50 protein-coding genes and 1 tRNA gene (1 of these 51 cut by a window edge) are annotated in these 57,671 nt (G+C 33.7%); 35 read left to right on the forward strand and 16 right to left on the reverse strand.

Features of this window, described 5'->3' with window-relative positions; genetic code table 11:
- A protein-coding gene (gene rsmA / locus ACT3CE_RS03185) for a 16S rRNA (adenine(1518)-N(6)/adenine(1519)-N(6))-dimethyltransferase RsmA (RefSeq protein WP_444708312.1) crosses the window boundary here: on the reverse strand, positions 1-668 show its 5' portion. 124 nt of this gene lie to the left of the window's left edge; only the first 668 of its 792 coding nucleotides appear in the window; it begins with the start codon at positions 666-668; the stop codon falls past the left edge of the window.
- A 216-nt stretch (positions 669-884) separates the two neighbouring features.
- Here rsmA and ACT3CE_RS03190 point away from each other — a divergent pair, with 216 nt between their 5' ends.
- Positions 885-1,904: a lysylphosphatidylglycerol synthase transmembrane domain-containing protein gene (locus ACT3CE_RS03190; protein WP_444708313.1), complete on the forward strand. Its 1,020-nt coding sequence runs from the start codon at positions 885-887 to the stop codon at positions 1,902-1,904.
- A 1-nt stretch (position 1,905) separates the two neighbouring features.
- Positions 1,906-3,084 (forward strand): hypothetical protein, encoded by a 1,179-nt coding sequence (locus ACT3CE_RS03195; protein WP_444708314.1) that lies wholly within the window; start codon positions 1,906-1,908, stop codon positions 3,082-3,084.
- A 49-nt stretch (positions 3,085-3,133) separates the two neighbouring features.
- On the opposite strand, the gene recQ is transcribed toward ACT3CE_RS03195, so the two are convergent.
- The gene (gene recQ, locus ACT3CE_RS03200) at positions 3,134-5,311 is read right to left on the reverse strand and encodes a DNA helicase RecQ (protein ID WP_444708315.1); all 2,178 of its coding nucleotides are present in this window, start codon (positions 5,309-5,311) and stop codon (positions 3,134-3,136) included.
- Between the two features lie 263 nt (positions 5,312-5,574).
- Here recQ and ACT3CE_RS03205 point away from each other — a divergent pair, with 263 nt between their 5' ends.
- The 8 genes from ACT3CE_RS03205 (at position 5,575) to clpX (ending at position 14,584) form a co-directional block, all read left to right on the forward strand.
- Positions 5,575-6,543, forward strand: coding sequence for a KpsF/GutQ family sugar-phosphate isomerase (locus tag ACT3CE_RS03205; RefSeq protein ID WP_444708316.1), 969 nt, complete (start codon positions 5,575-5,577; stop codon positions 6,541-6,543).
- Between the two features lie 23 nt (positions 6,544-6,566).
- Positions 6,567-7,403, forward strand: coding sequence for a twin-arginine translocase subunit TatC (gene tatC / locus ACT3CE_RS03210; RefSeq protein WP_444708317.1), 837 nt, complete (start codon positions 6,567-6,569; stop codon positions 7,401-7,403).
- 53 nt (positions 7,404-7,456) lie between these two features.
- Positions 7,457-9,994 carry a DUF5686 family protein gene (locus ACT3CE_RS03215; RefSeq protein WP_444708318.1) on the forward strand — a complete coding sequence of 846 codons (2,538 nt, stop codon included), beginning with the start codon at positions 7,457-7,459 and terminating at the stop codon, positions 9,992-9,994.
- A gap of 54 nt (positions 9,995-10,048) precedes the next feature.
- Entirely contained in the window at positions 10,049-10,783 is a 735-nt protein-coding gene (lptB, locus tag ACT3CE_RS03220) for an LPS export ABC transporter ATP-binding protein (protein ID WP_444708319.1), read from the forward strand.
- 140 nt (positions 10,784-10,923) lie between these two features.
- A tRNA-Leu gene (locus ACT3CE_RS03225) sits at positions 10,924-11,005 on the forward strand.
- A gap of 107 nt (positions 11,006-11,112) precedes the next feature.
- A complete protein-coding gene (gene tig, locus ACT3CE_RS03230; protein ID WP_444708320.1) occupies positions 11,113-12,462 on the forward strand; it encodes a trigger factor in 1,350 nt (449 codons plus the stop codon).
- Positions 12,463-12,612: 150 nt separating this feature from the next.
- Positions 12,613-13,287 carry an ATP-dependent Clp endopeptidase proteolytic subunit ClpP gene (gene clpP / locus ACT3CE_RS03235; protein WP_444708321.1) on the forward strand — a complete coding sequence of 225 codons (675 nt, stop codon included), beginning with the start codon at positions 12,613-12,615 and terminating at the stop codon, positions 13,285-13,287.
- 82 nt (positions 13,288-13,369) lie between these two features.
- Positions 13,370-14,584 carry an ATP-dependent Clp protease ATP-binding subunit ClpX gene (gene clpX, locus ACT3CE_RS03240; RefSeq protein WP_444708322.1) on the forward strand — a complete coding sequence of 405 codons (1,215 nt, stop codon included), beginning with the start codon at positions 13,370-13,372 and terminating at the stop codon, positions 14,582-14,584.
- A gap of 32 nt (positions 14,585-14,616) precedes the next feature.
- Here the strand turns inward: clpX and ACT3CE_RS03245 are convergent, their stop codons facing one another.
- The 4 genes from ACT3CE_RS03245 to ACT3CE_RS03260 all read right to left on the reverse strand — a co-directional run bounded on the left by ACT3CE_RS03245 (position 14,617) and on the right by ACT3CE_RS03260 (position 17,811).
- Complete coding sequence (locus ACT3CE_RS03245; RefSeq protein ID WP_444708323.1) at positions 14,617-15,468, reverse strand: hypothetical protein; 852 nt, start codon at positions 15,466-15,468, stop codon at positions 14,617-14,619.
- A 1-nt stretch (position 15,469) separates the two neighbouring features.
- Positions 15,470-15,955, reverse strand: coding sequence for a dihydrofolate reductase (locus tag ACT3CE_RS03250; RefSeq protein ID WP_444708324.1), 486 nt, complete (start codon positions 15,953-15,955; stop codon positions 15,470-15,472).
- 33 nt (positions 15,956-15,988) lie between these two features.
- Positions 15,989-16,783 (reverse strand): thymidylate synthase, encoded by a 795-nt coding sequence (locus ACT3CE_RS03255; protein ID WP_444708325.1) that lies wholly within the window; start codon positions 16,781-16,783, stop codon positions 15,989-15,991.
- A gap of 77 nt (positions 16,784-16,860) precedes the next feature.
- Positions 16,861-17,811 carry a nucleoside recognition domain-containing protein gene (locus ACT3CE_RS03260; protein WP_444708326.1) on the reverse strand — a complete coding sequence of 317 codons (951 nt, stop codon included), beginning with the start codon at positions 17,809-17,811 and terminating at the stop codon, positions 16,861-16,863.
- A gap of 251 nt (positions 17,812-18,062) precedes the next feature.
- On the opposite strand from ACT3CE_RS03260, the gene ACT3CE_RS03265 reads away from it, so the two are divergent.
- Positions 18,063-19,319, forward strand: a complete 1,257-nt coding sequence (locus ACT3CE_RS03265; protein WP_444708327.1) for a nucleoside permease — start codon at positions 18,063-18,065, stop codon at positions 19,317-19,319.
- Positions 19,320-19,376: 57 nt separating this feature from the next.
- Here the strand turns inward: ACT3CE_RS03265 and ACT3CE_RS03270 are convergent, their stop codons facing one another.
- Complete coding sequence (locus ACT3CE_RS03270; RefSeq protein ID WP_444708328.1) at positions 19,377-19,979, reverse strand: bifunctional nuclease domain-containing protein; 603 nt, start codon at positions 19,977-19,979, stop codon at positions 19,377-19,379.
- 473 nt (positions 19,980-20,452) lie between these two features.
- Between ACT3CE_RS03270 and rplU the strand changes: the two genes are divergently transcribed.
- The 7 genes from rplU to ruvC all read left to right on the forward strand — a co-directional run bounded on the left by rplU (position 20,453) and on the right by ruvC (position 26,245).
- A complete protein-coding gene (gene rplU / locus ACT3CE_RS03275; RefSeq protein WP_320118129.1) occupies positions 20,453-20,764 on the forward strand; it encodes a 50S ribosomal protein L21 in 312 nt (103 codons plus the stop codon).
- A gap of 20 nt (positions 20,765-20,784) precedes the next feature.
- On the forward strand, positions 20,785-21,045 hold the full coding sequence (rpmA, locus tag ACT3CE_RS03280) for a 50S ribosomal protein L27 (protein ID WP_444708329.1): 261 nt from the start codon (positions 20,785-20,787) through the stop codon (positions 21,043-21,045).
- Positions 21,046-21,161: 116 nt separating this feature from the next.
- Positions 21,162-22,436, forward strand: a complete 1,275-nt coding sequence (gene serS / locus ACT3CE_RS03285) for a serine--tRNA ligase (RefSeq protein WP_444708330.1) — start codon at positions 21,162-21,164, stop codon at positions 22,434-22,436.
- 176 nt (positions 22,437-22,612) lie between these two features.
- Positions 22,613-24,430: a tetratricopeptide repeat protein gene (locus tag ACT3CE_RS03290; RefSeq protein ID WP_444708331.1), complete on the forward strand. Its 1,818-nt coding sequence runs from the start codon at positions 22,613-22,615 to the stop codon at positions 24,428-24,430.
- Positions 24,431-24,491: 61 nt separating this feature from the next.
- A complete protein-coding gene (locus tag ACT3CE_RS03295; protein WP_444708332.1) occupies positions 24,492-24,794 on the forward strand; it encodes a DUF4286 family protein in 303 nt (100 codons plus the stop codon).
- 10 nt (positions 24,795-24,804) lie between these two features.
- Entirely contained in the window at positions 24,805-25,689 is an 885-nt protein-coding gene (locus ACT3CE_RS03300; RefSeq protein ID WP_444708333.1) for a DMT family transporter, read from the forward strand.
- Position 25,690: 1 nt separating this feature from the next.
- Entirely contained in the window at positions 25,691-26,245 is a 555-nt protein-coding gene (ruvC, locus tag ACT3CE_RS03305) for a crossover junction endodeoxyribonuclease RuvC (protein ID WP_444708334.1), read from the forward strand.
- 45 nt (positions 26,246-26,290) lie between these two features.
- On the opposite strand, the gene ACT3CE_RS03310 is transcribed toward ruvC, so the two are convergent.
- The 3 genes from ACT3CE_RS03310 to ACT3CE_RS03320 form a co-directional block, all read right to left on the reverse strand.
- Complete coding sequence (locus ACT3CE_RS03310) at positions 26,291-26,686, reverse strand: HIT family protein (protein ID WP_444708335.1); 396 nt, start codon at positions 26,684-26,686, stop codon at positions 26,291-26,293.
- A gap of 32 nt (positions 26,687-26,718) precedes the next feature.
- Entirely contained in the window at positions 26,719-27,192 is a 474-nt protein-coding gene (gene greA, locus ACT3CE_RS03315; RefSeq protein ID WP_444708336.1) for a transcription elongation factor GreA, read from the reverse strand.
- Between the two features lie 176 nt (positions 27,193-27,368).
- Entirely contained in the window at positions 27,369-27,818 is a 450-nt protein-coding gene (locus tag ACT3CE_RS03320; protein WP_444708337.1) for a hypothetical protein, read from the reverse strand.
- Between the two features lie 87 nt (positions 27,819-27,905).
- Between ACT3CE_RS03320 and ACT3CE_RS03325 the strand changes: the two genes are divergently transcribed.
- Positions 27,906-28,385 (forward strand): Rieske (2Fe-2S) protein, encoded by a 480-nt coding sequence (locus ACT3CE_RS03325; RefSeq protein WP_444708338.1) that lies wholly within the window; start codon positions 27,906-27,908, stop codon positions 28,383-28,385.
- 198 nt (positions 28,386-28,583) lie between these two features.
- Positions 28,584-31,010 (forward strand): sodium-translocating pyrophosphatase, encoded by a 2,427-nt coding sequence (locus ACT3CE_RS03330; RefSeq protein WP_444708339.1) that lies wholly within the window; start codon positions 28,584-28,586, stop codon positions 31,008-31,010.
- Between the two features lie 69 nt (positions 31,011-31,079).
- On the opposite strand, the gene ACT3CE_RS03335 is transcribed toward ACT3CE_RS03330, so the two are convergent.
- A complete protein-coding gene (locus tag ACT3CE_RS03335; protein WP_444708340.1) occupies positions 31,080-32,009 on the reverse strand; it encodes a bifunctional riboflavin kinase/FAD synthetase in 930 nt (309 codons plus the stop codon).
- A 197-nt stretch (positions 32,010-32,206) separates the two neighbouring features.
- On the opposite strand from ACT3CE_RS03335, the gene ACT3CE_RS03340 reads away from it, so the two are divergent.
- From ACT3CE_RS03340 to ACT3CE_RS03390, 11 genes are all read left to right on the forward strand, one after another.
- Positions 32,207-32,332 (forward strand): hypothetical protein, encoded by a 126-nt coding sequence (locus ACT3CE_RS03340; protein WP_444708341.1) that lies wholly within the window; start codon positions 32,207-32,209, stop codon positions 32,330-32,332.
- Positions 32,333-32,479: 147 nt separating this feature from the next.
- A complete protein-coding gene (locus ACT3CE_RS03345; RefSeq protein ID WP_444708342.1) occupies positions 32,480-33,646 on the forward strand; it encodes a redoxin domain-containing protein in 1,167 nt (388 codons plus the stop codon).
- A gap of 144 nt (positions 33,647-33,790) precedes the next feature.
- Positions 33,791-34,555, forward strand: coding sequence for a UDP-2,3-diacylglucosamine diphosphatase (locus ACT3CE_RS03350; protein ID WP_444708343.1), 765 nt, complete (start codon positions 33,791-33,793; stop codon positions 34,553-34,555).
- Positions 34,556-34,744: 189 nt separating this feature from the next.
- Positions 34,745-36,115, forward strand: coding sequence for a DNA recombination protein RmuC (rmuC, locus tag ACT3CE_RS03355; protein ID WP_444708344.1), 1,371 nt, complete (start codon positions 34,745-34,747; stop codon positions 36,113-36,115).
- Between the two features lie 401 nt (positions 36,116-36,516).
- Positions 36,517-40,989, forward strand: coding sequence for an AVAST type 2 anti-phage system protein Avs2 (gene avs2 / locus ACT3CE_RS03360; protein ID WP_444708345.1), 4,473 nt, complete (start codon positions 36,517-36,519; stop codon positions 40,987-40,989).
- Between the two features lie 783 nt (positions 40,990-41,772).
- The gene (locus tag ACT3CE_RS03365) at positions 41,773-42,912 is read left to right on the forward strand and encodes a hypothetical protein (RefSeq protein WP_444708346.1); all 1,140 of its coding nucleotides are present in this window, start codon (positions 41,773-41,775) and stop codon (positions 42,910-42,912) included.
- 184 nt (positions 42,913-43,096) lie between these two features.
- On the forward strand, positions 43,097-43,444 hold the full coding sequence (locus ACT3CE_RS03370) for an MliC family protein (RefSeq protein ID WP_444708347.1): 348 nt from the start codon (positions 43,097-43,099) through the stop codon (positions 43,442-43,444).
- Between the two features lie 222 nt (positions 43,445-43,666).
- Positions 43,667-43,918 (forward strand): hypothetical protein, encoded by a 252-nt coding sequence (locus ACT3CE_RS03375; RefSeq protein ID WP_444708348.1) that lies wholly within the window; start codon positions 43,667-43,669, stop codon positions 43,916-43,918.
- Between the two features lie 5 nt (positions 43,919-43,923).
- The gene (locus tag ACT3CE_RS03380; protein ID WP_444708349.1) at positions 43,924-44,499 is read left to right on the forward strand and encodes a hypothetical protein; all 576 of its coding nucleotides are present in this window, start codon (positions 43,924-43,926) and stop codon (positions 44,497-44,499) included.
- A gap of 192 nt (positions 44,500-44,691) precedes the next feature.
- A complete protein-coding gene (locus ACT3CE_RS03385) occupies positions 44,692-45,072 on the forward strand; it encodes a hypothetical protein (protein ID WP_444708350.1) in 381 nt (126 codons plus the stop codon).
- Positions 45,073-45,321: 249 nt separating this feature from the next.
- Entirely contained in the window at positions 45,322-45,678 is a 357-nt protein-coding gene (locus ACT3CE_RS03390) for a transposase (protein ID WP_444708351.1), read from the forward strand.
- A 788-nt stretch (positions 45,679-46,466) separates the two neighbouring features.
- Here the strand turns inward: ACT3CE_RS03390 and ACT3CE_RS03395 are convergent.
- The 3 genes from ACT3CE_RS03395 to ACT3CE_RS03405 form a co-directional block, all read right to left on the reverse strand.
- On the reverse strand, positions 46,467-47,351 hold the full coding sequence (locus tag ACT3CE_RS03395; protein ID WP_444708352.1) for an AraC family transcriptional regulator: 885 nt from the start codon (positions 47,349-47,351) through the stop codon (positions 46,467-46,469).
- Between the two features lie 149 nt (positions 47,352-47,500).
- On the reverse strand, positions 47,501-48,085 hold the full coding sequence (locus ACT3CE_RS03400; protein ID WP_444708353.1) for a hypothetical protein: 585 nt from the start codon (positions 48,083-48,085) through the stop codon (positions 47,501-47,503).
- A gap of 57 nt (positions 48,086-48,142) precedes the next feature.
- Positions 48,143-48,982 carry a nuclear transport factor 2 family protein gene (locus ACT3CE_RS03405; RefSeq protein WP_444708354.1) on the reverse strand — a complete coding sequence of 280 codons (840 nt, stop codon included), beginning with the start codon at positions 48,980-48,982 and terminating at the stop codon, positions 48,143-48,145.
- Positions 48,983-49,286: 304 nt separating this feature from the next.
- Between ACT3CE_RS03405 and ACT3CE_RS03410 the strand changes: the two genes are divergently transcribed.
- Positions 49,287-50,246: a hypothetical protein gene (locus ACT3CE_RS03410; protein WP_444708355.1), complete on the forward strand. Its 960-nt coding sequence runs from the start codon at positions 49,287-49,289 to the stop codon at positions 50,244-50,246.
- Positions 50,247-50,529: 283 nt separating this feature from the next.
- Here ACT3CE_RS03410 and ACT3CE_RS03415 read toward each other — a convergent pair whose 3' ends face one another.
- Positions 50,530-52,542 (reverse strand): hypothetical protein, encoded by a 2,013-nt coding sequence (locus tag ACT3CE_RS03415; protein ID WP_444708356.1) that lies wholly within the window; start codon positions 52,540-52,542, stop codon positions 50,530-50,532.
- 105 nt (positions 52,543-52,647) lie between these two features.
- Entirely contained in the window at positions 52,648-54,039 is a 1,392-nt protein-coding gene (locus tag ACT3CE_RS03420; protein WP_444708357.1) for an OmpA family protein, read from the reverse strand.
- A gap of 258 nt (positions 54,040-54,297) precedes the next feature.
- Here ACT3CE_RS03420 and ACT3CE_RS03425 point away from each other — a divergent pair, with 258 nt between their 5' ends.
- The 3 genes from ACT3CE_RS03425 to ACT3CE_RS03435 all read left to right on the forward strand — a co-directional run bounded on the left by ACT3CE_RS03425 (position 54,298) and on the right by ACT3CE_RS03435 (position 57,445).
- Entirely contained in the window at positions 54,298-54,696 is a 399-nt protein-coding gene (locus tag ACT3CE_RS03425; protein ID WP_444708358.1) for a hypothetical protein, read from the forward strand.
- A gap of 520 nt (positions 54,697-55,216) precedes the next feature.
- Positions 55,217-55,966 (forward strand): nitroreductase family protein, encoded by a 750-nt coding sequence (locus tag ACT3CE_RS03430; protein WP_444708359.1) that lies wholly within the window; start codon positions 55,217-55,219, stop codon positions 55,964-55,966.
- 144 nt (positions 55,967-56,110) lie between these two features.
- Positions 56,111-57,445 (forward strand): ferredoxin reductase family protein, encoded by a 1,335-nt coding sequence (locus tag ACT3CE_RS03435; RefSeq protein WP_444708360.1) that lies wholly within the window; start codon positions 56,111-56,113, stop codon positions 57,443-57,445.
- Positions 57,446-57,671: the final 226 nt, after the last annotated feature.

Below are 57,671 nucleotides of genomic sequence, written 5' to 3' on the forward strand. Positions count from 1 at the left end.
ACTACTTTTAAGGAGTTGCGTAAAGTTTTTCTACGCTGATTAAAACCGGCCTTTACGACTCGAAAAAATAACTTTTCATCACATTCCAATCTGGCTGTGGCATTCCGCTTCATGCGAATAACTGCTGATTTTACTTTTGGCGGTGGATCGAATACTTTTTCACTAACCGTAAATAAATATTCAATATCATAAAAAGCCTGCATTAAGACACTTAATATACCAAAAGTTTTATTTCCAGGAGCGGCACTCATTCTCTCAGCAACCTCTTTTTGAATCATTCCTACTACTTCGGGAATTTGATCGCGATGCTGAAGTACCTTAAAAAATATTTGTGATGAAATATTGTAAGGAAAATTACCTATTATGGCAAAAGGTTCAGAAAAAAGTGTACTTAAATCATACTTCAAAAAATCCTCTCCAATAATACGATCCGATAATTCAGGATAATTCTCTTTTAAATAAATTACCGATTCGGTATCAATCTCAACAACATGAGTTTCAAACTTATCATTCTGCAATAAATATTGTGTTAACACACCCATTCCAGGGCCAATCTCTAATACCTTAGACACCTCTTCAGCCTTTAAACCTGCAACAATTTTCTTCGCAATATTTAAATCCTTCAAAAAATGCTGTCCCAGATTTTTTTTAGCTCTTACGTATCCCATATCTTAATTAATTACTCCTTACTACTGATGTAAAAATTAACAAAAGTTAAAAACAGAAGCTTTTCAAAGGAGATTACAAACATTTACTTATTTTTGTAGCTTACTTTTAATGACCGGCAAAATTAAAACTTAATACCGAATAAGAAGGTATTCGTGCCGAAAAATTAACAATCGTTAGTTTTTTCTATAAAAATTCTAACATTAAAAATATTAAAATTGAAGAAAAAACTCACTAATACAATCAGGTTTTTAATTTTCTTTTCTCTGGGAGCATTCCTTTTTTGGATTACTTATCGCGATCAGGATTCTTCGCAATTACTTTATACCCTAAAAAATGAAGTAAACTACTACTGGATATTACTATCCTTATTTTTTGGACTATTAAGTCATATCAGTAGGACAATACGATGGAATTTACTAATTGAATCCTTAGGTAAAAAACCTCGAACAATAAACACTTTTCTGGCTGTAATGGTTGGATACTTTGCAAACCTGGCACTTCCCCGCATGGGAGAAATATCACGATGTGGAATTATTAGTAAATATGAAAAAATATCATTTACACAATTAGTAGGAACTGTTGTTCTAGAGCGCGTATTAGATATTATCATGTTATTTATTTTTCTTCTAATAGCATTAACAACTCAGTTTTCGGTAATTGGAGAATTTTTCACCAAAAATCCTGAGGTAAGTGAAAAACTCTCAAATGTATTTGCATCGGCATATACCTTATATGCTATTATAGCAATTTTTATTATCATTTGGCTGCTCAGAAAAAAATTCCGAAACACAATATTTTTTAAAAAGATAGATCATACCTTAAAAAACTTTATGGATGGTTTTAGGACCATTAAAAAACTAGACAATAAATTTGCCTTTATCCTGCATACTGTTTTTATCTGGATCATGTACTACTTAATGACTTACATCTGTTTTTTTAGTTTTGGATTTACTTCAAATCTGCCAGCTATTGCAGGATTAACAGTTTTTGTAATGGGTAGCTTTGGAATGGTTGCACCCGTACAGGGAGGTATTGGCGCATGGCACTTCATGGTAATTGGAACTTTACTTGTTTACTTACCTGGTGTTGCAAACATAGAAAACATGTCGCGAAGTTTTGCTCTTGTTGTTCACGGCTCACAAACTGCAATGATTATTATTTTAGGTGCACTATCAGTAATTGCTCTTCCTTTTGCAAACCGAAACCAAATCACAAAAAATAAAGCTCAGATTTGAGATGAATAAACGGTTTAATATAATAGAAGTTAAGGACAAGCCGTCGCGCAAAGAATTTATTGAATTCCCCGTAACGCTTTACAAAAAAGACAGTAACTGGATTCGACCTTTCGATTTTGAAATTGAAAACATTTTTGATGCCAATGTAAATAAAATGTTTCAGCATGGCGAATGTACAAGATGGATTTTAACAAACAAGGACAATGAAACCATTGGTCGTGTAGCAGCTTTTATCGATTACAAAACAAAAGATGCAAACGATCAAGCTACCGGAGGCTTGGGATTTTTTGAGTGTATTGACAACAAAGAAGCTGCCTTTGCCTTATTCGATCACTGCAAACAATGGCTGAAAGAAAGACAAATTGAAGCTATGGATGGGCCAATTAATTTTGGAGAAAGACATCAATGGTGGGGACTGCATGTAGATGGAGATCACAAACCTGTTTACAATATGCCCTATCATAAAAAATACTACCGGGCTTTTTTTGAAGATTACGGATTTCAAATCTATTTTAAGCAATTTACTTACAAAACCATATTCTCTCCCGATAGCTTAAGCGATATCATAAAATGGAAAGCAAAGCGCTTAAAAGCAAACCCAGATTACACTGTTTCTCATTTTAGTTCGAAAAATGCCGAAAAATTTATTCAGGATTTTGTTTACATCTACAACGAAGCCTGGGTTAAAGAAATCCCAGGAATAGAAGGCATTAGCACATCACAAACAAAAACATTATTCGATTCCCTTAAACCGATTATTCATGAGAAATTACTATGGTTTGCCTATCATAAAAATCAACCTATAGGTTTCTTTATTATGATTCAGGATTTAAATGAATACCTGCAAAAAATTAATGGAAGAATTAACGTATATGGCAAACTAAAATTTCTTTACTATAAATATTTTCAAAAAAATAAAAATGCCATAGGTCTAATTTTTGGGGTTGTTCCTGAATTTCAAAAACGAGGAATAGAGGCTGCTATGATTTATGAATTCTCACAAAAAGGCTTCGACTCAAGATTTCCTTTTAAAACCCTAGAAATGAATTGGATTGGAGATTTTAATCCAAGAATGAGTCATTTAATGAAACACATTGGTGCAAAAGTTTACAAGACACACCATACCTATCGAAAACTTTTCGATGAAACCAAAGAATTTAAAAGGTCTAAAATCATATAATAACAAAGGCTGCCAAATGGCAGCCTTTGTTATTTGTGTACAAATATATCTACAATCCATTCTCAGAATGGAATAATATTCTCATTAAACGAATATCCTCCTCAGAGTAATACTCCTCTCCTAACTCATCTAAAGCTTCTTCGATACTATCCGTTTCAGCTTCCTGAAAATAATCCAGAATTTCATCCTGCTTATCCTCATCAATAGCTTCTTCAACATAGTAATCCAAATTTAGCTTGGTACCTGAATAAACAATTGCTTCCATCTCTTTCAGCAAATCTTCATATTCCATACCCTTAGCCTCGGCAATATCTTCAAGATCTAATTTTCTATCAATACTTTGAATAATATAAACCTTAAATTTAGACTTATCAGCAACAGTACGAACAACCATATCCTGAGGTCGTTCTATCTCATTCTCCTCAACATGCCTTGCAATTAAACTGGCAAATTCTTTTCCAAATCGCTTAGCCTTACCTGCTCCTACACCCTGAATATGCCCTAACTCCTCTATTGATATTGGATAGTTAATAGCCATTTCCTCTAAGGAAGGATCTTGAAACACAACATAAGGAGGCACATTTTTCTGCTTGGCAACTTTTCTTCTAAGATCTTTTAACATTGCCAGTAAAGCATTATCAACAACGGCCGTTCCACCACTTTTTGGAGCATCCTCATCGACGCCTTCAAAATCATGATCATCGGTCAACATAAAAGGATAAGGCTTCTTCAAAAACGCTTCACCTTCAGGACGCATTTTAATAACACCATACTGCTCAATATCCTTCTCTATAAAAGAATGAATTAATGCCCGACGGTAAACCATATTCCAAAAATGCTGATTCTTATCATCACCAGAACCATACATATCCAATAAGTCATGTTTGTATGATTTTATCGCTGAATTTTGCGAACCAATTAATATATTAACAAGATGATCTACTTTAAAGCGCTCCTTTACGGCCTTTACTAACTCAAGTGCCTTGGTCACAAACTCTTCTCCCTGAAATTCTTTTTTAGGATGCAAACAGTTATCACAACTTCCACAATTTTCCTGAGTATGATTTTCCCCAAAATAATGCAAAAGAACAGTTCTTCGACATACTGCCGATTCGGCAAAAGATACAGTCTCCATTAACAACTGCTTTCCAATCTCTTGTTCAGCCACAGGCTTTCCCTGCATAAACTTTTCAAGTTTCTGAATGTCTTTGTAACTATAAAAAGTTAAGCAATGTCCTTCACCACCATCTCTACCTGCACGACCTGTTTCCTGATAATACCCCTCTAAACTTTTAGGAATATCGTAATGAATCACAAAACGAACATCAGGTTTATCTATTCCCATACCAAAAGCTATCGTTGCAACAACAACATCAACATCTTCCATTAGAAATTTATCCTGATTTCCCGACCGGGTTGCAGAATCCATACCTGCATGATAAGGCACAGCTTTTATTCCGTTAACCTGAAGAGTTTCGGCCAACTCTTCAACTTTTTTTCTACTCAGACAATAAATAATCCCAGACTTCCCTTGGTTTCCTTTTATAAATTTAATAATCTCCTTAGTAGCATTTACCTTTGGTCTTACTTCGTAATAAAGATTCGGACGATTAAAAGAAGATTTAAATACTGTTGCATTAAGCATACCCAGATTCTTCTGAATATCATGCTGAACCTTAGGTGTTGCGGTAGCTGTTAACGCAATTATTGGAGCTGCTCCAATTTCATTAACAATAGGTCTTATTTTTCTGTATTCAGGACGAAAATCATGTCCCCACTCCGAAATACAATGAGCTTCATCAACAGCATAAAAAGATATTTTTACCTGTTTTAAAAATTCAATATTACTTTCTTTCGTTAGAGATTCAGGAGCAACATACAATAACTTTGTACGCCCCTCGATAACATCTTCCTTTACTTTTAAAGTTGCTGATTTTGACAAAGAAGAATTTAAAAAGTGAGCAACGCCATCATCCTCTCCAAAATTTCTCATTGCATCAACTTGATTCTTCATTAATGCAATTAATGGAGAAATAACGATTGCTGTTCCTTCCAAAATCATTGATGGCAATTGATAACACAAAGATTTACCTCCACCTGTTGGCATAAGTACAAATGTGTCGTTCCCATCAAGTATATTTTGAATTACCGATTCCTGGCTCCCCTTAAAATTCTCGAATCCAAAATACTTCTTTAAATTAGCTGATAATTCAAAGTTCTTTCCCATGCTTTTAATTGATATGCTTTCCCATTTTAATATGCGGTCCGCTAAATTAATATTTTATTAGTGACCTAAAATTTTTCAACAATGAATTTCACCTCTCTGTTGATCCCCGATATTACAAAAATTAAATACTTTTGTATTTTAAATTTATACAAACAGATGTACAATTCAAAACGCCCGTAGCTTTTAACAGATTTTAACTAAGCCCTTAAATTCGAAGTCACTGAGTTTGTTTAGCTTTGTACGCACAATAAAATAGAAAAGTTTTGGACACAACTTACAACATAAAACAGATAGCAATTGATACCATTGAAGAAGAAGCAAATTCCATTTATCAATTAAAAGATTACATTGATAATGATTTTGTTAAAACTGTTGAATTAATACTTAATGGTACTGGAAGAGTGGTATTAACAGGCATTGGGAAGAGTGCAAATATTGCCAATAAAATTGTTGCAACATTAAACTCAACAGGCACTCCTGCACTGTTCATGCATGCTGCAGATGCCATTCATGGAGATTTAGGTATGATTCGTCCAGATGACATCGTCATTTGTATTTCAAAGAGTGGAAATACTCCAGAGATCAAAGTTTTAGTGCCACTAATCAAAAACATGGGGAATAAACTAATTGCAATGGTTTCTGGTTTAGATTCATTTTTAGCAAAACAATCCGATTTTGTACTAAAAGCTGTGGTTAAAAAAGAAGCTTGCAGAAACAATCTAGCCCCCACAAACTCAACTACTGCTCAGTTAGTTATAGGCGATGCACTAGCCGTTTCATTACTAGAATGCAGACAATTTACCAGTCAGGATTTTGCAAAATATCATCCCGGAGGAGCTTTAGGAAAAAAATTATATTTACGCGTTAGTGATTTAGTTTCGAAAAGTAATCCACCCAAAGTATCATTAAACGAAAAAATAAGACCCGTAATTCTAGAGATCTCATCTAAAAGAATGGGATCAACGGCAGTTGTAACTCAAGAAAATGATCTTTTAGGAATTATTACCGATGGAGATTTAAGAAGAATGCTTGAACAAAATGAAGATGTAAGCCACCTTACAGCACAAGATATTATGACTACCAATCCAAAAACTACAGGTTCTGATGTTTTAGCAATAAATGCTTTTCAATTAATGGAAAACAACAACATCACTCAACTTGCCGTCGTAGATGATGGCAAATATGTTGGAATGGTACATTTACACGATATTTTAAAAGAAGGAATTGTTTAATTTTTAGCAACAAAACCCTAAGCATGACAGAAACAAAAGATCATAGCTCTGAAAACCAAATGAGTTTTCTTGAACACCTGGAAGTACTCAGATGGCACATTATGCGTGCTGTAATTGCAGTTATGTTATGCGCAATTGCAGCATTTATATTTCACGACTTTATTTTTAACACTTTAATTCTTGCTCCTAAAAATCCAGATTTTTTCACCAACAGAATGTTTACCATTCTATCTGATTTCACTGACATAAAAGCTCTAAAAATAAATTCGAAGCCATTTCAGATCATTAACATTAGCATGGCAGGTCAATTTGCAACGCACATAAGTGTATCTTTAGTTTCTGGAATTATTGCCAGTTTTCCATATATATTCTATGAGTTCTGGTGCTTTATTAAACCCGCACTTTACTCTAACGAACAAAAACATGCACGAGGTTCAATATTTTACACAAGCTTTTTGTTCGCAATGGGTGTTCTTTTTGGTTACTATGTTATCACACCGCTTTCGGTTCATTTTCTTGGATCGTACAGCGTAAGCGAACAGGTAATGAATCAAATAAATTTAAAATCATACATCTCATCAATCACTTCAATAGTTTTGGCTAGTGGCGTAATTTTCGAGCTACCAGTATTAATCTTCTTTTTAAGTAAAATCGGTTTGGTAACCCCTGATTTCTTAAGAAAATACAGAAAACATTCAGTAGTACTAATCCTGGTTTTATCAGCCATTATTACTCCTCCTGATATATTTAGTCAAATACTGGTATGTATGCCACTTATGCTACTTTACGAAATTGGCATTAAAATTTCAAAACGTGTTCAAAGTAATCAAGAAGAAAATGATGATAAATCTACTGAATAATTCTCTGTAGTTTTTATTTAAATATTCATCAAAAATTGTTCAACAATAATTGTATGAACAGCTATATTATAATTATGTTACGAATATTAAAAAGGAGCATTCTTTCTTTAAGTATATTATTATTGTCATTGGTTCATTTTGATGCTTTGGCACAATCCACAAAAATCAGAGGCCAGGTAATCGATTCTGAAACGAAACAAGCCCTGCCTTTTGTAAATATTGCTTTTAAAGGAACTACAATAGGAACAACTTCCGATTTTGATGGAAAGTATTTTCTGGAGACAAGAACTCCAGGTGATTCTTTGCACATATCTTTTGTGGGATACAAAGAGCAGTCCTTTGCCATAGAGAAAGGAAAATTTCGAACTCTAAATGTAGAATTAGTATCCGAAACTGTCGATTTAAAAGAAATCATCGTTGTTCCGGGAGAAAACCCAGCTCATATTCTTTTGCGAAAAATAATCGCGAATAAGAAAAAAAATAATCCTGCCCGTTTTAAATCATATCAGGCCGAAACCTACACAAAAATGGAAATGGACCTGAACAATATCAAAGATAATTTTAAGGATAAGAAAATAATGCGTCAGTTTCAGTTTATATTCGACTACATGGATACTTCTGTAGTTACTGGAAAACCATATCTTCCTATTTTCATAACCGAATCCTTATCTGATTATCATTATCAGTCCAAACCCCGCATAGAACGAGAAATTATTAAAGCCTCTCAAATGTCTGGAATAAAAGATAATGCCAGCTTGGCACAATTTACCGGACAACTGCATCAAAATGTAAATATCTACAAAAACTTTATCGATCTGTTTGATATGGGATTCGTTAGCCCAATTGCCGATGCAGGCTTACGCTATTACAAATATTACCTTACCGACAGCACTTATCGTGATGGAAACTGGTGTTATCACATGTCTTTTAAGCCAAAAAGAAAACAAGAACCAACCTTTGTAGGTGACTTTTGGGTTGCCGATACAACTTTCGCAATTCAAAACATGCAAATGCGTATTGCTAAAGATGTAAACTTAAACTGGGTAAAAGATTTGGTTAGTACTAACGAATATCAGAAATTAAACGACACAACCTGGTTTTTAAAAAAACAAAACCTATTTGTAGATTTTATGCTTTCCGAAAAGGACTCCACAAAACAGATGGGATTCTTCGGAAGAAAAACCATATCCTATAAAGATGTAAAAGTTAACATACCACTTAAAGAGGAAATTATTAAACTCGACAATAACGTAATTGTAAATGATAACGCACTTTTACAACCCAAAGAATATTGGGATAATGCACGCCCTTTTAAATTATCGGAACGCGAAGCAGGAATCTATTCAATGGTTGATTCAATTCAAAACGTTCCTCTTTACAAAAACATTATCGATGTAATCACAACTTTTGTTACCGGATATTACGTGAAAGGCAATTTTGAGTATGGACCCTATTATAAAATGTACAGCTTTAACGAAATTGAAGGCAACCGATTTATGTTTGGAGGGCGCACATCAAACGCTTTTAGTACAAAAATAATGTTGAACGGACATTTGGCTTACGGAACAAAAGATCAAAAACTAAAATATGGCCTTGGCTTTTTATACATGATTAACAAATTGCCAAGAGAAACCTTTGGCATACAATATAAACACGACATACAGCAACTTGGAAAAAGCCCGAATGCATTTACCGAAGGTAATATTTTAGCATCCTTATTAAAAAGAAATCCTAACAATAAGCTAACCATGCTAAACCAACTCGAAGCTCATTATGAAAAAGAGTGGTTTCAGGGTTTTTCAAACACCATTAAATTTCGTTACCGCGATATAAAACCAACAGAATTTGTTCCTTTCAATGCTCCTGGCCTTAATGGACCAACGCATGTATCAAGAATAAAATCGTCCGAAATAGAACTAAGAACACGCTGGACTAAAAATGAAAAAGTAGTGATGGGAGAATTCGAAAGAGTTCACCTAGGCGGGCCAGTTCCGATTGTTAATTTATACCTTACAATGGGAATAAAAGATTTATTAAAAGCCGATGATGAGTACTACAAAATAGATTTAAGTGTAGAACACACACTGGAATTGCCACCTTTAGGAAATCTTTACTACTTAATTCGCGCAGGAAAATTGTTCGGTAAAGTTCCTTATCCTTTATTACATCTACACGAAGGAAATGAAACTTACGCATTCGACCCTTATGCATTTAACATGATGAACTATTACGAATTTGCCAGCGACCAATACGTTAGCTTAGCTGTAGAACATCATTTTAACGGATTAATTCTGAATCGCATTCCATTGTTCCGAAAATTAAAATGGAGAACTGTGGTATCGGGCAAAGGACTAATTGGCAAATTAAGCAGTAAAAACAATGGATCTTTAGCAGGAACCGAAGCCAAAATGTTTTTTCCTCAAGGATTATCAGATGTAAGTAAACCATATTTTGAAACAAGTATAGGAATCGAAAATATTTTTAAATTTATTAGAATTGACGCCATGTGGCGATTAAATCATCTTGATGATAATCCTTATCAGGATTTTCAGGATTTTGGAATCAGAGCTATGTTGCAAGTCACATTCTAAGGATATCTTTTTTATATTTGCACAATCCCAACAGTTTAAACCAATAGGATTACGATGATTTTAAGAGCTGAAAATTTAATTAAACGATACAAAAGCCGTACGGTTGTAAAAGGAGTTTCCGTAAATGTTAAACAAGGAGAAATTGTTGGATTACTCGGCCCAAATGGTGCTGGCAAAACAACTTCCTTTTACATGATTGTTGGTTTAATACAACCAAACGGAGGTCGAATTTTTCTTGACAACAGAGAAATTACCCACGAACCAGTCTATAAAAGAGCCCAACTAGGAGTTGGATATTTAGCACAGGAAGCATCAGTCTTTCGCAAATTAAGCGTTGAAGACAACATTAAATCGGTTTTAGAAATGTCCGATTTTTCGAAAGAATATCAGCAACACCGATTAGAAGAGATGCTGAATGAATTTAGCCTTCAGAAAATCAGAAAAAGTCACGGAATACAATTATCCGGAGGAGAACGCCGACGTACCGAAATTGCTCGTGCACTTTCCATTAAACCAAAATTTATTTTGCTAGATGAACCTTTTGCTGGAGTAGATCCTATTGCTGTTGAAGATATTCAAGACATTGTACGCCACCTAAAAGATAAAAACATTGGTATCTTAATTACCGACCACAATGTTCAGGAGACCTTATCGATTACCGAAAGAGCATACCTTTTATTTGAAGGAAATATTTTAAAATCGGGAACAGCAGAAGAATTAGCTGCCGACGAAGATGTTAGAAGAGTATACTTAGGAAAGAATTTCGAACTTAGAAAACCCTCAAAATAAATAACTTACACTCTAATATTAAACTCTAAATATCTGTAAGTTTCGACTTAAAATATATTTCCTTAAAAAAAACGGCATTTTTTTTTGATTGCTATTGCAAATTATAAAAAACCACTCTATATTTGCACCGCAATTAACCCGCGGATGTGGCGTAATTGGTAGCCGCGCTAGACTTAGGATCTAGTGCCGTAAGGCGTGGGGGTTCGAGTCCCTTCATCCGCACTACAGGAAAATATAACCTTAAACCGCCCATACTCACGATAAAAAAATATCGATGATAGAGCGGTTTTTTTTTAATTAGTAAGATTTTATCTTTTAATAGCTAAAAAATGAACATCACAAAAACCAACATTGATGATTTAAACGCTGTAATTAAATTACAGATTGTTAAAGAAGACTATGAAAGTCGTGTAAACGATGTTTTAAAAGACTATCGTAAAAAAGCAAATATCAATGGTTTCCGCCAAGGTAAAGTACCTATGGGTGTGATCAAGAAAATGTATGGTACTCCTGTTTTAGCTGATGAAATTAACAAAATGCTTAGCCAGGAGCTAATGAAGTACATTCGCGAAAATGATTTAAAAATCATGGGCGAGCCTCTTCCAAACGAAACTGATCAAAAAGAAATCAACTGGGAAAAAGATACTGAATTCGAATTCGCTTTCGACATTGCCTTAACTCCAGAATACACTCTTAATCTTAGCAAAAGAGACAAAATTAATTTCTTCAAAATTAAAGTAGACGAAAAAATGATTGAGAATGGTGTTGAAATGCACGCTCGTCGTTTTGGTTCAAACGAACCAGTTGAAGCTGTTGAAGAAAAAGAACTTTTGAAAGGTAATTATGCTCAGGTTGACGCAGAAGGAAACCTTGTTGAAGGTGGAATTACCAGCAACGACGTTGCAATTTCTCTTGAATATATGTCTGATGAAGATTCTAAAAAGAAATTCATTGGCGCTAAGAAAGATGCTGTTATAGTTTTCAATCCTGCTAAAGCATTCAGCAACAAAACAGATTTAGCTTCTATGCTAAACATATCGAAAGAAGAAGCTGAAACTTTAGATGCCGATTTCCAATTTACAATTACAGAAATTAACAAATTTGTTAATGCGGAATTGAATCAGGAATTATTCGATAAAGTATTTGGCGAAGGAACTGTTTCTTCTTTAGAAGAATTCAAAAACAAGATTAAAGAAGATATCGAAAAACAATTGGTTAACGATAGCGACTATAAATTCTTGATTGATGCTAAAGAAAAATTAGTAAAGAAATCAAAAATGGAGCTTCCTGAAGCATTCTTGAAACGTTGGATTGTTGCAACTAACAAAGAAATGACTGAAGAACAAGTTGAAGCAGATTTCTCTAACTATGTTGTTGATTTCAAATGGCAGTTAATTAAAAACAGATTAACTGAAGAAAACGAGCTTAAAGTAAGCGAAGAAGAAGTAATGGAATTTGCAAAAAAACAAGCTTTAATGCAATTCCAACAATACGGTATGATGGATGTACCTGAAGAATACTTAACTAACTATGCTCAACAAATGATGCAAAATCAGGATGAGCAAAGAAAAATCTACGAACGTAAGATCGACGATAAAGTTGCTGAGTATCTGAAAACAGCTATCAAAGTAGAAGAAAAAGAAGTAACTACTGAAGAATTCAACAAAATGTTTGAATAAAAGTAGAATCCTTTAATATACTATAAAAAACCACGCTTTATAAGGGCGTGGTTTTCTTTTTGCTTATTTGACAAGATTTAGTTTAGCCATTCTTTTCAAATGGAGAAATTTTGACTAATTTAGGTCTACGAAATATAAAATCATATACCTATGGTACCAAAAGACGAATTCAGAAAATTTGCCACTCAACACATGGGCGTAAGCAGCCTTTCATTAGATAAATATACATCAATAAGTAATAGCTATATTTCTCCAACAATTATTGAGGAAAGACAACTAAATGTTGCATCTATGGATGTATTTTCCCGATTAATGATGGATAGAATTATCTTTCTTGGAGTGCCAATTGATGATCATGTTGCAAATATTATTATGGCTCAGTTATTATTTCTTGAGTCAACAGATCATTCAAAAGATATTCAAATTTACTTTAATTCTCCAGGAGGATCAGTACATGCAGGATTAGGTATTTATGATACCATGCAGTATATTAAATGTGATGTAGCAACCATTTGCACAGGCATGGCGGCCTCTATGGGTGCAGTATTGCTAACTGCAGGAACTGCAGGAAAACGCTCTGCCTTAAAACATTCACGAATCATGATACACCAGCCAATGGGTGGAGCGCAAGGACAAGCTTCGGACATTGAAATTACAGCTCGTGAAATCCTGAAACTAAAAAAAGAATTATTCACTATTATTGCCGATCATTCTGGTAATACTTACGAAAAAATAGAAAAAAACTCGGATCGGGATTACTGGATGACTGCTGCAGAAGCTAAAGAATACGGTATGATTGATGAAGTTCTTACTCGTGAGAAATAGTTAATCATTTAAAAATCAAACCTAATGCAGAGTTAATCGTAAAATCATTAACTTTGCATTTTTAGTACAATAAAATAGACTCATGGATAAATGCTCATTTTGTGGGAGAGAAAAGAAGGATACAAATCTTCTAATAGCTGGAATTAGTGGTCATATCTGCGATAGCTGTATCGATCAAGCCTACTCTATTGTTCAGGAAGAATTAAAAAATCATTCTGATCTCAACTTAAAAGAGATTAAACTTTTAAAACCGATGGAAATAAAAGCTTTTCTGGATCAATATGTTATTGGTCAGGATGAAGCTAAAAAATACCTTGCGGTTGCAGTGTACAATCACTATAAAAGATTACTTCAGGAAAAAGACGATGAAGATATTGAGATTGAAAAATCAAATATCATTCTTGTAGGTGAAACAGGAACAGGAAAAACTCTTTTAGCACGAACTATTGCTAAAATGTTACACGTTCCCTTTACTATTGTTGATGCTACAGTTTTAACCGAAGCGGGTTATGTAGGTGAAGATATTGAATCAATTTTAACCAGACTTCTTCAGGCATCGGATTATGATATTGAAGCTGCCGAAAAAGGAATTGTATTTATTGATGAAATTGATAAAATTGCTCGTAAAAGCGATAATCCATCAATTACCCGAGATGTTTCGGGAGAAGGAGTTCAACAGGGCTTGCTAAAACTATTAGAAGGTGCTGTTGTTAATGTTCCCCCTCAGGGAGGAAGAAAACATCCCGATCAGAAAATGATTCCTGTAAACACAAAAAATATTCTTTTTGTTTGTGGTGGTGCTTTCGACGGAATACAGCGTAAAATTGCTCAACGTATGAATACTCAGGTTGTAGGATTTAATGCAAGCAAAGAGAAAGAGCAGGTTGATCAGGGAAATTTATTACAATATATCGCACCTCAGGATTTAAAATCATTTGGTTTAATTCCGGAAATTATTGGTCGTTTACCAGTGTTAACTTATTTGGAGCCATTAAACAGAAATGCGCTTAGAAATATTTTAACCGAGCCTAAAAACTCAATTATTAAGCAATACACCAAATTATTTAAAATTGATGATATTGAATTAAGCTTTAAGGAAAGTGCATTGGAATATATTGTTGATAAGGCTGTAGAATATAAATTAGGAGCACGAGGCTTACGCTCTATTTGCGAAGCCATAATGATGGATGCAATGTTTGAACTTCCTTCGGGAGAAGAAAAACAAATCTCCATTACTAAAAAATATGCAAGCAAGAAACTTGAAAAAGTAAATCTTAAGCGCTTAAAAGTCGCATAAAAAAAAAGCCGGATTTTTAATCCGGCTTTTTTTTATAATGTAAAATTTATTGTAGAACCTTGAGATTGGACACTTACATCTGCATCACAATCATTATCAGTATCACCTCCTCCAAAATCAACTTCTCCTTCTCCAAAATCAGTTAATACAAAAGTCGCATTTCCTCCAATTATATTGTCACAAGAATAAGCATAAGTTAAACCACTACTACTCTCCAGTGAAAATTGGGCTCCATTCGGATCAACACCGTTTAAACTTGTAGTGAACGAAAAAATATCGTCTACATAATCTATATCCAGTTCTTCACTCTTAACAAATGTATAACTGCTATTAATTTCAGAAACATAAAAAGTATAGACCACATCATCCGAATCGGTAACATCAAATTCCACATCAGAAAATACCGATGTAAAATCCTCTCCGGCTTCATCGGCGATCTGCAAATTCATAACTCCTCGGATATCAAAACCCTGAGAATAAAAATCACTTAAACGAAGCTCAAAATTCTTGAGACTCGCATCGGTAGGCTCCACAATCATTTTTCCTTTAAAACTTCCACCATTCGAGGTACAGGCACTGGATCCATAATCAATAACAATGGAATCTATCTCAGAAGTGGCAGCATTACGATGAATAACAGGAGTTACACAAGAGGCAATTTCATCGTCAATTGTATCTTTATTTGTATCCAGATTATTAAAAACAATGGCATTTACATCCATTACCATATCGTTTGAAATATTTTGAATCTGTAAACAATATTCCAATGGCACTGTAAAAATATCGTCTATAAAATCTTCGGGATCAGCCCCTGTAGAACAGGAATTACATAATCCCATGAATATGAATAGCAGCAAACTATTTTTTATGAATTTAAATTTCATTCTATTTCCTTTTGTAATCAATAAACGAATAAGGATATTCATTTTTATCATCTGGTAAACAATCTTTTCGAGCAACCGATTCCCATTCTTCCTTTTTTATCTCTGGGAAAAAAGTATCTCCATCAAATTCGTGATGCACCAAAGTTAAGAACAATTCGTCTGCTTTACCGATCGCTTCCTCATAAATACTACCTCCTCCAATTACAAAAGCCTTCTCCTGATCTTTAACAAAATCGAGTGCTTCCTGAAAAGAATGTACAACAATACAGCCTTCTTGCTTATAATCTGGCTGACGGGTAATAATTACAGAGGTACGATTGGGTAATGGCTTTCCTATGGAATCGAATGTTTTTCGTCCCATTATGATAGTGTGCCCTGTTGTTAGAGCCTTAAATCTTTTTAAATCGGCGGATAAACGCCAAATAAGCTGGTTATCTTTCCCAATAACATGATTACGGGATACAGCTACTATTATTGATAGTTTCATAATTTTAAAAATTTATAATTACGAATTAATAATTTAAATAGATATCGCACCTTTAATATGTGGATGTGGATCGTAACTTTCCAAAGAAAAATCCTCATACTTAAAATCGAAAATGCTTTTCACATCAGGATTTATTTTCATTATCGGTAAATCTTTAGGCTCACGCGATAATTGCAGTTTCACCTGATCAAGATGGTTATTGTAGATATGCGCATCGCCTAAGGTATGAACAAAATCACCCGCTTCGAGTCCGCAAACCTGAGCCATCATCATTGTTAACAGAGCATAAGATGCAATATTAAAAGGCACGCCCAGAAAAATATCGGCACTACGTTGATACAACTGACAAGATAATTTTCCGTTGGCAACATAAAATTGAAACAACGCATGACAGGGAGGTAAAGCCATATTTTCAATATCTCCGGCATTCCATGCACTCACAATTAATCGTCGCGAATTCGGATTATTTTTAATATCATTTACCACCTGTGTAATTTGATCCAGAGATTCTCCATTGGATTTTGGCCATGATCTCCACTGGTAACCATAAACATGTCCCAGCTCACCTTGCTCATCGGCCCACTCATTCCAGATACGAACCCCATTATCCTGCAAATATTTCACATTAGTATCACCATTCAGGAACCAAAGCAATTCGTAAATAATCGATTTTAAATGCAATTTCTTAGTCGTAAGAGCCGGAAAACCTTTCGATAAATCGAAACGCATTTGATGCCCAAAAACGCTTATTGTTCCTGTTCCTGTTCTGTCTCCTTTTTTATTTCCCTCTTCGAGAACTCTTTCCAGTAGTTGAAGATATTGTTGCATAATTATTGTGTCGAAATTTTAATTTTTAAAGATACAGTAATTTGAAATATAGTATCTCAATTATAGAATTAATAAACTTAAGCCGATCGCAAAAAACGTTCAAACCTGCATAGCCAAACGACAATTATTCCTAATAATAATCGTGGAATAATCATCCAGACCAAAGGTACTCCTATAGCAGCAAATAGCAAAGGATCTTCTAACTGCGAATGCGAAACTGCAATATGATGATTCAATAAATCGGCATCTTTCGTTGTCATTTTACCCTCTTCTACCTGCTCCATTATAATTGCCGAACCATAAGCCAAACCTAAAGTATTGGCAACAATCCACGAAAATGAAGTAGATTCGGGAAGGCCCATTACAACTTGAAAAGGTTTTAAAAATTTAGATATCCACTTGATGATTCCAAAAAGTTCTAATATTTTTTGAAATACCATTAACAAAGCAATTAACACAACCACCTTAATAACAAGTATTCCGGAAGATTGCAGCCATGCTAAAAACATTACAGAAAAAGGTTCCGATTTTATACTTACTGCACTTATTGTGGTACTTGTATCGGCAGGTAACAAACTATTTAAAACCGCTCCCATGGCAAAACTTCCCAATAAACGAAGCAATACCATTCTTACCACCGACAAACCTGTTTTTTTAAGCACAGCAGTTTCTATGATAAAGCCATGCGCAACCAGACACATTATCGCAAGAATGGTAACCACTCTCCCTTCTAATCCTAAACTTGTGATAACAGCAATGGCAGTATAAATATTCGTAAAAATGCTGGTAAGTAAAACAAAAGCCGATTCTCCAGGTAAACCTATTAACTCGAATACCGGAGCTAAATACGATGAGATAAGCGCAAGTACTCCCGTATAATTTAGTAGCATAACTCCAAACGAAACCGGCAACATAATACTTAACAACCATTTTGTGGTTGTAAAAGCCTTTGGCAAGGCTAATTTTACAGCTTCGCGCAATTTATCCTTTCCCGAAAGATTTGATGAACAGCTTTGGTTTACACTCATTTTTTCATGATTTATTTCTCAACAAAACTACCATTTTTTTACTGAGAAATAAATATGATTTTAAACTTCTAAAAAAATCAATTCCTTTACTTTTAGTATCCTTAGCACCAAAACTTCATCATTTAAGCTTTTTTTGTTAGATTTGAAACTTTCGAAATTCATATCATTACAAGTAAATGAATTTTAAAAGACCACTACTAGAACAAGCAAACCATTTTAGCAATTACTAATCTTATTTTAAACAATAAATTATGGGAATTAAAGGTCGATTGACACTATTAAACTTCCTTCAGTTTTTTATCTGGGGAGCCTGGTTAATTACAATTGCGAACTATTGGTTTGGAAACAAAGGCTGGTCGCCACAGGAATTTGGAGCTGTATTCTCAACCATGGGAATCGCATCTTTGTTTATGCCAACCCTTACGGGGATTATTGCCGATAGGTGGATTAACGCCGAAAGATTGTATGGTATACTTCATTTATTTGGAGGTGCCGCCTTACTTTATCTTCCTCAAATTGACAGTCCAACCGTATTTATAAGCGTAATTTTACTGGCAATGATGTGCTACATGCCTACCATTGCTTTAATGAATTCTATTTCGTACTCCGTTCTTAAAAACAACAATTACGATGTGATTAAGGTTTTTCCTCCAATTCGAGTTTGGGGAACAATTGGATTTATTGCAGCCATGTGGATTACCAACTTAAGTGGATCAAAAGCTACTGCCGATCAGTTTTACATTGGTGCAGTTGCATCTTTTTTATTGGCTATTTATTCGTTTACCATGCCACAATGTAAACCTCAAAATAAAGGTAGCAAAGGTGCACCTTTAGTTGAAGTTTTAGGATTAAATGCTTTTAAGTTATTTAAAAACTATAAAATGGCTCTCTTCTTTGTTTTTTCTATGTTGTTGGGAGCTGCATTACAACTAACCAATATGTATGGAGACAGGTTTCTTTCTGAATTTGAAAAAATTCCGGAATATGCCGATTCTTTTGTTATCAAATACTCAACTATTATTATGTCGATTTCTCAGATATCGGAGACTCTTTTCATTCTTGCAATTCCATTTTTCCTTAAGAAATTTGGTATTAAAAAGGTAATGTTAATGAGTATGATTGCCTGGGTTCTTCGATTTGGCTTATTTGCTTTTGGCGATCCTGCTGGCGGACTTTGGATGATTATTCTTTCCTGTATAATTTATGGAATGGCCTTTGATTTCTTCAATATATCTGGTTCTCTTTTTGTAGAAACCCAATGCGATTCTAATATCAGATCGAGTGCACAAGGATTATTTATGATGATGACCAACGGTTTTGGTGCCATAGTAGGATCATGGGTAAGTGGAATTATTATTGGAGAATTCTTCACCAATAGTACTGGTGATTTTATATGGATGGATATCTGGAATACATTTGCAATTTACTCACTGGTAATTGCTATTTTCTTTGCCATATTATTTAAACACAAACACGACCCTAAACAAGTTGAAAATATAGCACACTAAAACACAAAAGAAAAGCAGGCCTAGGCCTGCTTTTCTTTTATACTATAATTATAAATTCTATTTTTCTCTTTTATCAAGTTCATCCCTTATTAAGGATGCTTTTTCATAATCCTCGTTACGAATTGTTTCATTCAACAATTCCTTTAACTGACTAATAGAATAAGTACTAAATTCACCACTCTCAGATTTATCTTCGAGTTCAACATCAGACATGGTAGCAGTAATTTCAGGTTCCTGTGCTTCCCCTTCAATACTCAAAACAATTCCTGCTTTTTCAATTATTTCATCGGTTGTAAATATTGGACATTTAAAACGAAGAGCAATTGCGACAGCATCAGAAGTTCTTGAATCGATACGAATTCTGGTAGATCCTTTTTCACAAATTAATTCAGCATAAAAGATACCTTCTTCTAATTTATAAATGTTTACCTCAACAACATTTACAGCAAATGCCTCTGCAAAACTTTTAAATAAATCATGAGTTAAAGGACGAGGAGGATCCAATTCCTCCAATTGAATTGCTATTGATTGTGCCTCTACACCTCCTATAATAATGGGAATACGCCGATCGCCATTTTCTTCGGACAATACAAGAGCGTAAGCACCTGTTTGAGTCTGACTATATGACAATCCTAAGACGTTTAACTTTATCTTACCCATAAATTTTATCTATTTTTCGAATTATTAAAGCAAATATAATAATTGTTTCGAAGCTTTTTAACAATAAACGCTACCAAGTAAATCTTATTTCCCTAAATTGATTTGAACATTACAATTACACTGGCTTTAAATGCCAAATTAACTTTAATACCTAATCTTATAATTAAATATATTCATAAAAAACTATAGGAACTATAATTATATGAAGATACATATTAATGGTAAAAAAATCCAAACCTATTTCACTAAAGTTTGTGCATTTACTATAAAATGAAGTAAATTTGATTTTCGTTTTATAAAAATGTAAAAAACATAGAAAAAAGTACTATTTACATGTATAAAACTTTGTTTATCAAACAATCTTTCCTATTTTTGCAGTCCGAAAAATAAAATTTCTTCGGGGGTTCACCAAGAGGAATCGCTTAATTATTAAGCAACCCACCCCCTGGAACAAACCGTAAAATTTGGAAAAAATGTACGCAATTGTAGAAATCGCGGGTCAACAATTCAAAGTTGAAAAAGACCAGAAGATTTTCGTTCACAGATTGGAAACTGAAGAAGGTGGACAAGTTGAGTTCGCAAAAGTTCTTTTAGTTGACAATGCTGGTGAAGTTGTAGTTGGTGCTCCTGCTATTGAAGGCGCTAAAGTTACAGCGAAAGTATTATCACACATGAAAGGTGACAAGGTAAAGGTATTCAAGAAGAAAAGAAGAAAAGGATACAAAAAACTGAACGGACACCGTCAGTACTTATCACAAATTCAAATTGAAGAAATTGTTGCTTAATCCTTAAAAATATTTAGAAAATGGCACACAAAAAAGGAGTCGGTAGTTCGAAGAACGGTAGAGAATCGGAAAGTAAACGATTAGGAGTTAAAATTTACGGTGGACAAGTAGCGAAAGCTGGAAATATTCTTGTACGTCAAAGAGGTACTAAGCATAATCCAGGTGAGAATGTAGGTTGTGGTAAAGATCATACTTTATTTGCTCTTGTTGACGGAACTGTTGTTTTTAGAAAGAAAAGAGACAACAAATCATACGTTTCTATTGAACCTATTGCTGAGTAAGTAATTCAGCATTAAAATATTTGAATCTCCTGCTTTATCATCGTGTAAAGACAGGAGATTTTTTTATTTTTACATTTTTATAGAGATCGGGAATAATCATCAACAAAAGAAAATAGATGCTAGGCCTTAAATACTTACAGGAAAATCAGGAAGAAGCCATAAAGGCTTTACAGATTAAAAATTTCGATGCTACCGAAATTATCGGTAAAATCGTAAAATTGGATGAGAAAAGAAAAGCAACTCAAGCACAACAAGATACAGCTCAGGCTGAAATGAATAGCTTGTCGAAAGAAATTGGTATGCTTTTTAAAAATGGTAAAGCTGAAGAAGCAAATGCTGCAAAAGCTAAAACCAGTGAACTAAAAAATTCGATTTCCGAACTTAGTACATCTCAAAGCTCGATTCTAACAGAATTAAACGATTTATTACTGCAAATACCAAATATTCCTCATGCATCGGTTCCTGCGGGTAAAGGTGAAGAAGATAATGTTGTAGAAAAAACTGTTGGAGAAGCTCCTCAATTACCTCCTGATGCAATTCCTCACTGGGAATTAACAAAAAAATATAATATTATTGATTTTGAATTAGGAAATAAAATAACTGGTGCAGGTTTCCCATTATATCGTGGAAAAGGTGCAATCCTTCAAAGAGCTTTAATTAATTTCTTTTTAGATGAAAACCGCAAAGCTGGATACGAAGAAGTAATTCCTCCTTTGGTGGTAAACGAAGATTCGGGTTACGGAACAGGTCAGCTTCCTGATAAGGAAGGTCAAATGTATCATGTAACAGAAGATAATTTATATTTGATTCCTACTGCCGAAGTTCCGGTAACAAATATTTACCGCGATGTAATTTTAAAAGAAGAAGATTTTCCAGTTAAAAACACAGCATATTCGGCTTGTTTTAGAAGAGAAGCTGGTTCGTATGGTAAGGATGTACGTGGATTAAACCGCTTGCATCAATTCGATAAAGTGGAAATTGTACAATTACAGCATCCCGATAAATCATACGAAGCCTTAGAAGTTATGGTTAAGCATGTTGAGGGTATTATTCAAAAATTAGAATTGCCTTACCGACTACTGCGCCTTTGTGGTGGAGATACTAGTTTTACAGCAGCTCTAACTTTCGATTTTGAAGTATTTTCTGCTGCTCAGGATAAATGGCTGGAGGTTAGCTCCATTTCAAACTTTGAATCGTATCAGGCAAACCGCTTAAAATTAAGATTTAAAGGCAAAGACATGAAAAAACCTCAACTGGCACACACTTTAAATGGTAGTTCTTTGGCTTTGCCAAGAATTGTTGCTGCTTTACTTGAGAATAATCAAACGCCTGAAGGAATTAAAATTCCAAAAGCATTGATTCCTTACACTGGTTTTGATATTATCAACTAAAAAGAAAGCAGATTTACAGTAAAAATATCTGTTGTCGAAATATTTATGGAAGCCCGGGCATAAGAAGCCGGGCTTTTTTTTATTTTTATGCTAGCAATTTAAAGCTAACTGATATTTTTCAGCAGTTATCGAGCATTGCTCAACATGTAATTTTTAACTTGTTTAAACTAATAGTTTTGAGAAATTTTTTGACAGGTATATTCTTATTTTTCCTGATTATAGGAGTAAAGCCCACATTTGGTCAGCATAATATTCAGTCGGCAAGTCAGTTGGCATTTAAATATTTTAGAGATAAGGAATACAAACCCGCATCCTCTCTTTTCTATAATTTATATGATGCTACAAAATCGAAAACATATTTCAACTATTATATCGATTGTCTTCTTCAGTTAGAGGAATATAAAGATGCAGAGAGCTATGTGAAAAAGCAGATCAAAAGAAATCCAAATGATAAAATATTTCTGATTTCGCTGGGCTATGTATATAAAAAAGCGCAGCAAGAAGAAAAATCTATCAATCAGTACAATAAGGTACTTGAAAAATTAAAACCCGTAAAAAGTGATATTTCCAGCGTTGCCAACGCATTTATCACAAAAAGAGAATACAATTTAGCTGCAGAAACCTACTTACAAGGCCGAAAATTATTCAATCAGACCGATCTGTATCATATCGAGTTGGCTAATATTTATCTGTATCAGCGAGATTTCGAAAAAATGGTACGTGAATATCTACTGGCAATTTCCATCGATCAAAGTTTGGTAAATTCGGTTCAAAACAGATTACAATCCGCACTTTTACAGGATATAGATTCCAGTCTCGATCCTATTTTAAAAAATCAGCTTTTAAGCAAAAGTCAACAGGAAGCAGGCAATATTGCTTATAAGGAATTGCTGCAATGGTATTTTATGCAGAAAAAACAATTTCCTATGGCATTAGCACAAGCCCGATCTATCGATTTAATAAAAAAAGAAGATGGCTATCGTTTAATGGAACTGGCTTTATCGGCGCGAAGCAATAAAGATTACCAAACAGCAATAAAAAGTTATGAGCGGGTACTAAAAAAAGGAACAGAATGCGGCAATTACCTAAAAGCACAAATAGAAATATTAGAAACACAATACTTACAGCTGAATGAAAAGAGCAATACCAGCAAGGACGAATGGCAGGAACTATCGAATAAGTACAGTATATTTTTGCAAGGGGAAAAGCAAAAATCGCTTTTGAGTGCCGCCATTATTCGCCATGCTCATATTTTGGCAATGTTTTTAAACAAATCAAGCCAAGCAATTGCAATTCTTGAAGAAATTTTAAAACAAAAAGGAATACACCCGCAGCAAATTTCGAAAATAAAAATGGAATTAGCGGATATAAAATTATTTGCCAACGAAAAATGGGATGCTGTTCTACTCTATTCTCAAATTGAAAAAGCCAATAAAAATAACCCTATTGGTTATGATGCAAAATTTAAAAAGGCTCGTGTTTCATATTATATGGGAGAGCTAAAATGGGCAAAAGCACAGCTCGATGCTTTAAAAGGCAGTACATCGAAACTAATTGCCAACGATGCCATTGCTCTTTCGCAATTGATAAGCGACAATACAACACTGGATACAAGTTATACGGCCATGAAAAAATATGCTGAAGCTGAATTTCTTATCTATCAGAAAAAAGAAACTGAAGCCTTAAGCAAATTAGATGATTTACTTAGAAATCATCCCTCACATTCCTTAATTGATGAGGTATATTTTAAAAAATATGAAATATACAAACAACAAGGTGATACTGAGAAAGCATTTGAAAACCTAGAAATAATTACCCGTGATTATTCTGATAGCTTACTTGCTGATAAAGCCTTGCTGGAAAAAGGGAAAATATACGAACTGCAAAAAAATTATTCTCAGGCTAGTGAATGCTTTAAAAAAATTATTACCGATTATCCAGATAGTATTTTTTCGGTTAAAGCAAGACAACACCTGAACAAATTACGAAAGTAATATCTTACTGCTAATGGTATTTAATTTTAAATATCTTTGCGAAAAATTTAAAATTATAGCTATGCTAATTTACAATACAAGTTATTTGTTCGATAAAGAATTAGAACCCATTTTTACGGAGTGGATGAAAGCGAAATTTATTCCTTTGTTAAAGGAAACAAGCACGTTCAGCAATAATTATTTCTGTAAGGTTATGGTGGCAAAAGACGACGAAGGATTAACCTACTCGCATCAGCTTGTTTTTAAAAACAAAGAACATTTGGAAAAATACCTGACAAGTTTTGAACCCAGAGTAAAGGCTGTTTTTAATGCTCGCTTTCAAAATCAGGTAATTAGTTTCTCATCCCTTTTACAGGAAGTTTAAAACATCAGCTTTGAAAAAACAGAAGAAAGCCTATATCTATGCACTTTTGGCCATTCTATGCTGGTCGACAGTTGCTACGGCATTTAAAATTGCCCTTTCGGGTATGGATTTTCTTCATCTTTTACTTTATTCGTCGGCTACAGCCATACTGTTTCTAGGTATTTTACAAAGCTTTAACGGACAGTTGAAAAGGAGCTTTAAAATTACAGGTCGCGAATATTTGCAATCGGCAGTTTTAGGTTTTCTAAATCCATTTCTTTACTACCTGGTACTTTTAAAAGCTTATTCCATTTTACCTGCCCAATTTGCACTAAGTTTAAACTATATTTGGCCGGTTAGTCTGGTACTTTTATCCATTCCATTATTAAAACAAAAAATTGGAATAAAAAATATACTTTGCATTTTACTTAGTTTTTCGGGCGTAATCATAATTGCAAATAAGGGGTCATTCTCAAGTTTACAAATGCCCGATACATTTGGTGTTCTCTTAGCTTTGTCCAGTTCTGTTTTCTGGGCTTTGTACTGGATTTATAATGTTCGCGATAAAAGAGAATCCAATGCCAAACTATTGCTAAACTTTATATTTGGCTTTCTTTATATCGTCATTAGCATATTTCTGTTTTCGGAATTTAATTTACCAGCAAAAAAGCATTTGCTGGCAGCCATTTACATTGGAGTTGTAGAATGTGGAATTGCCTATGTACTTTGGCTTAAAGCGATGAAGCTTAGCTCATCGACCGATAAAATTGGCAATCTGGTTTTTCTAAGCCCATTTCTCTCTCTAATTTTTATTAATTTGTTTCTCAAAGAATCTATCTATCTTAGTACTCTTGCAGGATTGACGCTAATAATAGCAGGTATTATTTTGCAAAGAATTGCACAAAAAACAAAATAAATTGAATAAGGATAGAATAATAATGGGAATTGATCCCGGAACCAATTTAATGGGTTATGGTTTAATTCGGATAGCTAATAAGAAACCGGAAATTTTGGTTTCGGGCTTTCTCGATTTAAAAAAAATTGGAGATCCATACATTAAGCTGCAGAAAATTTTCCAGAGAACATTACAGGTAATCGACGAGTATCATCCCGATGAACTGGCTATTGAGTCCCAATTTTTTGGTAAGAATATACAATCGATGTTAAAACTCGGTAGAGCGCAAGGTGTAGCTATTGCTGCGGCTTTACAGCGCGACATTCCAATTTTTGAGTATGCTCCCCGTAAAATTAAACTTGCAATTACGGGAACTGGAACCGCATCGAAAGAGCAACTGGCGGTTATCCTGCAGCGTTTTTTTAAAATGAAAGAGTTTCCTCAAAATGCCGACGAAACAGATGCTATTGCCATTGCAATGTGTCACTATTTTCAAAGTAACCTGCCCACTGTATCCGGAAAATCATCTTCCTGGTCCGATTTTATAAAGAAAAATCCCAGTAGGGTGAAAAAATAAAAAAGCCGCAAAAAGCGGCTTTTCATATCTTAAATAGAAAATAGATTATTCCAGATTTTTACGGATAGATTCAGCTATTTCGGCCATTTCCTCCTGACTTAAGCTCAATTTTGGATTATCGAAACTTAAATCGCCAATATTATTAATTGGCACTAAATGAATGTGAGTATGAGGAACTTCCAGACCAATTACGGCTACACCAATTCTCTTGCACTCGACACTTTTTTCGACTGCTTTGGCCACTTTTTTAGCAAACAGGTGTAAGCCACTTAAAATATCATCTTCCAAATTAAAAATATAATCAACTTCCTGCTTTGGAACCACTAAAGTATGACCTTTTGCTAATGGGCTAATATCCAGAAAAGCAAAATATTTATCACTTTCTGCGATTTTATGACAAGGAATCTCACCTTGAATAATTTTTGTGAAAATTGAAGCCATTTCTCTTATTTTGATAGTTAAACGAAATTCTATTAGATAGAAATATCCACTATTTCGAAAGGAATAATTCCATTAGGCACTTTAATCTCAACAATCTCACCAACTTTCTTACCAATTAAACCTTTAGCAATTGGAGTATTTATAGAAAGTTTTCCTTTCTTAAAATCTGCCTCCGATTCCGAAACCAGTGTATAAGTCATAACGGCACCATTCTTCTGATTTTTTATGGTAACCTTGTTCATCATCTGAACCTTAGAGGTATCAATTTTTGTTTCGTCGATAATACGACTATTGGCAACAACACCTCTTAATTGAGCAATTTTTGCTTCCAGTAATCCCTGAGCCTCTTTAGCAGCATCGTACTCTGCATTTTCAGATAAATCGCCTTTATCGATAGCTTCGCCAATTTGCTTCGAGATTGCCGGACGTTCTATTGTCTCTAAATGCTCTAACTCTTCTCTTAATTTTTTTAATCCTTCTGCTGTTATATATGAATATCCAGACATAATATCCTCCTATTTATTTTCTTGATTTTTCTTACTTTCTAATCCTAAAAGACCTATAAAACAAAAAGAATCCCGATAATCGGAACTCTTCAGGGTACAAATATATAAATTTTATAAGAATACTCCCCCTTTTTAACCCACTTAACTGGGACTTATAAAAGTACTAAAAAATTATATTATTGGTACTTTCGATCTAATATTTCCTTATAAATAATGGCTTGTCGCCAGTCAATCGTTTCCTCTTCGTCTTCTTCTATTTCTTCTTCCTCTTGTTCGTATAAATTTTTCAGGTCGTCAAAAACAGATCTTTTTTCTTCTTTCTTTTCCTGAGTAACTGAGCTTACTCTTTTTTCTTCTTTTACGATTACTTTCTGCTCAAAAGAAGATGTTTCAGCATCTAAATCTTCTGTTTGCGCATAAGGCTTCGAAATTTCCTGCCCCAGTAAAGTGCCCAAAATAGATTCAAAATCCGTATTGGGCTGCTGCGCTGGCTGTTCCTGCTGATCGAATATTTCTTCCTCATCTGGTATAATTACCTTTGCAGGTTTTTTCTTTTTAAGGGCACCATAAACAATAAAGATAGCCATTGCTATCAGATAAATTATATTTCCCCAACCTTCGTCCATAATAGTCCTGATAATATTATTTTTATTTCTAGTTTTACCACATACTAATTCGCGAGAAGAATCGTTATAAATGCAAAATTTAAAACAATGAATGTCAACAAATCAAATTTACTATATTTTTTTCTTTTACTTCCCTTAAGTATCATTTTTTGTTCCTGTAGTTCAAATTCGGTTGATGTTAATGAAATTGTTCCCTACCGAAAAATTGATGTAACACTCGACTTAAACTACCACAATCAGTTAACCAATAATACCGCCTTATATTTCGATAATGTTTATGGCGAACTTGTAGGCTATAAAAACCATGGAATCATTATTTATAGAGCCAACGAAGAATATTTTGTTTATGATGCTACCTGTCCGCATGATGTAGAATCTTCGGAACATGTTGTACTAAACGATCCTGATGATGATGATTCGTGGGAAGGTGTTGCTGTTTGCCCTGTATGTAATAGTCAGTTTATGATTTTAACAGGTGCCAATCCTATTGGTGAATCTGTGGCGATATATCCTTTAAAATCGTACAGAACCAGTTTAAATGGAAATATGCTTCACATTTACAATTAATCAATAAATTCATAGTAAAAAAAGGGAGTTTCCTGAATAACGGACCAATCTTCACACCTTAAAAATAACAAAATCAGCTTACAAAGCAAATCTCCTAAATTTTACACAGACAGGTATTTATAATTAAAAACCTTGACATAGTATGCAATAATGTATAATTTGAAAGGAAATTCACCTATTCAAATTAATTTTTATCCTATGAAAAAAGCATTATTACTTCTATTGTCTGGGGTATTAGCATTCCCTTTTACCAGTTTGGCTAGCGAAGCCGATTTGCTTGTCCCGGATCTTAAACAAAGTACTTTTGATGGACTAGCTGGAATGAATGGTTGGGACTTGTTACTTTATGGCATTATTGTAATTGCACTTGGTTTACTTTTTGGAATGATACAATTTAATCGTATCAAAAAATTGCCGGTACATAATTCAATGGCTAAAGTTTCTAATATTATTTACGAAACCTGTAAAACCTACTTACTACAACAGGGAAAATTTTTAATTATACTATTTGTAATTATAGGTGTTGCCATATCCTATTATTTTATTGGTTTGGCAAATGTATCTATACCTAAAACCATGCTTATTTTATTGTGGACTGTGCTTGGTATTCTGGGCTCGTATGGAGTTGCCTGGTTCGGAATTAGAATTAATACTTACGCAAACAGTCGCACTTCTTTTGCTGCCTTAAAGAAAAAGCCTTTCGATGTTATGTCTATTCCATTACAGGCCGGTATGAGTGTTGGTCTTTTGCTTATTTGTGTTGAGCTAATTATGATGATAGCCATTCTTCTGTTTATTCCCGGAGAAAGTGCCGGAGCCTGTTTTGTAGGATTTGCAATTGGTGAATCGCTGGGCGCATCAGCATTGAGAATTGCAGGTGGTATTTTTACTAAAATTGCCGACATAGGAGCCGATTTAATGAAAATTGTATTTAAAATTGGTGAAGATGACCCGAGAAATCCGGGTGTAATTGCCGACTGTACTGGCGATAATGCCGGCGATAGTGTTGGACCTACTGCCGATGGTTTCGAGACTTATGGAGTTACCGGAGTTGCTTTAATTACTTTCATTATTTTAATGTTTGGGGAAACAGGGCTAATGCCAAATGTAGGTTTTGCCTCTACCCTGATTGTTTGGATTTTTGCCATGCGTGTATTAATGATATTTACTTCGGTATTTGCATATTTGGTAAATCAGGCCATAGCAAAAGCAAGATATAGTCAGGCAGATAGTTTCGATTTCGAGGCTCCTTTAAGCTCTTTGGTGTGGATTACCTCAATCGTATCAATAATCGTAACCTATGTACTAAGTTATGTGTTAATATCTGATCTTCCGGAAGAACTTTGGTGGAAACTTTCGACCATTATTTCCTGTGGAACATTAGCGGCAGCAATAATCCCTGAATTCACAAAAGCCTTTACCAGTTCGAGTTCCCGACATGTGCAGGAAGTCGTTACTGCATCGCGCGAAGGTGGTGCTTCCTTAACCATTTTATCGGGTATGGTAGCCGGAAATTTTTCTGCTTTCTGGAAAGGAATGGTCATGATGGCATTAATGGCGGTGGCTTTTTTTACCGTTCAGGACATTGCTGTATTTGGAGAATATCCGGGAATATTTGCTTTTGGTTTGGTGGCCTTTGGATTTTTAGGAATGGGACCTGTAACCATTGCTGTTGATAGTTATGGACCAGTTACCGACAATGCCCAATCGGTATTTGAATTATCACAAATCGAAAAGATTCCGAATATTAAAGAAGAAATTAATAGTGAGTTTGGATTTGAACCTAATTTTGAAAGCGGAAAACACAATTTGGAAGAAAACGATTCGGCCGGAAATACTTTTAAAGCCACTGCTAAACCTGTATTAATTGGTACGGCTGTAATTGGTGCCACTACCATGATTTTTGCCATTATTTTGCTTCTGAAAGGAACCATTCTAACGAGCGGAGAATCTTTATTGCAGATTCAGTTAACCGATCCTTCGGTAATTCTGGGTTTAATTACTGGTGGTGCTGTTATTTACTGGTTCTCGGGTGCTTCGATGCAGGCCGTAACCACAGGTGCTTACCGTGCTGTAGAGTACATTAAGAAAAATATCAATTTAGAAAAAACCGAAGCCGATATTGAGGATTCGAAAAATGTGGTTAAAATTTGTACTCAGTACGCACAAACAGGAATGTGGAATATTTTTGCCGTAATTCTTTGTTTGACCTTAGCTTTTGCATTTTTCAGCCCTAACTTTTTTGTGGCTTACCTAATTTCCATTGCTATTTTTGGTTTGTTTCAGGCTATGTATATGGCCAATGCGGGTGGTGCATGGGACAATGCCAAAAAAGTTGTAGAAGTAGATTTACAAGAGAAAAATACACCTTTACACGATGCTACCATTATTGGTGATACGGTTGGTGATCCTTATAAAGATACCTCGTCGGTTGCATTAAATCCAATTATTAAATTCTCTACTTTATTTGGACTTTTAGCTGCCGAAATTGCCATTGAACTAATTGTTCATGCTGATAAAACAGGAGAAATGAATATTGCTCCATACATTGGTGGTGTATTCTTACTTATTGGATTATTCTTTGTTTACCGCTCTTTCTACGGAATGAGAATTCCTAAAAAATAAATTGACTTCCGTAAAAATACAAAGCCCGGAGATGTTTCTTCGGGCTTACTTAAAACTCTTAACTAATAATTAGCCTAACAATTCAATAACCGATTCTTTATCTTTTGCCAACTGCTCTTTTAATTCATCAATTGATTTAAAAAACTGCTCGTTACGAATGCGTTGATAAAAACGAATGGTAATGTTTTTGTAATAGATATCCTGATCGAAATCGAGAATATGAACTTCTATCGATCGGTTATCCAATTGATTATTTACAGTAGGGCGAACGCCAATATTCAACATTCCTAAATATCGCGTATCGTCCACATCAACCTTTACAGCATAAACACCATCTTTAGGCACGAGCTTGTAGCTTTCCTGCGGATCGATATTGGCAGTAGGAAAACCCAATGTGCGGCCTAATTTTTTTCCATCGATAACATCTCCTTTTATAAAAAAACGGTAGCCCAAATATTTATTGGCCATTTTTATGTCTCCTTCCGAAATGGCAGTACGCACCTTGGTAGAACTCACATTTATGGCATCCATATTTAAAACATCCTGACGCTCAATTTTAAAATTTAACTGATCGGCAAACACTTTTAAATCTTCGTATTTTCCTTCTCTATTATGCCCAAAACGATGATCGTAACCTACAACCAGATATTTCATTCCCAGTTGCTTTACCAATATTTGCTCAACAAACTCGATATAGGATAGTTGCGAAAACTCTTTGGTAAATGGATAAACAACCAGATGATCGATTCCGGCAGCCTCGAGCAATACCTTTTTTTCTTCCAGAGTATTAATTAATCGGAGTCCATTATTTTCCTTGTTTAAAACCAACCTTGGATGAGGATAAAAAGTGAAGATTACGGTTTCTCCCTTTACTTTATGCGCTAGTTCCTGTAGTCGGCGAATCACCTTTCTGTGGCCCAAATGCACCCCATCGAAAGTACCAATTGTAACGACTGGATTAATAGCTGAAAAATCTTTAAGATCCGTATATATTTTCATTCCTGATTATTATGCCAATTATTTAATAAAGTAAACACCAGAAAACACCTATTAACAACAAAAAAAGTAAAGATGCCTGACAAACTTTACACGAAGTTAATTTTAAAATCGGTATTATTTTAAGATGTAAACCATTTCTCATATCCCAAAACTATATTTTTAAAGGATACAAAACGAGTCTGTTCTCTGGCAAAAATATGAAAATTTCGGGAACAATTGAATCCTTACTTTCCAGCACAAAAAAATTGGCCTGCTTATTAGTGCAGATTGACAAATTTGAAGGCCGACAGCAAGTTCGTAATGGTAAAACAGGAAATTATTAGTAAATTTCCGCCTGAAGTTAAAAAATCACCCCAAAAGGCGACTTCTTTTTTAAACTCGACTTACAAAATTAAGCTGATTTCACCTGCCTTTCGGGATTTTAATAGTAAAGAAATTAATAAAGCAATCTAACGCAAACTAATCATAGAATGAGAAAACTTTTATTTGCCCTGCCCCTATTGCTTCTTTGGGCCTGTAATCAAAACGACAGTGTAAAATTTGAAGGTAAAATTGATAATGCCGACGGTAAAGTATTGTATTTGGATAAATTACATGTTGCAAGCAGCGAGACTATAGATTCTGTAAGCTTGGATGAAGATGGAAGATTTAAGTTTACAGCTGAGCTTGAAGAGGAAAATACTAAACCTGGATTTTATATTTTGCGGCTTTCTAATGGTAAATTAATTACTCTACTGGCCGAAGCAAAAGAAAATATTTTGGTCTATAGTAAGAGTGAAAATATGGGTGCAAAATATATTGTGGAAGGATCGAAAGGATCGAAATTGGTTAAGCAGCTTAACGATACCCTTACCCTTACAAAAGCTAAGATAGCCAATATCCGCAAGCAATTGGAAGAGAAAAAAAATGATGCCGATTTTTCTACTGTATCACAAAATTTAGTGGCCGAATATGTAGAAGCTATTCAGGCCCAGAGAGAGTTCTCTAAGAATTTTATCATGAAAAATGCCACTTCTCTGGCAAGTTATATGGCCTTGTATCAGAAAATCGATGAAAATACTTTTACATTAAACGAAAACAGTGATATTCAGTTTGTAAAAATTGTAGCTTCGTCGATGAAAGCTCTTTATCCGGAACACGAATATACCAAAGCAATTCTTGCCAACTACAAAACTCTTGAAAAAAGAATAGCAAACCTGAATATTGCGAAAATGATAAAAGAAAAAGGCTCTAATTTTCCTGATGTTACATTACCCAATACAAATGGAAAAGAAGTGGCACTATCCTCATACAAGGGAAAGTTTATTATTCTTAGCTACTGGGCTTCTCAGGATGTTGCATCGCGCAAGCAAAATGCAACTCTCAAAAAAATCTACAATAAATATCGTAGCAAAGGATTAAAAATATACCAGGTTTCGGTTGATCAGAATGAGAAATTATGGAAACAGGCGATTGATGAAGATAAATTAAACTGGACCAATGTATGTGATTTAAAAACAGGAAGCGCTGCTGCTACCCGCCTTTACAACATCAAAAAAGTTCCGGCAAATTATCTAATCGACCAAAGAGGAGAAATTGTGGGTAAAGATCTTTTTGGACGCAGACTGGAAGAAAAAGTAGCTGAGTACGTAAAATAAAAACTCATTTCCCTAAAGTATATGCAAGTGCCTTAAGTTATTAGTGAATAGTACTAACTTAAGGCATTTTAAATCTAAATACATTTATAAAATTGATTTTTACCTTTAAACACCTTTAACTTAAAGCGAATTAAGGACTTTTTTATGGAGAACAATAAAAAAATATATTTTGCATCGGATGTGCATTTAGGTGCACCCGCCATGAACAACAATCGTGAGCGTGAAAAACTGTTTGCCAAATGGTTGGATACAGTTAAAAACGATGCCGAAGCAATTTACTTAATGGGTGATATTTTCGACTTCTGGTTCGAATACAAAAGAGCCGCACCAAGAGGTTTTACACGTGTTTTAGGGAAAATTGCTGAGATTACCGATTCGGGTATTCCAGTTCATTTTTTTACCGGAAATCATGACATTTGGGTTTTTGATTACCTGCCTGCAGAAACCGGGGTAATAGTGCATCGAGATATTGTTAAAACAGAACTAAAAGGCAAAAAATTCTTTTTAGGACATGGCGACGGACTAGGACCTTACGACAAAAGCTATAAGTTCTTAAAAAAAATATTCACCAATAAATTTTTACAGTGGGCCTTTGCCCGATTACATCCTAACTTTTCGTTTTGGCTGGCTCATAAATGGTCGGGACACAGCCGATTAAAAAACGGATGCATTGAAGCCGATAACTTTAGAGGTGTTGACAAAGAATGGCTGGTACTGTATGCCAATGATGAATTAAAAAAAGAACATTTCGATTATTTTGTTTTTGGACACAGACACTGGCCAAGCGATATAGATCTGAATGGAAAAAGCAGATACATAAACACCGGCGATTGGGTTACAAACTTTACCTACGCTGTTTTTGATGGTGATAAAATGGAACTGAAAGAGTACGAAAAACCTAAAGCTTAAACACCAAAAGCTATAAATTAGTTTCGTAAAATATTCAGGCAGAATAAGCATTTTAAATTCTTATTCCCCCATTAAATATGATTATAAGATACTAACCAACACAAAACACAACAAGTAAATACAAAACCATTAATCCTTTGTTTTATAATACAATTTACTTCGTTCTGCCTTGTGCTTAAATAAAAATTGATGGAGTTTTTATATCTCGCAATCGGAATTGTAAAAGGTCTAATTATTGGCTGGTTAATTATGCGTAGAAAAGCCTCTCTAAAATCGGCTTTGCATCGTGAGGAATTACTGACTCAGGAAAATATCTTTATCAAGGAAAAAAGTGATTTGTCGCATCAGCTCTCGATATTGGAGGAACGCGCCAATAACCTGATGCGCGAAAAAACAAGACTTGAAGTTGCCTTAGACGAAGAAAGAGAGAAAAATCAGAACCTGACTCGTTCGGTATCTGTATCGGCTACCGAAAGAAAAAATCTGGAAGAAAAACTAACCAGTCAAAAACAAGAGTTAGAGGAACTACAAAAGAAATTTACCCAGGAGTTTGAAAATATTGCCAGTAAAATTCTGAAGGAAAATACCAAAGAATTTACCAGTTCGAACCAAAAGAACATGAGTGATATTATGGGCCCCATTAAGGAGAAACTAATTTTGTTCGAGAAAAAAGTAGAAGAAACTTACGACAAAGAACTACGCGACAAAATTAGCCTGAAAGAAGAGGTTAAAAAACTATACGATTTAAATACCCGAATTAGCGACGAAGCCAATAACCTGACCAAAGCTTTAAAAGGCGATGTGAAAAAACAAGGCAACTGGGGCGAAGTGGTTCTCGAACGAATTTTAGAACGCTCGGGCTTAAGCAAAGGAGAAGAGTACGAGCGCGAGGTGGTAATGCAAAACAGCGAAGGCCAAATCATTAGGCCCGATGTAATAATAAAACTACCTGAAAATAAACATGTAATTGTTGATTCGAAAGTTTCGTTAATTGCCTACGAACGCTTTGTAAATACCACCAACAATATTGAAGCCGAGAAATTTCAGAAAGAACATATCGTTTCCTTAAAAGCACATGTTAAAGAATTGGCTGATAAACATTATCAAAGCTCCGAAAGTCTGGATTCTCCCGATTTTGTGCTGATGTTTGTACCCATAGAATCGTCGTTTGCAATGGCGGTGCAGTACGATCAGGAACTGTTTAGCTATGCCTGGGAAAAGAAAATTGTAATTGTTAGCCCTTCTACCCTGTTGGCAACTCTGCGCACCATTGCCTCTATATGGAAACAGGAACACCAAAACCGAAATGTACTGGAAATTGCCCGGCAAGGTGGTGCTTTGTACGATAAATTTGTTGGCTTTGTTGATGATATGCAAAACCTGGGCAGACAAATGGAAACCACAAAAAAGACCTATTCGGCAGCAATGAATAAATTAAGCGATGGAAAAGGTAACCTGGTTCGTAATGCCGAAAAAATACGCGAACTGGGCGCTAAAGTGAAAAAGAAATTACCGCAAAGTTTAATCGACAGAATGAACGATTCGAATGCCTTACAATAAATGCGAAATCATTCGGTATTTTTACGTTAACTGATTACAAAGGCTCACCATTAATCGTGAGCTTTTTTTGTACAAAGAGACCACTGCAAAAAAGTAAAAACAAACAAACAAACAATGGATATTTCGTATACTAACAAAATTCTTATTTAAACAATTTAAAACAAGACACTAAACCCCAATCCTCATAAAATAATCACCGACACTTCCCAACACCCCAAACAATCAGGATAACTATTTTGTTAATTTATTATTGTTTTGTAGATTCATGGGCAAAATTACATTTTACTAAGCTTACTAGTCCGATTTGGTATTATAAGCCGCATTAATGAGGGTTGTAAAGGAGTTATGGCTCACCCAAAGAACGATAGTGCGCAAATATTACAGCTCATAAAGAATGAAATATGATTAATTGGAATACATTTAATGAAAGATTTAATAATAGAGAACAATGGGCGTTTGAACAGATGTCATATTTTCTATTTTGCGCTGAACTAAATAATCACATTGGAGCTTTTCGGTATAAAAATCAACCAGGAATAGAAACTGAGCCAATTGAAAAAGATGGTCAATTATATGCATTTCAGGCAAAATATTATACAGGGCAACTTTCTCAAAAAAAAGCAGACATAATCGATTCAATAAATAAAGCAAAAAGTAAAGAGTCCGAACCGAATATCATATTTTTATATGTAAACCAAGAAATATCAAAGAATAAGAAGAGAGAAAAACCACAATATCAAATAGAGATTGAGCAAGCAGCTCAAAATATAAATATCACTATCGAATGGCGAGTTCCAAGTCATTTAGATTATCAATTATTACAGCCTCGAAACAAATGGATTTTAGATATCTTCTTTGGTAATAATGGACTAGACCCTGACTTTTTCACAAGTCAAATCGAAAAAGAGATTAAAAATCTTGGACCCAGATTTAATAAGAAGCTGAATTTTAGACTACCAATTGCACAAGTTTTTGATAATCTTTCACATAACGATATCTTTTACCGTAAATTAATAAAAACAATCGATAATTGGTTAACAGAAAGAAGTTATCGAAAAATCAAAGACAATAAATCTCTTTTTGAAATAGAGAAAGAACTCGAATTATTAAGAATTGAATTGACTAATTGGATAAGTACTTTTGAGTACAAATTAGAAAACTCAATATTACTCTCTGATTTTGCAGAGAAAATTAAGCTATTTAACCAAAAGGTTTCGAAAAAAAGAAATAGCCTTTATGAATTGAGAGATTTACCTAAATCAAACAATAAATTTGATAATGAGTTAAGTCGATTAAGAGAAATTGAAAACAACAATTACGAATTTCTGAATCAAATTGAGAACTTAAACATAAACTTAGCAAATAATCCAACTCTAATAATTCAAGGAGAAGCAGGGTGTGGAAAATCACATTTATTAGGTGATATTGCCACCCAGAGGAAAGAACAGTCTTTGCCAACATTACTGTTGTTAGGTACTACATTCAATAATACCGTTACAATTGAGCAGAATATTTTAAATAAATTAGGTTTAACTTGTAAATTTGGTGATTTTCTTTCAAACCTAAATAATATAGGACTTAATATTAATTCACGTATATTAATCCTAATTGACGCAATCAATGAAGGTGCAGGAGCAGATTTATGGAAAAACCAAATAGCAGGATTTGTTAATGTAATTGCTAATTATCCTGCAATTGGATTAGTTTTTACAATCAGAAGCACTTATTTCAATGATATAATCTCAACTACATTTCAATCAGATATAAAAAATACGTTTTTAACACATATCGGTTTTAAGGGCAATGAATATGAAGCATTGAAATTATTTTGTAAGTATTATGACTTAGATTTTCCAAATTTTCCAATTCTTAATCCTGAATTTTCTAATCCTTTGTTTCTACATCTTATTTGTGAAACAATAAAAAGTCAAAATAAGAGAAGTTTTCCTAAAGGTTTTAACGGTATAAATAAAACTTACGATTTATACAAGGAATCACTTAACCGCAGGTTTGATGAAAAAAGACACGAATATAAAAATAGAAATATTGTATCACTTGCAATTGAAAAATTTGCACACTCACTTATTAACTCAAAATATGGTCAACTGGAGTGTCAAGAAGCTTTTGCTTTATTTGATACTGAGTTCCCCAAATTTCCTCATTTGCTGACCGATTTAATTGAAGAATGTGTTTTTATAAAAATGAGATATAAATATAGTGAAGTTCCAAAAGATTTAATTTCATTTTCATATCAAAAACTTGGAGACTTCTTTATTGCAAAAGAATTATTAAATGCTTATAAAACAAAAGAAGACCTCAAGGATGCATTTGTAAAGAATGGAAAACTAAAAATTATAATAGATGAATACCAGTGGTCATACAGAGGTATCATCGAAATATTTTCAATTTTATTACCAGAGAAATATGATATAGAATTATTTGAACTCATTGATTTCTTTATTAATAAAAGTTCCGAGAACAAAAGAAATATTGAGTGGGAAATATCAAATACTTATCAGACATTCACTCACTTGCTTTTGGATAGTCTGAAATGGAGAGATATTAAATCTATTAATGAACAGAAAATTACAGAATGGTTGGAGAAAAATGGTAGAGTACCTTATGAAGAATGGCTATATACATTAACAGAGCTTACTCCAATCTCAAAGCACCCCTTTAATGGAGACAGATTGCATAAGATATTATCTAGATATTCAATGCCAAAACGAGATGGTTTTTGGCAAAAATATTTAAGATATTATAGTGGATATAATGATGATGACATTGCATTTCCATTACGACGCTTACTTGACTGGGCTTGGATTTCAAGCATTTCAACTAATACAGATGAAGAAACAGCAAGATTAGTAGCACAGACATTAGCTTGGGTTTTATCGAGTACAGATATTGCTCTTCGAGACCAAACAACTAAAGCTTTAGTGAATTTATTAGAACAAAAGCCTCAAGTACTTATTGCCATACTAAAATCTTTTGAAAAAATAGATGATTTGTATGTAACAGAAAGGCTTTATGCAGTGGCTTATAGTTGCACCTTAAGAACAAAGGGAGATGATTCAATTAGAGAAATTAGTCAATATGTATATAATTCAATTTTCAAAGATAAAAATCCTCCAACACATATTTTACTAAGAGACTATGCTCGCAATATCATTGAGTATGCAATTTATAAAGGTATAAAGTTAAATATTGAGAAAGATGACATTCGTCCGTTATATGACACATCAATGCCATCATTACCAAAGAGTGAAGATGAAGTAAAAAAGTATCAAATTGATTATAACAGTCCTGAATTTAAAAACAATTATGGCTCAGAGCAAAACTCAATTTATAGTTCTTTAATTAGCGGAATTGCTGATTTTGGTCATTATATTGTAGAATCAGCGGTAAATCACTTTGCTTCATATTCATTCAAAGATGATGATTCATATAAGGTCTTTCTAAAAACGCTAAAAAAAGAAACACGAGACTTTGTTAAAGTATTATTTGACAGTAAAAAGCAAATTAGGAGCTTCAAAAAGAATACTGAATATTATAATCGAGTAGGTGTAAAATATTCAGAAAAACAACAAACCTATATCGGAATGCTAGAAGAAATAGAGTCTACTTGTTTATCTCAGTTAGAAAAACTACTTGATAAAAAACAACTTGCTTTTCTTAATAAAACAGTACTTCCATATTTTGATAAAAAAACAAACAATGAACAACATAATGCTTGGCAGATAAGATACTGGATTGTAAACAGAGTTTTCGAACTTGGGTACGATAAAGAGATACACGGAGAATATGATTATTCAGTACGCAAGTATTATTCATATAACAGACACGATAATAAAATTGAACGCATTGGGAAAAAATATCAATGGATCGCCTTTTATGAAATAATGGCAATGCTTTCAGATAATTACAAATTAAAAGATGGCTGGAGTTCTTATGACAAATACGATTTTTACAAAGGTGCTTGGCAACTCTATTTGCGTAATATTGACCCCTCGTATATAAAGAAAAACAATAATATTGAGGAAGAAGAGGAAATCGATTCAGTACAAAATAAGGAATGGTGGAGAGAAGAAAATTATAATAAATGGAATTATCCCGATTCTGAATGGGTTAAAACAATAGCTGATTTAGTAGACCCAAAGACTATTATTGAAAAAACGGATAATAATAATGAAGAATGGTTGCATCTTCAATATTTCGTAGAATGGTCAGAACCTAAAAAAATCGGAATTGACAGATACGAAGGAAGAAGAAAACAAATTCATTATATTATCCAAGGTTTATTGGTTAAAAAGACTGACAAAAAAAGAATAATAAAATATCTAAACAATCAAAATTTTTGGGGAAGATGGTTGCCTGAGAATAGAGATAATTATTCAAAATTAATAAATAGAGAAAAGTTCTGGTCGCCTGCTTATATTGATACATATGGAAAGAATAAAAGATTCTGGGAAACAATTCAAGATACAAACTATAAAGTTATTGTAGCAACAGAATCGGCAAATGGTGGCATTGAAGGAGATAAATCTGGAGCTAATCAGTCATATAATATCCCCTGCAAATACATATTTAATAAAATGAATCTTCAATATGCTCCAGTTGATGGTAATTTGCAAAATTGTAACAATGAAATAGTTTCAATGAATAGTAAGCCTAGTGGTGTTCTAATTAGAAAAAAAGATTTTATACAGTTTTTAGATGCTAACAATTTAGATATAGTTTGGACACTTCTTGGTGAAAAATTCTCATTTGACAATAACCATAATGAAGAATCATATTTTAAAGTTCCTTGTGGAGTTTATTACTTAGAGGATTCTGAATTAAAAGGTGAGATAAAAATGTATGATAGAAATTGAATTAAACAGCTAACAAAATAAAGGGCGAAGGCACAATCGAGCAGGCAGCCGCTAGGCCATTAGCCTAGCGGAGAACCTCTCACACCACTGTACGTACGGGTCTCGTATACGGCGGTTCGTTAAATTGTAGGGAATAATAAATCACGTCTTACAGGCGTGATTTGTTTGTAAATGTCGAGCATAGATTCATAAGCACGTTTCTTCAATCGTTCAAGCGTAATGGTCGTTCTCAGAATTGGACTCTGGGCTATCCCATTGCTGGTGCGCGATTGTATCGCGTTCCTTTGATTTAATTTGAAAGTTGGATTGAATGAAGTTATTTTAGGAGAAGTTACTTCGGTGACACGAGATACCCCTTCCGTGAAAGCCTACCCAATTCGAAGTTTAAGCCCCCGATAGCGCGAACTTTTAGCTCGTACTTTACTTTGCAAAAGTAAAAACACAAGCTAGCAAGAATCTAGAATTTCCAATCTGCAATTTAAAACCACCACCATTCCATTTCACCACCTTACTTTTGCTGAGGCTCCGAAGCATACCTCATAATAAAACCCACATTAGAAATCGTGTAGAGTAACTAGCTCATTCTATAAGAATACAAAGGGGATTATGCTACAATAGTAACACACTAAAGTTTTCATCAAAACAATAGTTACGCTATAGTTATGCCACATAAAATAGTTATTATATTTATAACAAAAACAAACAGCAACTCTTCCTAAAGGAAATGTATCGATAGTATGGGTAGGGTTACTGAATAGTTAGAGCAAATTTTAAAGAGAACAAATGAGACAAAGAATAGTAATATTTTGTTTTTTACTTTTTTCATTTTCCGTAAGTGGTCAAAGTAAGTTTGACCCAAAAGTAATTGTGCTTTTACCACAATCTGTAGTTATTGAAAAAGGACTTGAAGAAAAAATTGACTTTTACGAAAAGTATGGTGTTGCATATCAAAAGAATTACCTAATAGAAAAGAGGGATTCTTTAATTAGTGTAATAATGGAAAACGATTCAATTTCTCCAAACTATAAAGAGCACTATAAAAACCAAATAGATTTTGCAAATGAATTGAATTTTGTAAATAATATCTTATGGAGCTACACAGGATCATTTCATACTATACTAGACCTTGACTTTGACAACTCATTAGTAGTGGTTGGAAAACAAAAATCTTTGACTGACTTTGAGTTAATGCAAGAATATTCAAAAAATAATGATGCAGATTATTTGATAAACGTTGACAGTTTAATTGTAACAAAATATAAAAGAGATATTTTGGTTAGACCTGTGTTTACCATTTATTATAGCTACGAAAATAAAACTATTAAAATTGACCCTTGGAAATATGACCAGCTAAATAAGTCATATTTAACGGTCGGTAAAAAAACTCTCAATATTTATTTTGATGACATTGATGCAAGAACAAAAATTTTAAATATTATCAAGGGAAATGGTAATGCAAGAAAAAGAGAAGAATTGAAAATTCAAAAAAACATTGAAAAACAGCGCAAACAAATTCTTGACAGCCTTTTTCAAAATGGAAAATCAGTAAAGAAGCTAGAAGGTTTTGACAAAGATTCGATTTTAAACACTTCTATTTCCAACCTTTATACAACAATATATTCGGCTGATAAGGATAAATACCTTTCATTCTTTGTGTTCAAGAAAAAATGGAATTACGATGGTTTTGGTGGTGTGAATGATGCAATAAGCGTTATTTATTGCAAAAAAGAAGAATCTAACTGGGAGGCAGAATACCAACAGTATTGTGTTATCAAATTGAAGAAATTAACTCAAGAAGAACATATAAAAACTTCATTCATGAATTTAATTGATATGGATTTTTTTAAAGAAAACAGCATTGAATTAAACAAAGAATTTTGGAGTAAAGAATTATTTAAACAGAGTAATAAAAATTTCAAATAAAGAAAAACTTGCTCTAACAAAAGTTAAAATTAAAGGGCGGTGACGCCCAACTTGATAATAAAACAAAATTTTAAACGGCAACGGCTTTGATAAGGCGGCAGTTGTAAATCGCCCTCAAATTTTAGCAAAACCGTTAGAGGCAATTCCCGACCAAACGTAAAAAAACAAAAAACAAACAACGAAAATGAAAAAATACATTTTGACAATCGTAATTCTGACACTATTATTTATGAATGCCTGTAAGGAAACGCACAAAAAAGAAAGAACAAAAACAACATCAACAGAGTTAGTAAAAAAGGTTGATTACGACATTGTAAAAAGCTCCTTTACCGATAAAGACGGAAATAAATTAGAGATGACATTCAATAATGCGAAAGAGACGGCAACCCTAAATTTTAAGGGAGAAACCATTCAATTAGTTCAGCAAAAAGCTGCATCGGGAATTTGGTACAAAAACGACAATTATGAATTAAGAGGAAAAGGAGAAGACGTTGAATTAATCAAAGACGGAAAAACAGTATTTAAAAAATAAAACTGCCACTAACAATCTAGCATAGATTATAGGGCGGTTATGCTGTATTTGAAGCTTTTGCGCTTTCTTCATCCCCGCCGAAGCGCAGCTTCGACGGTTTGTCAAATAGCAGGTGTCAAACCTGCGCTTCGGCTACTTGGCGGTTTGACAGGAAAGTGCTTTCTAATGCCCTACACACCATACAATTTACCATTGTAGGGCATTTGCCGAGACCGAAAAACTATGATTACAGCAGAGAAAATTAGAGTTTATCAAAAATACGGTGGAGATATCGATGGAATTTCTCGTGGAGGCAGAAACAAAGAAAAGGAATTGTTCCAAGATAAAGATTGGTCGTTGATTGATAGTGTATTTCAAGACTCAGAGATTATTAAAAAAGGACTTTGCTCTTTAGAATATAAAAATAGATTTGAAAAAACATTGCTCGATTCCTTTGATAGTGGCGCAATAGAGCTGATTAACAAAACAGTATAAAATTAATGGATTCGAGAAAGGACAATAGAAAATATGGTGCATATTTAGCAAGACAGTTTTATAACGGGAAAAAGCCTATTAGACTGATTGAAGACGAATTCCCATACAGCGAGACTGATTCTGATTTAAAAGAACTGTTTAGATTGATAAAAAACACTCCAAAGCGCAAGGGATTGTTTAAAGCAAGTAAGGAAAAATATGAGAATTACATAATCAATGTTTATCAGCTGATTGAAGATTTAGAGAGTGATTTAAAACAAGAAATCATTAAGGAAGTTCTTATAAATGATAAGAATGAATTACTTCTGAAAATATCAGGCAATGGAAACCCGACATATCAATATGTTTACCGAGAAGCTGCTGGAGTATATTGGGACGATAATGAAAAAGGATTCAAATCAACGCCTATTAAAGAGTGGACTGCTTCTAAATGGTTTTTACAAATCAGTTCGATTGTAAAATCATGTCTAGGTGTGGATTTAGTGATTGATGAAAAAACGAGATGGAACAAAATTTCTGACACAGCTATAAACGAAATTAAAAACGCCTACAACAAAAAACATAGTGCATTTGGAAATTAGCGTAGAAAATGACGATATTAGCTATAAATAAAGTGAGTGGTAGATTAAAAAATAAAGGCTTCAAAAATCCAAACGCACCATGTTCCAAACGTTGTGCCTCATGTTAAGCAACCTTTCAACGGATTATTACATCTTCAAGATATGACTTACAAAAAGAAAATATTATGGAAAAGTATATTTATAATCTTTATAATGACTTTTACAAGTTGTGAGAAAGATGATAATGATGTTAATATCACGACAGGATTAACAGGAAATGTAAAATACGGAATTGGAGATTGTATGCCGATAATTGATGAGTCGTCAAGAGTCTACAATGATTATAATGGAGATATATTCTTTATAGTTAAATCTGATTTAGAAAACTTAGGAAATGGTGATTTTGATGAACTAAAAGCCAATAGCATCAAAAAAACAATTGTAGGTGGAAAATTAGATATCGAATTACCAATTGACACGTTTTTAGTGATGCCTTCCGAAGTGTATTTATATTCAGACTATAATACAGTAATAATTAAAGAGGGAATTGTATTAGAAAAGGATTTTAAATTTTGGAAATGCACATCTTACTAATCATGGACATTATGACAAAATTGTAAAAAACACGAAAGCACAACATTTTGTATAAGTAATGGCAGGGAAAGTACTAAATATCAAAGCTTGTATTCCGCTCAAACTGCGTAGCGGTTTGACAGGAAACAACCACGCAATCTGCCACTACTCATACAATTTACCGTCAGACTGTCTAAAAACCTTGATAAGTTGTTGACAAGTAAACTTGCTTGTACTTTGTAGATTTTCAGCACTTTATCATCTTATCGTATGGGATTCATACAAGGACAAGACAGAAGACAAACTCATCTTTTTCCCATCTCATTAAACGGGTTAATTGCTAAAGACAATGAAGTTCGATTAATTGATTTATTTGTTGATAGCCTTGATTTAAATGACTTTGGATTTAAAGTTGATTTTGGAGAAAATGGTAGACCAGCCTACCGACCATCGGATTTACTCAAGCTCTATATTTATGGGTATGTAAATAGAACTCGTTCCTCTCGTGGTTTAGAGAAAGAGTGCATTAGAAACATAGAGGTGATGTGGCTACTCAGGAATTTACATCCCGATCACAATACCATCCCCATTGCTGGTGCGCGATTGTATTGCGTTCCTTTGATTTAATTTGAAAGTTTGATTGAATGAAGTTATTTTAGGAGAAGTCAACTTCCGTGACACGAGGTACCCCTTCCGTGACAAGACCTTACCTCTTCCGTGACATAAAAAAGCTTTTCCGTGACAAGCTTTTGCTCTTCCGTGACACGTGATACCCCCTTCCGTGACACGATTTTCTTGTTCCGTGACACGATTTTTGCTTTCCGTGACAGCAAAAAGTTATTCCGTGACAGAGACTTTCTTATTCCGTGACATACGGAAGAGCAGGTTTGTGTCACGGAAGCCCTATTTTCACCAACGGAAACACAATTGCAGGTAACGCAAATAGTAGCCTGTATAACTGAACATCTATTTTTAGATACGGAAAGCCTACCCAATTCGAAGTTTAGGCCCCCGATAGCGCGAACTTTTAGCGCGAGCTTTACTTTGCAAAAGTAAAAACACAAGCTAGCAAAAGTCTAGAATTTCCAATCTGCAATTAAAGCCACCACCAATCCATTTCACCACCTTACTTGAGCTGAGGCTCCGAAGCATACCTCATAATAAAACCCACATTAGAAATCGTGTAGATTAACTAGCTCATTCTATAAGAATACAAAGGGGATTATGCTACAATAGTAACACACTAAAGTTTTCATAAAAAAATAGTTTCGGTATAGTTATGCCACATAAAATAGTTATTATATTTATAACAAAAACAAACAGCAACTCTTCCTAAAGGAAATGTATCGATAGTATGGGTAGGGTTACTGAATAGTTGTGAGTAATTGGAAGAAGCCTTAATAGTAAAAATAAGATTATTCGTTTAAAGCGATCTCTCGAAACTCAATTGCCGTCTTGCCTGTTTTACGTTTAAATATTTTTTGAAGGTTTGTAGGTTCATCAAATCCAAATTTATAAGCAATTTCTTTTACCGACAAATTAGTACTGCTCAAATACCTTTTGATTTCTAATACTAAAACATCTGAAATAAATTCCTTAGCTGTTTTAGCACAAATTGTTTTGCACGTTTCATTCAAGTGTTTATAGCTAATATTCAGTGAATTGGCATAAAACATAGCATCTTTGTTGTGGGGCAAATCTTTTTCAAGCAAAACACCAAATTCTTTAAACAATTTATAATACCTATGTTGCTCGAATGAAGTTCGTTTATGGCGGGAAATCTTTTCAGCTTTTAAGAGCAATGCATTTAAAAAGGTTCCGATTATTTTTCCTTTCATCTCGTCATAATCAGCATTAAACTCAAAATTGATACGCTCAATTAATTCAAGAAAATCACTGTAGTTCGTTTCTTCAAGATCGAGTAAGGGCGTATATAAATTATAATTAAAAATGTTTACGTGATTTTTAAAATATGTGTACTGTAAGTTTTTTTGAAGGAAATTATCGGTAAATAAAATAACCTTACCCTTTAGTTCTGACTCTTTTTCAAATTTTTGAACTTGATTTTTGGAAATAAACAACAGAGAACCCTTTTTTAAATAATGCTTCTCATAATCAATAAAATGCCATCCTTCTCCATTTGTTATAAGTATTAAGGTATAATATTCTATACGATGAATATCATATATTGAGTTACTTGTTTCATTTGTATCATGTATGTCTTTCAGAGAACCTACGTAAACTTGAAATTCATCAAATTTGCTACTTACACAATATAAATTTGGAATAGGATCGCTCATAAATACAATGTTAATTGATGATTTTCACTAAAAAATCTGCACAAATTTAAAGGAAATGTATGCAAAAAAGAAGTATTTTGATTTTATCAAAATACTTCTTTTTTCAGTTATGGGATTTATTATAGTATGAAATTGAAGCTACACTTTTTTTAATGAACTCGAGTAGCACTAATGCGATCAATTACAACCCAGGTCTTACCACCATCAGGGCTAATTTCCATTGACCATTCAAAACTGTTTTTTCTAATATCATAGAAACGTACTTTTCCATTCATAGTAGTTTCTGAATTTAAACGAACAACAGCATCAAAATGTCCTTCACCGTCTATAAACTGTCCACCAAATGTTTGGGTATGAACGGAGCTAAGAGATGTAATGTATGACATTACCCATTTATTAGTTTTTGGATCAAATGTGCGTATGGTAATCCAGTCCTCTTTTATTTCACCATCTGTGGTATAAGTTACTGTTTCATCTAAAAACACTCTTCCTCCATCAAAAGTTTGTGCTTTTATTGAACCTATTGTTTCATTCTTAAGCGAGCCATCAAGATTATAACTTCTATTTGTTGTGGTCCATTCACCAATAAAAAAATCTAAATCTTTCATTTGTTTAGGGCGTGAGCGCAACTCTTTCTGCTCCGAACTAGGTTTATTTGTTTTTTCTTTCTTGTCTTGTGCATTACAAGAGATGATTGTTACAATTAATGAGAAAATTAAAATTGCTTTGTTCATAATAGTTGTTTTATTTATTATTATATATAGGATCCTAGACTAGCAAAAAAAAATCGCTTAAAAGTTGAACTTTTCATTTGTGTTTTGCCATTTAGAAGCTGGAGTAATTGTTTCTATAACATCCCAGTGTTCAGCAATTTTACCATTCTCAACTCTAAATAAATCGTAGAAAGAAGTTGGCTCGCCAGAAAGTGTTCCTTCACTAATAGCCAATACAAAATTGCCTTGTCCTACTACTTTGTGATTTTTGGCATACACTATCTCTGAAGTTTTCTCATTTTTAATCTCTAAAGCCTTTGTGAAATTTGAAGTACCATCGCCAATTGTTGGATTGTGTTGAATTAAGTTATCCCCATCAAAATAGTTCTTCATTTTATCCTGCTCTGTATTTACTAAAACAGTAGTAATAAAATCGTGGATCAATTCTTTGTTAGCTTCAGTTTTGTCTATATCGCTTATTTTTAATGTGCCGTCGGTTTGTGTTCGATTACTAGGATTTAATGCTTGTATTGCTATTATGTTATCCCAATGTTCTGCAATTTTTCCATCTTTAAAGCGAACAATATCAAAGGTTAACATTGGACCATCGTAGCCGTATAAATTTTCATAACGATTATGCATTATTACAAAGTCTTTATCTTCTAAAACACGGATAAATTCAACTGTGGCACCAGATGGGGTGTCAGTAAAATATCCTTCATAAGTGCTTTTTCCGTCTGGTAAACCGTAATTGTGACTCTTTATATTCTCGTCTAAAAATGATAAAACATCGGAACTGCCTGTTTCGAATGATTTGATAAAGGCAACTGCCTTTTCTTTTTGTGTTAATTCCATATTTTTCTGTTTACAGGTGATTAAGCCCGTGATTAATACTAAACTGATTATTGCTGTTTTCATTCCATCGTGAATTATATTTTCAACGGTACAAAATTATTTCAGCTAGTTATTTTTAAAAAGGTAATAATCTTCAATTATAGGGTAGATATGTAACCAAGAGTTGTTGTCTTACTCATAAGATAATTCTTAATGAATGAAACAGGCAGAAAATTTGAGTGTGATATAAATGGGTTCGAGATCAACTTAGAAAGAGTGTTCTAAAGCAAATAATTAACTACTCACAACAATAAATATAGGTCATTTGGCGGATAGTAGCTAAATAGAAAATGTGTATATTTAATACAAATTATATCAATTTGATACATTGGCTATTCAAAATGCCAAACGCCCCATATTCGTACCGTTGGCAGCCATTTTAAAAAACGCAAAATTGAACGATACTGTACCAATATTAGAGACAAATAGAATTCTAAAAAATGCATACAAACAAGCTGATTTAGAAAATGTTGATGCTATGATTAATTACCTAGAATTAATTAGTGGCAAAGAGTTAGAGACTTCATTTATAAGACAAAATTTATTTAAAACTCGTTGGAAACAATCAGAGATTAAAAAAATTGCTAGATGTCATGTAAAAGCTTCAATCCTTTATCTTAAACATTTACTATCAACAAAAGAAATAAATGCATTGACCAGAGAGATACAAATGACAATTGCAGAATTAGTTGATTATGTGAAAAAATTAGATTTAAATCAAGATACATCTTTCATTGTGGTTAGCACAAACGAATTACCATCTTCTGCACATTACTTAAATGCTACAGAACTTTTTTACAACCATAATATTCGAGAAGACTATCAAAACAATTACGATTGTGATGTTTTAGTCCTATATGCCTTAAGATTGACATTAGAGAAACGTATTTATAGCACTGCAGGAATTGACCGCATCTTAAATAAAAATAATAAGCCAATACCATTATCAAAAATGATTGACTTTATTCAAGGACTAAAAAACATTGAGTTTTCAGCAAATATAAAATGGGATGAAATCAAACACGTTAACAAATGGCTTAACCATTTTATGCATAGAAACCTTAGACCTCATCCATGGATTATTCATCAAGCAATTGAAACTTTAAATAATATTTTGAATGGAAAACCATATAAAAGCAATAACAGAGTATACCACTCTAGGTATAGTGCAACTGTAGTTAAAGATGTAAAAAAACTAGACGATGAGATAAAATCAAAGATAAATGACGAATTTCCAAATAGCAGAATAACATGGCTACACAACAGAGAATTATTAATTACAAAATAAAAAAACAGCTGGTAACAACTAAGCGTTCGTGCCACAGGAACTGCCCAATAGGTTTCGAAGAACAGCGCAGCTAACAGTCGGTGGGTTGACGTAAGCGGAGATTGATCTACTGCTTATGGGGAATGATGTATTTTACAAGACTTTTTGGAACTTGTAATTTGGGAATAAGTAGTTTGTAAGAAGGTCTCATTTTAAAAATATTGTAAAACTGCAGTTTGATCTGCAGTTTGATCGAGCATCAACATCCCCTCGTTTATTCAGGCTGTTTTTACAAATCCGTTTTCTATAGCCCCATTTCAAATACAATTAAATCGCCTTTTTCCCTTAATCTTGTTGCACTAATTGCTATAAAATTATTAGCAGTAGCTGTTACATCGTTTAGTTTAATTCCTTGCGGCAAAGCAAATTCTTTTTCTAATTTAATACTACCTGTCTCATTAATATGAACTAGCTTAATTTTGTTATTAAATGTTCCAGCGATAACAAAACTATTATCAGGTAAACTTAAAATTTGTTCTATATTTCCGTTGCCAGAAATAGTAATGGGAGTATTCCAAAGTTTTTCCCCATCAGGGGTATAGCCACTTGCAAAAGCACCTGTAGCATTTAAACCTGCAAAAACTATTTTATTGTTCCCATTAAGGCCAACTGCTGTTGATCTCACATCTTTATCCAGCAATATATCCCATTTTAAATAGCCTGCCTGATTAATGGCAAATATCCAATTGCCAGCAGCAGCATAAGTAATATCCGACGAATCGCTAGTTAAATTATAAACTTTACCTTTGCTCGAGTATGCCCGAGACCACAACTTTTTACCTTTAGCATTAAGCTTAACCAAACCAGGCGTAAAAGTTGAATCTTTTGTGTTTTTGCTATAACCAGCAACTAAAATTTTATTGTCGGGATATACTACAAAATCGAGTACTTCATCCATATCAACTCTCTGATTAAATAGATTTTTACCATTGGTATCGAGCTTATAAAGCCAAGCTTGTCCTTTCACACTATCGACTATTGCATCGGTAATACCAGCAACAAAAATTTCGTTCTGAGCATTTATACTAACTTTATTTACAAGATCATCAAAACGATTTCCTAGCATCTTATTCCACAACATTTTTCCACTGGCATCGATTCCTAAAAGCCAGGAGTCGTACATCTCTCCCTCTGCTTTTCGCGACGATGCAGCAACTACAAGCTCTCCATTGGGGCGTTTTGCAATTCCACCACCAAAATCATTAAACTGTTGATTATCGAATCCTTTTACAAACTTGTAATTTTCGTCTGGAAAATTCTTAAGCACCTCTTCACCTAATACACTAGCTTTTAGATTAAAAATATCGATATAAGATTTTCCTTCGGGATAGGAAGACACAAATTTGTTATAAGCCTCTAAGCTATTTACACTTTTAGCCCATTCAAAAAGCAATTTCTGTTTTAACAATTTAGCTTTATACCTTTTCGGTGAGTTAGGAAATTCTACTATAAAGCGATCAATAGCCTCAATCGTATGTTTATTGTATGCTTCTTCAAAAGCCATTCCTTCCATTAATTTCTTAATCTCTTCAACTTGAATGGCCTCGGGATAATTTTCAATAAAATTCCGGTAACTATCTAATGATCCCTCACTTACTGCAGTTTTATAAGCTAATTTATTACGCATCTTTGTTGCGATATCAGCTTGAGCTGACTCGGGATAATCCTTTAAAAATTGATTAAATGCTACAAGAGTATTCTTATTCTCGGCTTCGCGAAACATGATATAACTCAAAATATGTGAAACGTTGGTATAGTATTTAGAATCGGGAAATTCTTTTAAAAACCTCTTGGCATAATCTGTATTATTTTCTTCTCGCACATATTTAATCAACTTGTCTTCCAGTTGCAGGCGCTGCCATTCCATGTTTTTAACAAAAGGCCTGCTTCTGCGTCTTTTATCTTGTTTCGAAAACAAATCATCTAAAACAAGTTTGTCTCCTTCAGTAAACTGAGATTGTGTTTTATAGGCTTTCATAAAAAATCCCAAAGCTTTAAAATAATCTTTATCAGAATACTTATCGTAGGAGTAAACAATAGCAAGTCCTAAATTGGCCATTGCCGATTCAGGTTCTTCTACTAAAACTTTATCGAAATTTATTTTAGCCTTACTAAGTTCTTTATCGATATCAGCCTTTGCACTCGCCTGCATGCCTTTAAATAAATAATTATTGTATATTTTTTTAGGCTTTTGTGCTACACTAACAAATGATAGTAGTAGTGAAATGATTAGTATATTTATTTTTCGTGAGTTCATAGTATACATTTAAATAGTAAAATGTGCTGATGTACTGCCGATACAAATTCGAAGGAACTTTAGAAGTAAAAGGCACATTCTGAATAGGAATCGGTAAGTAGTGACTTATTTTTTTAGTACTAAAAATTCCACTCGACGATTCTTTGCTCGTCCGGCTTCTGTTTTATTGGTATCTATAAATTTAGTTTCGCCATACCCAACACCTTTAACTCGTTGAGAATCGACTCCTTTGCCAACAAGGTATTTAACCACAGATTCTGCTCGTTTCTGACTTAGTATCTGATTTAATTTATCAGAACCTACATCATCGGTGTGTCCACTAATTTCAATCAAACTAAGTGTACCTTCTTTTAAAAAATCGACTACTTTATCCAGTTCAACAAATGAAGTTGGCAAAAGCGTACTTTTACCCGTTTCGAAGAAAATATTATTTAAAATAAGAGCGCCACCCTCTTCAATATTTCTTAATCCCTCGGTAAAAGCATCTTCGGGCAGTATGGGCTCTTTAAAAACAATGGTGCCTTCCGAATGGCAGTTATTTTGATCACTTACATAGTAGGTATATGTACCGGCTCCCAGATTTCGAATGGTTTGTGCATTTTGTATTCCGTTACTCCACTCAATATTATAAGGAGCTTCTCCTCCTGTAATTCCTAAGCTAATTATACCATCGTTTATTATTTTATTAATTCGGCCCGTAACAGGATTTAAACCTCCTGTGTATGAAGAATCGATAACAATAGTTTTTAAATCTTTAGAAACGCATGCACACATATTACAATCAACCAACGGACGAATCTCAAAATCGTCGAAAAAGTAATACGCATAGGTTTTGCCTTTTTTATTCTTAGTATCGCGACCAGTAACTACATAATTTGTATTATCATAATTTTTAAAGTTGCCCACAACAAAGAATTCCTCTCCTCCTTTAGCAGTATATACCTGACAAAACTGAATCCACTCTTCGGTATTGTCTAAAAATAAACCTTCTTTATTCGTTAAATGTGCCTTTAATTTTAAAAATGTTTTATTATTGTTAGCTATTTTCGAATTAGTAAAATGCATGCTTAACTGATCAACAGCAAATTTACTTCCCGATGCTAATTTGTACCAAAATGAAACGCAATATTTTTGGCCTGCAATCATAGTGCTGCTTAAAGTACCTTGAATGTATTCTCTAAAATCGCGATTACTCCCACTTAAAATAGCGCCCATATAAGCCTTACCAGATTTAGCTTCGCTATATCCTGCAAAATTATCAGGTACTTTTACTTCTCTGGAACCACACTCGTTAAAATAATCGGGAGTCGTAGCTGATGGATATGTCCAGTTAGGAATTAATTTATGTGTATGATCCATAAAGGTGTAACTCTCAGGACATTTATCGTACACTTCAAAACCAGGATTAAGCACCATATTCTGATCTTGAGCATAAGATACAATGCATGTGAAAATAACACTCGATGCAATAAGATATTTTATATAGAACTGTTTCATTATAAAATAGAATTATGTTTGTGATGCTTAAAAATAAAGAAATATATTGAATTGCTCTATTTAATGATACAAATCGAGTGTATGGTTATCTGCAATTGATCTACAATATTGTGATAATTAAGGATATTTTTATGCGTAATAGCTACAATTTCTAATGTCCTACAATCCATACAATTCACCGTTTTGCCACACACTAAAACGGAATTGCATTTTTGGGTGATTCTATGAAGAATTAAATTATGAACAGATATTTAAGTAATGGATAATAAGAAAAAAAATTTGTATCTGATTTTAGCTTTTATTGTATTGGCTTCTTCACAATTACTGACGCACTTTTACAGACCATATATCTATAACAATACGATAAATGACTATGGATTTGCAGATACAATTGGAAGTTTAGTATGTGTACTTGGGATCTGTTTCGTTTTTTGGGGGGCAAAGAGTTATTCAAACAAAGAAAAAAATAAACAGATAATACTTGCCACAATTCTTTACAGCATAGTATGGGAGCCTCTTGGACTAATTGGGATTCATGGAACATTTGATTGGAAAGATATAGTAGCGACCTTTATTAGCGGAGGATTGACCTATCTATTGAAGGAAATAATTGAAAAGAAAATGAACTCAGCCAAAAATAGAAAACGCTCCAATTAACAATAAATGAAATACAACTGCTGATGCGAACGTTTTGCTCATATCTATTAAAAAAAATAACAAAACTTTAGTACATGCCACTCGCACTTAATAATTTTCAGGAGAAAAGGACAAATTGCAGTAATACTGCTGTAAGGACTGCATACGTGGAGTTTAAGCGAAATGCTCAAACTAAGGATCAGATCGTACTATCAGGTAAATACAAATTATAAGACTACTACTAAATAATCAATAAAGATTGTTTCAAAAATATAGTGGAGTTCAGAAACCATTATAAAAAACGAGGCGAAACCGAAAAGCCTTAAACGAGATGAATTTAATATTTCCCTTTTTTTTTACCAGAATTTCCCTTTTTAATACAATATTTCAAATAAAAAAAGTTACTATTTTGCATCCCAATACAAAGTAATAAGAACTTGAAATTATTGTAAACCATTGTACAAGAATTTTTAACCATTCTTATTACATGTAATTTTGATAACAACAATAGAAATTATAGAAAAATTAAAACAAATAAATTATGAAAAAAATAATTTTAATACTGACAGTAGTCGCAGGAATTATAGGAGCTTGTACACCAAAAGAAAAAGGAGAAACACCAAATGTTTCTGTTGGTAATCAAATCATCGAGGATTTGAACAGTCGCTATACGTCAAAAGCCTACGATAAAACAAAACGCGTTTCACCCGAAGATTTGGCAACAATAGAAGAGGTTTTGCGCTTATCGCCTTCCTCTATCAACTCACAACCATGGAAATTTATCGTTATAAAAAGTGATGAAGCAAAACAGCGTTTGGCTAAAACTTTTAAGAAATATCAATTTAATCAACCTCACGCTACAAAGGCTTCAGAAATTATTCTTTTTGCCAATAAAGTGCATTATGGCAAAGAGGATTACAAAAAAAGATTAGACGCTAGCGTAGCTGCCGGACGAATGAATGAAAAAGGATATGATAAACAGCTAGAAAGAGCATTTATATTTGCGCAGAAGGCAGCTGATGAAAATGGAAACAATGGACAATGGACAAAAGCTCAATCTTACATTGCTTTGGGCAACGTGTTGCATGCATTGGCTCGTCTTGATATCGATTCTACACCAATGGAAGGTGTTGATGCGGAGGAAATTCAAAAAGAATTTGCCAAAGAATTAGGCGATGATTACGAATGTACTTTTGCTTTAGCAATCGGATATCACAAAAAAGAAAAAGATTACAACCGTAAGTTGCCTAAAGCACGTATGGCAAAAGAAGATGTGATTATTGAACTTTAATTGAAAGTCTTTTTTATTTATATGTAGAGGCAGTTTATGAATTGTCTCTACATTTTTTTATTAAATTTTTATAGTCTAAAGTAAATTTCCAAAAATGAAAATAATCTTCATGGCAGGAAGTTCTAATCGAATTGGAAAACTTATATGAATAAAATAAAACTCGCACTCGCCCTATCATTTACTCTTATCACAATACTATGGTTTTTTACAAATACCCTGCTGTATATTCCGTTTGATTCCAATTTGTTTACGAAGAGTTTGGCTCAATATACCGGAATTATAGCTTTTTCTGCCATGACTTTTTCAATGCTATTGGCAACTCGTCCCCTGTGGATTGAGAAACGCCTGGGCGGACTTGATAAAATTTACCGTCTGCACAAGTGGCTAGGTATTCTTGCATTTTCGTTTTCTATTCTGCACTGGTTGGTGTCTAAATTGCCTCAATGGTGGTCGCAATTAGATCGATTAATAATTTTGGATGCCATCTCTGGAGCCACCGAAGAATTAGATCCCAGCGCATTTGAAGAGTTTTTGGAATCACTTGAATCTACGGCTCTTCATGTAGGTGAGTACGCTTTTTATTTAACCGTTCTGTTTCTAATTATGGCCTTGCTAAAGAAAATACCCTATCGTTTTTTTGCAAAAACTCACATTGCAATGGCGATCATTTATTTAGCCTTGGTTTTTCATTCTTTTGCACTAATGTATATCGATTATTGGACACAACCCATTGGTATAATTATGGCAATTTTAATGATAGTAGGAACAGTTTCTTCCTTTATTGTTCTTTTGGGGCAAGTGGGCAAAAAACAAAAGTCTGAGGGAAAAATTCAATCCATTAACACATATCCCGACATGAATATGTTTGAATTAACAGTAAAAAGCGATAAATGGAAAGGACATAAAGAAGGACAATTTGCATTTCTAAAATTTGAAAAGAAAGAGTCACAACATCCTTTTACAATTAGTTCGGCTTGGGATAAAAAGACAAAAAATATAAGCTTTACAATTAAGGCTCTTGGCGATTATACTACTAATTTGGCTAATAAATTAAAAATTGGCGACTCAGTAGTTATCGAAGGTGCTTATGGTAATTTTACCTTTAACAACAACACAGAAAGCCAAATATGGATAGCGGGAGGTGTTGGTATCACTCCTTTTTTAGCCCGAATGGAGCGCTTGGCACAACAAGATAGTAAGCAAAAAATTGATTTTTTCTACTCAGCAATGAAATTAGATTCAAATTTTAAGACAAAGTTAGAGCAAGTCTCGGCAGAAGCCAATATCAATTTACACCTATTTGATACCTCTAAATCAGCTCTAATTTCCGGAGAACACATCCGAAATACTATTTTGAATTGGAAATCTGCAAGTGTTTGGTTTTGCGGCCCCTCAAAAATGGGAAAATCAATAAAGAAAGACCTTAAAGGAAATGGACTTCATTCAAAATTTCACCAGGAATTGTTTGAGATGCGCTAGTTTATTTACGATGGCGAATGAAACTTTATTTAATCATTAACGAAGGGAGATTAGGTAAAGGCACACACATTATTCTACTACTTTTTCAGTGTAAAAAACAAATATTTCAAATATATTGCTTTAATAATATTGGTTTTAGGTGCTTGCATTTTATGGCATTAACATTTCTTTAGTTAACAGATATCTATCTAAATCTAAAAAAGAATTAAAGAACAATTTAATCACC

Source organism: Marinifilum sp. RC60d5, from assembly GCF_052400665.1.
GTDB lineage: Bacteria > Bacteroidota > Bacteroidia > Bacteroidales > Marinifilaceae > JBQTGK01.

What these genes read in the sequence shown, in the direction of transcription:
- ACT3CE_RS03195 (WP_444708314.1), top strand. Translation starts at nt 1,906, where the DNA reads ATGAATAAACGGTTTAATATAATAGAAGTTAAGGACAAGCCGTCGCGC.
- recQ (WP_444708315.1), bottom strand. Translation starts at nt 5,311, where the DNA reads ATGGGAAAGAACTTTGAATTATCAGCTAATTTAAAGAAGTATTTTGGA.
- tatC (WP_444708317.1), top strand. Translation starts at nt 6,567, where the DNA reads ATGACAGAAACAAAAGATCATAGCTCTGAAAACCAAATGAGTTTTCTT.
- ACT3CE_RS03215 (WP_444708318.1), top strand. Translation starts at nt 7,457, where the DNA reads ATGAACAGCTATATTATAATTATGTTACGAATATTAAAAAGGAGCATT.
- lptB (WP_444708319.1), top strand. Translation starts at nt 10,049, where the DNA reads ATGATTTTAAGAGCTGAAAATTTAATTAAACGATACAAAAGCCGTACG.
- tig (WP_444708320.1), top strand. Translation starts at nt 11,113, where the DNA reads ATGAACATCACAAAAACCAACATTGATGATTTAAACGCTGTAATTAAA.
- clpP (WP_444708321.1), top strand. Translation starts at nt 12,613, where the DNA reads ATGGTACCAAAAGACGAATTCAGAAAATTTGCCACTCAACACATGGGC.
- clpX (WP_444708322.1), top strand. Translation starts at nt 13,370, where the DNA reads ATGGATAAATGCTCATTTTGTGGGAGAGAAAAGAAGGATACAAATCTT.
- ACT3CE_RS03245 (WP_444708323.1), bottom strand. Translation starts at nt 15,468, where the DNA reads ATGAAATTTAAATTCATAAAAAATAGTTTGCTGCTATTCATATTCATG.
- ACT3CE_RS03250 (WP_444708324.1), bottom strand. Translation starts at nt 15,955, where the DNA reads ATGAAACTATCAATAATAGTAGCTGTATCCCGTAATCATGTTATTGGG.
- ACT3CE_RS03255 (WP_444708325.1), bottom strand. Translation starts at nt 16,783, where the DNA reads ATGCAACAATATCTTCAACTACTGGAAAGAGTTCTCGAAGAGGGAAAT.
- ACT3CE_RS03260 (WP_444708326.1), bottom strand. Translation starts at nt 17,811, where the DNA reads ATGAGTGTAAACCAAAGCTGTTCATCAAATCTTTCGGGAAAGGATAAA.
- ACT3CE_RS03265 (WP_444708327.1), top strand. Translation starts at nt 18,063, where the DNA reads ATGGGAATTAAAGGTCGATTGACACTATTAAACTTCCTTCAGTTTTTT.
- ACT3CE_RS03270 (WP_444708328.1), bottom strand. Translation starts at nt 19,979, where the DNA reads ATGGGTAAGATAAAGTTAAACGTCTTAGGATTGTCATATAGTCAGACT.
- rplU (WP_320118129.1), top strand. Translation starts at nt 20,453, where the DNA reads ATGTACGCAATTGTAGAAATCGCGGGTCAACAATTCAAAGTTGAAAAA.
- rpmA (WP_444708329.1), top strand. Translation starts at nt 20,785, where the DNA reads ATGGCACACAAAAAAGGAGTCGGTAGTTCGAAGAACGGTAGAGAATCG.
- serS (WP_444708330.1), top strand. Translation starts at nt 21,162, where the DNA reads ATGCTAGGCCTTAAATACTTACAGGAAAATCAGGAAGAAGCCATAAAG.
- ACT3CE_RS03295 (WP_444708332.1), top strand. Translation starts at nt 24,492, where the DNA reads ATGCTAATTTACAATACAAGTTATTTGTTCGATAAAGAATTAGAACCC.
- ACT3CE_RS03310 (WP_444708335.1), bottom strand. Translation starts at nt 26,686, where the DNA reads ATGGCTTCAATTTTCACAAAAATTATTCAAGGTGAGATTCCTTGTCAT.
- greA (WP_444708336.1), bottom strand. Translation starts at nt 27,192, where the DNA reads ATGTCTGGATATTCATATATAACAGCAGAAGGATTAAAAAAATTAAGA.
- ACT3CE_RS03320 (WP_444708337.1), bottom strand. Translation starts at nt 27,818, where the DNA reads ATGGACGAAGGTTGGGGAAATATAATTTATCTGATAGCAATGGCTATC.
- ACT3CE_RS03325 (WP_444708338.1), top strand. Translation starts at nt 27,906, where the DNA reads ATGAATGTCAACAAATCAAATTTACTATATTTTTTTCTTTTACTTCCC.
- ACT3CE_RS03330 (WP_444708339.1), top strand. Translation starts at nt 28,584, where the DNA reads ATGAAAAAAGCATTATTACTTCTATTGTCTGGGGTATTAGCATTCCCT.
- ACT3CE_RS03335 (WP_444708340.1), bottom strand. Translation starts at nt 32,009, where the DNA reads ATGAAAATATATACGGATCTTAAAGATTTTTCAGCTATTAATCCAGTC.
- ACT3CE_RS03340 (WP_444708341.1), top strand. Translation starts at nt 32,207, where the DNA reads ATGAAAATTTCGGGAACAATTGAATCCTTACTTTCCAGCACAAAAAAA.
- ACT3CE_RS03345 (WP_444708342.1), top strand. Translation starts at nt 32,480, where the DNA reads ATGAGAAAACTTTTATTTGCCCTGCCCCTATTGCTTCTTTGGGCCTGT.
- ACT3CE_RS03350 (WP_444708343.1), top strand. Translation starts at nt 33,791, where the DNA reads ATGGAGAACAATAAAAAAATATATTTTGCATCGGATGTGCATTTAGGT.
- rmuC (WP_444708344.1), top strand. Translation starts at nt 34,745, where the DNA reads ATGGAGTTTTTATATCTCGCAATCGGAATTGTAAAAGGTCTAATTATT.
- avs2 (WP_444708345.1), top strand. Translation starts at nt 36,517, where the DNA reads ATGATTAATTGGAATACATTTAATGAAAGATTTAATAATAGAGAACAA.
- ACT3CE_RS03365 (WP_444708346.1), top strand. Translation starts at nt 41,773, where the DNA reads ATGAGACAAAGAATAGTAATATTTTGTTTTTTACTTTTTTCATTTTCC.
- ACT3CE_RS03370 (WP_444708347.1), top strand. Translation starts at nt 43,097, where the DNA reads ATGAAAAAATACATTTTGACAATCGTAATTCTGACACTATTATTTATG.
- ACT3CE_RS03375 (WP_444708348.1), top strand. Translation starts at nt 43,667, where the DNA reads ATGATTACAGCAGAGAAAATTAGAGTTTATCAAAAATACGGTGGAGAT.
- ACT3CE_RS03380 (WP_444708349.1), top strand. Translation starts at nt 43,924, where the DNA reads ATGGATTCGAGAAAGGACAATAGAAAATATGGTGCATATTTAGCAAGA.
- ACT3CE_RS03385 (WP_444708350.1), top strand. Translation starts at nt 44,692, where the DNA reads ATGACTTTTACAAGTTGTGAGAAAGATGATAATGATGTTAATATCACG.
- ACT3CE_RS03390 (WP_444708351.1), top strand. Translation starts at nt 45,322, where the DNA reads ATGGGATTCATACAAGGACAAGACAGAAGACAAACTCATCTTTTTCCC.
- ACT3CE_RS03395 (WP_444708352.1), bottom strand. Translation starts at nt 47,351, where the DNA reads ATGAGCGATCCTATTCCAAATTTATATTGTGTAAGTAGCAAATTTGAT.
- ACT3CE_RS03400 (WP_444708353.1), bottom strand. Translation starts at nt 48,085, where the DNA reads ATGAACAAAGCAATTTTAATTTTCTCATTAATTGTAACAATCATCTCT.
- ACT3CE_RS03405 (WP_444708354.1), bottom strand. Translation starts at nt 48,982, where the DNA reads ATGAAAACAGCAATAATCAGTTTAGTATTAATCACGGGCTTAATCACC.
- ACT3CE_RS03415 (WP_444708356.1), bottom strand. Translation starts at nt 52,542, where the DNA reads ATGAACTCACGAAAAATAAATATACTAATCATTTCACTACTACTATCA.
- ACT3CE_RS03420 (WP_444708357.1), bottom strand. Translation starts at nt 54,039, where the DNA reads ATGAAACAGTTCTATATAAAATATCTTATTGCATCGAGTGTTATTTTC.
- ACT3CE_RS03425 (WP_444708358.1), top strand. Translation starts at nt 54,298, where the DNA reads ATGGATAATAAGAAAAAAAATTTGTATCTGATTTTAGCTTTTATTGTA.
- ACT3CE_RS03430 (WP_444708359.1), top strand. Translation starts at nt 55,217, where the DNA reads ATGAAAAAAATAATTTTAATACTGACAGTAGTCGCAGGAATTATAGGA.
- ACT3CE_RS03435 (WP_444708360.1), top strand. Translation starts at nt 56,111, where the DNA reads ATGAATAAAATAAAACTCGCACTCGCCCTATCATTTACTCTTATCACA.